58 protein-coding genes (1 of these 58 running past the window's edge) are annotated in these 57,248 nt (G+C 51.5%); 24 read left to right on the top strand and 34 right to left on the bottom strand.

Features of this window, described 5'->3' with window-relative positions; genetic code table 11:
* Nucleotides 1-259: 259 nt before the first annotated feature.
* Together mtgA and F3F93_RS11475 are read right to left on the bottom strand one after the other, a co-directional pair.
* Entirely contained in the window at nt 260-934 is a 675-nt protein-coding gene (gene mtgA / locus F3F93_RS11470) for a monofunctional biosynthetic peptidoglycan transglycosylase (protein ID WP_176959394.1), read from the bottom strand.
* Nucleotides 935-1,155: 221 nt separating this feature from the next.
* A complete protein-coding gene (locus tag F3F93_RS11475; protein ID WP_176959334.1) occupies nt 1,156-1,869 on the bottom strand; it encodes an elongation factor-1 alpha in 714 nt (237 codons plus the stop codon).
* A 261-nt stretch (nt 1,870-2,130) separates the two neighbouring features.
* Between F3F93_RS11475 and F3F93_RS11480 the strand changes: the two genes are divergently transcribed.
* From F3F93_RS11480 to F3F93_RS11525, 10 genes are all read left to right on the top strand, one after another.
* On the top strand, nt 2,131-2,664 hold the full coding sequence (locus F3F93_RS11480) for a DUF177 domain-containing protein (protein WP_176959335.1): 534 nt from the start codon (nt 2,131-2,133) through the stop codon (nt 2,662-2,664).
* Between the two features lie 31 nt (nt 2,665-2,695).
* Entirely contained in the window at nt 2,696-2,878 is a 183-nt protein-coding gene (gene rpmF, locus F3F93_RS11485) for a 50S ribosomal protein L32 (RefSeq protein ID WP_176959336.1), read from the top strand.
* Between the two features lie 40 nt (nt 2,879-2,918).
* Nucleotides 2,919-3,980, top strand: a complete 1,062-nt coding sequence (gene plsX, locus F3F93_RS11490) for a phosphate acyltransferase PlsX (RefSeq protein WP_241697126.1) — start codon at nt 2,919-2,921, stop codon at nt 3,978-3,980.
* Nucleotides 3,977-4,996, top strand: a complete 1,020-nt coding sequence (locus F3F93_RS11495) for a beta-ketoacyl-ACP synthase 3 (RefSeq protein ID WP_176959337.1) — start codon at nt 3,977-3,979, stop codon at nt 4,994-4,996. The genes plsX and F3F93_RS11495 overlap by 4 nt, the downstream gene beginning before the upstream one ends.
* A gap of 21 nt (nt 4,997-5,017) precedes the next feature.
* Nucleotides 5,018-5,959 carry an ACP S-malonyltransferase gene (fabD, locus tag F3F93_RS11500; protein ID WP_176959338.1) on the top strand — a complete coding sequence of 314 codons (942 nt, stop codon included), beginning with the start codon at nt 5,018-5,020 and terminating at the stop codon, nt 5,957-5,959.
* A 6-nt stretch (nt 5,960-5,965) separates the two neighbouring features.
* Nucleotides 5,966-6,706, top strand: a complete 741-nt coding sequence (fabG, locus tag F3F93_RS11505; RefSeq protein WP_176959339.1) for a 3-oxoacyl-ACP reductase FabG — start codon at nt 5,966-5,968, stop codon at nt 6,704-6,706.
* Nucleotides 6,707-6,809: 103 nt separating this feature from the next.
* Nucleotides 6,810-7,049: an acyl carrier protein gene (gene acpP, locus F3F93_RS11510; RefSeq protein ID WP_100265686.1), complete on the top strand. Its 240-nt coding sequence runs from the start codon at nt 6,810-6,812 to the stop codon at nt 7,047-7,049.
* 6 nt (nt 7,050-7,055) lie between these two features.
* Nucleotides 7,056-8,300, top strand: coding sequence for a beta-ketoacyl-ACP synthase II (fabF, locus tag F3F93_RS11515; RefSeq protein ID WP_176959340.1), 1,245 nt, complete (start codon nt 7,056-7,058; stop codon nt 8,298-8,300).
* Nucleotides 8,301-8,317: 17 nt separating this feature from the next.
* The gene (locus tag F3F93_RS11520; RefSeq protein WP_176959341.1) at nt 8,318-9,631 is read left to right on the top strand and encodes a chorismate-binding protein; all 1,314 of its coding nucleotides are present in this window, start codon (nt 8,318-8,320) and stop codon (nt 9,629-9,631) included.
* Between the two features lie 194 nt (nt 9,632-9,825).
* Complete coding sequence (locus F3F93_RS11525; RefSeq protein ID WP_176959342.1) at nt 9,826-10,002, top strand: hypothetical protein; 177 nt, start codon at nt 9,826-9,828, stop codon at nt 10,000-10,002.
* Between the two features lie 83 nt (nt 10,003-10,085).
* Here F3F93_RS11525 and F3F93_RS11530 read toward each other — a convergent pair whose 3' ends face one another.
* The 15 genes from F3F93_RS11530 to F3F93_RS12670 form a co-directional block, all read right to left on the bottom strand.
* Nucleotides 10,086-10,982 carry a Tim44-like domain-containing protein gene (locus F3F93_RS11530; RefSeq protein WP_176959343.1) on the bottom strand — a complete coding sequence of 299 codons (897 nt, stop codon included), beginning with the start codon at nt 10,980-10,982 and terminating at the stop codon, nt 10,086-10,088.
* On the bottom strand, nt 10,979-11,482 hold the full coding sequence (locus tag F3F93_RS11535; protein ID WP_241697127.1) for a DUF721 domain-containing protein: 504 nt from the start codon (nt 11,480-11,482) through the stop codon (nt 10,979-10,981). The genes F3F93_RS11530 and F3F93_RS11535 overlap by 4 nt, the downstream gene beginning before the upstream one ends.
* A gap of 13 nt (nt 11,483-11,495) precedes the next feature.
* Nucleotides 11,496-11,831, bottom strand: a complete 336-nt coding sequence (locus F3F93_RS11540) for a histidine triad nucleotide-binding protein (protein ID WP_176959345.1) — start codon at nt 11,829-11,831, stop codon at nt 11,496-11,498.
* A gap of 146 nt (nt 11,832-11,977) precedes the next feature.
* Nucleotides 11,978-12,550, bottom strand: a complete 573-nt coding sequence (locus F3F93_RS12500; protein ID WP_176959346.1) for an alkylphosphonate utilization protein — start codon at nt 12,548-12,550, stop codon at nt 11,978-11,980.
* A 107-nt stretch (nt 12,551-12,657) separates the two neighbouring features.
* Complete coding sequence (locus F3F93_RS11550) at nt 12,658-13,185, bottom strand: hypothetical protein (protein WP_176959347.1); 528 nt, start codon at nt 13,183-13,185, stop codon at nt 12,658-12,660.
* Nucleotides 13,186-13,209: 24 nt separating this feature from the next.
* Nucleotides 13,210-14,043, bottom strand: a complete 834-nt coding sequence (locus F3F93_RS11555) for a phosphate ABC transporter substrate-binding protein (protein WP_176959348.1) — start codon at nt 14,041-14,043, stop codon at nt 13,210-13,212.
* Nucleotides 14,044-14,183: 140 nt separating this feature from the next.
* Nucleotides 14,184-14,837, bottom strand: coding sequence for a methyltransferase domain-containing protein (locus tag F3F93_RS11560; protein ID WP_176959349.1), 654 nt, complete (start codon nt 14,835-14,837; stop codon nt 14,184-14,186).
* A 130-nt stretch (nt 14,838-14,967) separates the two neighbouring features.
* A complete protein-coding gene (locus F3F93_RS11565; RefSeq protein WP_176959350.1) occupies nt 14,968-15,252 on the bottom strand; it encodes a DUF3817 domain-containing protein in 285 nt (94 codons plus the stop codon).
* An 18-nt stretch (nt 15,253-15,270) separates the two neighbouring features.
* Nucleotides 15,271-16,923: a cation:proton antiporter family protein gene (locus F3F93_RS11570; RefSeq protein ID WP_176959351.1), complete on the bottom strand. Its 1,653-nt coding sequence runs from the start codon at nt 16,921-16,923 to the stop codon at nt 15,271-15,273.
* A gap of 36 nt (nt 16,924-16,959) precedes the next feature.
* Nucleotides 16,960-17,304, bottom strand: a complete 345-nt coding sequence (locus F3F93_RS11575) for a 5-carboxymethyl-2-hydroxymuconate isomerase (protein ID WP_176959352.1) — start codon at nt 17,302-17,304, stop codon at nt 16,960-16,962.
* A gap of 69 nt (nt 17,305-17,373) precedes the next feature.
* The gene (locus tag F3F93_RS11580) at nt 17,374-17,958 is read right to left on the bottom strand and encodes a class I SAM-dependent methyltransferase (protein ID WP_176959353.1); all 585 of its coding nucleotides are present in this window, start codon (nt 17,956-17,958) and stop codon (nt 17,374-17,376) included.
* A 5-nt stretch (nt 17,959-17,963) separates the two neighbouring features.
* Complete coding sequence (locus F3F93_RS11585; protein WP_176959354.1) at nt 17,964-18,281, bottom strand: phosphoribosyl-ATP diphosphatase; 318 nt, start codon at nt 18,279-18,281, stop codon at nt 17,964-17,966.
* Nucleotides 18,278-18,634, bottom strand: coding sequence for a phosphoribosyl-AMP cyclohydrolase (gene hisI, locus F3F93_RS11590; protein ID WP_176959355.1), 357 nt, complete (start codon nt 18,632-18,634; stop codon nt 18,278-18,280). The genes F3F93_RS11585 and hisI overlap by 4 nt, the downstream gene beginning before the upstream one ends.
* Before the next feature lie 85 nt (nt 18,635-18,719).
* A complete protein-coding gene (gene hemL, locus F3F93_RS11595; protein WP_176959356.1) occupies nt 18,720-20,021 on the bottom strand; it encodes a glutamate-1-semialdehyde 2,1-aminomutase in 1,302 nt (433 codons plus the stop codon).
* A gap of 96 nt (nt 20,022-20,117) precedes the next feature.
* On the bottom strand, nt 20,118-21,029 hold the full coding sequence (locus tag F3F93_RS12670; RefSeq protein ID WP_176959357.1) for an SPOR domain-containing protein: 912 nt from the start codon (nt 21,027-21,029) through the stop codon (nt 20,118-20,120).
* A gap of 166 nt (nt 21,030-21,195) precedes the next feature.
* On the opposite strand from F3F93_RS12670, the gene F3F93_RS11605 reads away from it, so the two are divergent.
* The 3 genes from F3F93_RS11605 to F3F93_RS11615 all read left to right on the top strand — a co-directional run bounded on the left by F3F93_RS11605 (nt 21,196) and on the right by F3F93_RS11615 (nt 23,517).
* A complete protein-coding gene (locus F3F93_RS11605; protein ID WP_176959358.1) occupies nt 21,196-22,056 on the top strand; it encodes an HDOD domain-containing protein in 861 nt (286 codons plus the stop codon).
* Complete coding sequence (locus F3F93_RS11610; protein ID WP_176959359.1) at nt 22,053-22,934, top strand: MBL fold metallo-hydrolase; 882 nt, start codon at nt 22,053-22,055, stop codon at nt 22,932-22,934. The genes F3F93_RS11605 and F3F93_RS11610 overlap by 4 nt, the downstream gene beginning before the upstream one ends.
* Before the next feature lie 271 nt (nt 22,935-23,205).
* Entirely contained in the window at nt 23,206-23,517 is a 312-nt protein-coding gene (locus tag F3F93_RS11615) for a hypothetical protein (RefSeq protein WP_176959360.1), read from the top strand.
* A gap of 119 nt (nt 23,518-23,636) precedes the next feature.
* On the opposite strand, the gene F3F93_RS11620 is transcribed toward F3F93_RS11615, so the two are convergent.
* The 5 genes from F3F93_RS11620 to dtd all read right to left on the bottom strand — a co-directional run bounded on the left by F3F93_RS11620 (nt 23,637) and on the right by dtd (nt 27,642).
* Nucleotides 23,637-23,786, bottom strand: a complete 150-nt coding sequence (locus F3F93_RS11620; RefSeq protein ID WP_176959361.1) for a hypothetical protein — start codon at nt 23,784-23,786, stop codon at nt 23,637-23,639.
* A gap of 124 nt (nt 23,787-23,910) precedes the next feature.
* Nucleotides 23,911-25,368 (bottom strand): SLC13 family permease, encoded by a 1,458-nt coding sequence (locus F3F93_RS11625; protein ID WP_176959362.1) that lies wholly within the window; start codon nt 25,366-25,368, stop codon nt 23,911-23,913.
* On the bottom strand, nt 25,359-26,141 hold the full coding sequence (locus F3F93_RS11630; RefSeq protein ID WP_176959363.1) for a class I SAM-dependent methyltransferase: 783 nt from the start codon (nt 26,139-26,141) through the stop codon (nt 25,359-25,361). Before F3F93_RS11630 ends, F3F93_RS11625 begins: the two co-directional genes overlap by 10 nt.
* Before the next feature lie 89 nt (nt 26,142-26,230).
* Nucleotides 26,231-27,115 (bottom strand): SPOR domain-containing protein, encoded by an 885-nt coding sequence (locus F3F93_RS11635; protein WP_176959364.1) that lies wholly within the window; start codon nt 27,113-27,115, stop codon nt 26,231-26,233.
* An 89-nt stretch (nt 27,116-27,204) separates the two neighbouring features.
* On the bottom strand, nt 27,205-27,642 hold the full coding sequence (gene dtd, locus F3F93_RS11640; protein ID WP_176959365.1) for a D-aminoacyl-tRNA deacylase: 438 nt from the start codon (nt 27,640-27,642) through the stop codon (nt 27,205-27,207).
* 46 nt (nt 27,643-27,688) lie between these two features.
* Between dtd and F3F93_RS11645 the strand changes: the two genes are divergently transcribed.
* The 4 genes from F3F93_RS11645 to F3F93_RS11660 all read left to right on the top strand — a co-directional run bounded on the left by F3F93_RS11645 (nt 27,689) and on the right by F3F93_RS11660 (nt 32,039).
* On the top strand, nt 27,689-28,951 hold the full coding sequence (locus F3F93_RS11645; protein WP_176959366.1) for an MFS transporter: 1,263 nt from the start codon (nt 27,689-27,691) through the stop codon (nt 28,949-28,951).
* 2 nt (nt 28,952-28,953) lie between these two features.
* Nucleotides 28,954-29,544, top strand: coding sequence for a LemA family protein (locus F3F93_RS11650; RefSeq protein WP_176959367.1), 591 nt, complete (start codon nt 28,954-28,956; stop codon nt 29,542-29,544).
* Nucleotides 29,545-29,604: 60 nt separating this feature from the next.
* The gene (locus F3F93_RS11655; protein ID WP_176959368.1) at nt 29,605-31,530 is read left to right on the top strand and encodes a M48 family metallopeptidase; all 1,926 of its coding nucleotides are present in this window, start codon (nt 29,605-29,607) and stop codon (nt 31,528-31,530) included.
* A gap of 98 nt (nt 31,531-31,628) precedes the next feature.
* Nucleotides 31,629-32,039 carry a hypothetical protein gene (locus F3F93_RS11660; RefSeq protein ID WP_176959369.1) on the top strand — a complete coding sequence of 137 codons (411 nt, stop codon included), beginning with the start codon at nt 31,629-31,631 and terminating at the stop codon, nt 32,037-32,039.
* Between the two features lie 21 nt (nt 32,040-32,060).
* Here F3F93_RS11660 and F3F93_RS11665 read toward each other — a convergent pair whose 3' ends face one another.
* The 8 genes from F3F93_RS11665 to F3F93_RS11700 form a co-directional block, all read right to left on the bottom strand.
* Nucleotides 32,061-34,799, bottom strand: coding sequence for a PAS domain S-box protein (locus tag F3F93_RS11665; protein ID WP_176959370.1), 2,739 nt, complete (start codon nt 34,797-34,799; stop codon nt 32,061-32,063).
* A 166-nt stretch (nt 34,800-34,965) separates the two neighbouring features.
* A complete protein-coding gene (fba, locus tag F3F93_RS11670; protein WP_176959371.1) occupies nt 34,966-36,003 on the bottom strand; it encodes a class II fructose-bisphosphate aldolase in 1,038 nt (345 codons plus the stop codon).
* A gap of 90 nt (nt 36,004-36,093) precedes the next feature.
* Nucleotides 36,094-37,548 carry a pyruvate kinase gene (pyk, locus tag F3F93_RS11675; protein ID WP_176959372.1) on the bottom strand — a complete coding sequence of 485 codons (1,455 nt, stop codon included), beginning with the start codon at nt 37,546-37,548 and terminating at the stop codon, nt 36,094-36,096.
* Nucleotides 37,549-38,727, bottom strand: a complete 1,179-nt coding sequence (locus tag F3F93_RS11680; protein WP_176959373.1) for a phosphoglycerate kinase — start codon at nt 38,725-38,727, stop codon at nt 37,549-37,551.
* Nucleotides 38,728-38,898: 171 nt separating this feature from the next.
* The gene (gap, locus tag F3F93_RS11685) at nt 38,899-39,894 is read right to left on the bottom strand and encodes a type I glyceraldehyde-3-phosphate dehydrogenase (RefSeq protein WP_176959374.1); all 996 of its coding nucleotides are present in this window, start codon (nt 39,892-39,894) and stop codon (nt 38,899-38,901) included.
* A 116-nt stretch (nt 39,895-40,010) separates the two neighbouring features.
* A complete protein-coding gene (gene tkt, locus F3F93_RS11690; RefSeq protein ID WP_176959375.1) occupies nt 40,011-41,999 on the bottom strand; it encodes a transketolase in 1,989 nt (662 codons plus the stop codon).
* 142 nt (nt 42,000-42,141) lie between these two features.
* Entirely contained in the window at nt 42,142-43,095 is a 954-nt protein-coding gene (glpX, locus tag F3F93_RS11695) for a class II fructose-bisphosphatase (protein ID WP_176959376.1), read from the bottom strand.
* A gap of 123 nt (nt 43,096-43,218) precedes the next feature.
* Nucleotides 43,219-44,010 (bottom strand): inositol monophosphatase family protein, encoded by a 792-nt coding sequence (locus F3F93_RS11700; protein WP_176959377.1) that lies wholly within the window; start codon nt 44,008-44,010, stop codon nt 43,219-43,221.
* Between the two features lie 101 nt (nt 44,011-44,111).
* Here F3F93_RS11700 and F3F93_RS11705 point away from each other — a divergent pair, with 101 nt between their 5' ends.
* Nucleotides 44,112-45,296: a 6-phosphofructokinase gene (locus F3F93_RS11705; RefSeq protein WP_176959378.1), complete on the top strand. Its 1,185-nt coding sequence runs from the start codon at nt 44,112-44,114 to the stop codon at nt 45,294-45,296.
* 238 nt (nt 45,297-45,534) lie between these two features.
* Here F3F93_RS11705 and F3F93_RS11710 read toward each other — a convergent pair whose 3' ends face one another.
* Nucleotides 45,535-47,187, bottom strand: coding sequence for an HD family phosphohydrolase (locus F3F93_RS11710; RefSeq protein WP_176959379.1), 1,653 nt, complete (start codon nt 47,185-47,187; stop codon nt 45,535-45,537).
* Nucleotides 47,188-47,417: 230 nt separating this feature from the next.
* Between F3F93_RS11710 and F3F93_RS11715 the strand changes: the two genes are divergently transcribed.
* The 4 genes from F3F93_RS11715 to F3F93_RS11730 all read left to right on the top strand — a co-directional run bounded on the left by F3F93_RS11715 (nt 47,418) and on the right by F3F93_RS11730 (nt 52,277).
* The gene (locus F3F93_RS11715) at nt 47,418-47,957 is read left to right on the top strand and encodes a DUF5610 domain-containing protein (RefSeq protein WP_176959380.1); all 540 of its coding nucleotides are present in this window, start codon (nt 47,418-47,420) and stop codon (nt 47,955-47,957) included.
* Nucleotides 47,958-48,251: 294 nt separating this feature from the next.
* Nucleotides 48,252-48,848 (top strand): cytochrome b/b6 domain-containing protein, encoded by a 597-nt coding sequence (locus tag F3F93_RS11720; protein WP_176959381.1) that lies wholly within the window; start codon nt 48,252-48,254, stop codon nt 48,846-48,848.
* Between the two features lie 11 nt (nt 48,849-48,859).
* Nucleotides 48,860-49,660 carry a formylglycine-generating enzyme family protein gene (locus tag F3F93_RS11725; RefSeq protein ID WP_176959382.1) on the top strand — a complete coding sequence of 267 codons (801 nt, stop codon included), beginning with the start codon at nt 48,860-48,862 and terminating at the stop codon, nt 49,658-49,660.
* Between the two features lie 118 nt (nt 49,661-49,778).
* The gene (locus tag F3F93_RS11730) at nt 49,779-52,277 is read left to right on the top strand and encodes a glycogen/starch/alpha-glucan phosphorylase (protein WP_176959383.1); all 2,499 of its coding nucleotides are present in this window, start codon (nt 49,779-49,781) and stop codon (nt 52,275-52,277) included.
* Between the two features lie 55 nt (nt 52,278-52,332).
* Here F3F93_RS11730 and F3F93_RS11735 read toward each other — a convergent pair whose 3' ends face one another.
* The 3 genes from F3F93_RS11735 to glgA are packed head-to-tail and all read right to left on the bottom strand — an operon-like array spanning nt 52,333 to nt 55,337.
* Nucleotides 52,333-52,956: a YigZ family protein gene (locus tag F3F93_RS11735; protein ID WP_176959384.1), complete on the bottom strand. Its 624-nt coding sequence runs from the start codon at nt 52,954-52,956 to the stop codon at nt 52,333-52,335.
* A 3-nt stretch (nt 52,957-52,959) separates the two neighbouring features.
* Complete coding sequence (locus tag F3F93_RS11740; RefSeq protein ID WP_176959385.1) at nt 52,960-53,883, bottom strand: ROK family protein; 924 nt, start codon at nt 53,881-53,883, stop codon at nt 52,960-52,962.
* On the bottom strand, nt 53,883-55,337 hold the full coding sequence (glgA, locus tag F3F93_RS11745; RefSeq protein WP_176959386.1) for a glycogen synthase GlgA: 1,455 nt from the start codon (nt 55,335-55,337) through the stop codon (nt 53,883-53,885). Before glgA ends, F3F93_RS11740 begins: the two co-directional genes overlap by 1 nt.
* A gap of 164 nt (nt 55,338-55,501) precedes the next feature.
* Between glgA and pgi the strand changes: the two genes are divergently transcribed.
* Together pgi and F3F93_RS11755 are read left to right on the top strand one after the other, a co-directional pair.
* Complete coding sequence (gene pgi / locus F3F93_RS11750; RefSeq protein WP_176959387.1) at nt 55,502-57,148, top strand: glucose-6-phosphate isomerase; 1,647 nt, start codon at nt 55,502-55,504, stop codon at nt 57,146-57,148.
* 65 nt (nt 57,149-57,213) lie between these two features.
* Nucleotides 57,214-57,248, top strand: partial view of a plasmid partition protein ParG gene (locus F3F93_RS11755; protein ID WP_176959388.1) — the start only. It continues 202 nt past the right edge of the window; only the first 35 of its 237 coding nucleotides appear in the window; the start codon lies at nt 57,214-57,216; its stop codon lies beyond the right edge, outside the window.

The raw sequence follows: 57,248 nt of genomic DNA on the forward strand, positions 1-57,248 counted from the left end.
AACGCCTCACGGCGCGTCTTGCGACGCTTGTGATCGTATTCCGCTTCCGCAAAACTCAACTGATCCATAACTCCTCCTGTTCGGAGAAATTATACAGGAATCGACGAGTTATTCAGAGTATCCTTAGCAAATCGGTTTTACTCTGTTTATGGGGCGTTGTTGCTCTTTTCTATTCATCCTAGATTAAGTGTTGTACCACCACTTGATACCACCGCAGGATGCAGTTATTTGAGATTCACCTTTTGAATAGATGTTTTTATTATTTGGGAATGCGAACCTTTGACATGCGGTTGATGATGATATCTGTTTTCTCATACATCCAGTCGGTTCGATTACCATCGTAGTAGCGGGGATTGGGCAGGATTGAAGCCAGACGGGCTGCCTGCCATGAGGTGAGTCTGTCAGCAGAGACACCGTAGTGATGGCGTGCTGCGGCTTCGGCACCGTAGATGCCTTTACCCCATTCAGCATAGTTGAGATAGAGCTCAAGGATGCGCTGCTTGGAGAGGGTGGTCTCCATCATGATTGTAATCAGTGTCTCCTCTGCTTTACGTATGAATGAGCGGTCAGCCGATAAAAACAGATTTTTAGCCAGCTGTTGGGAGATGGTTGAACCACCGGCGGCGATGCGCCCTTTCTCAAGATTCTTCTCCAGTGCCAGCTGAATACCCTGCCAGTCAAAACCGCTGTGATTCACAAAAGCTGCGTCTTCAGCGGCGATCACTGCGCGTTTAAGGTGGGAGGAGATGCGGCTGTAGTTCACCCACTGCTGTTTCAGCCTGACCTTGGGGTTGTTCTCCGATGCCTGCTGCATGAATGCACTCATCTCCGGGTTTGCGCTGCGCATCTGATGCAGTTGCAGAAAGATCCACAGGCTCCAGCCCAGAGTGATGATGAGTGCTAACGTGAGAAGGCGCTTCAGCCACGACACCATTTTCGCTGTGGGGGCAGGCGCTTTTGTAGTTGCAGGAGCAGACAAATCGGGCATGGGAGGGTTTGTGTGATTCATGGACCTAAGGCTGGCATTGTCGTTAGCTGCTCCAATGAGGTGTGTCACAGTTTTTACAGACAAAAAAAAGGCCGACTTTTCAGTCGGCCTTCTAAATCTGCGCCTGAAGGGGGAGGAGAGGTGCAGAGGTTGATTGGCTAAGTCAGTTAGCTGGCTTTTCTAAGCCACATCTCGTAGATCGAAACCACCCACATAAAGGCGAATGCGACAGCCATACCTGCGCCACCAAACATCACCAGCCAGGCAAAGGCCGGATCAAATTTGGTCAGCCACCATGAGGCGATATCAAGTACCTGTGAGATATAGGGCATGGCAATGGCGGAGGCTTTAAGCCATGTGGGCACACTTGTGGCAAACGAGAAGATCAGGCCGACAAACATAAAGATAAAGGCGATGCCGAAGAGGTGGATGTGTGAAACGCGGGTCAGTGATGCGAAACTTGCGCCGCTGTCGGTCTCTGAGACGTGTTTTACCGACTCATAGGTGCTGAAATCAGGTAGCCCTGAGTCTGCGTTGTGGCACATCAGGCAGTTGTTTTCAAAGATCGGTTTGATGGTGGCTTTGAACTGCGTCTCATCGGCACCTTCGCGTACCCATTTGATAATCTTGAAGCGATCTTCATCGGAAGCATTCTCTTTCATTGAGCCGTTAAGTTTGTTCTCAATCAGGGAGCCGTTGCGGTTGCCATAGTAGCTGTAGACGATGTCATCGACTGAGAGACCTACCTCGCCATCGGCCATGCCGTGGGTAAAGAGAATCTGAGTGAATGCCATCATATAACCGATGCCGACTACGACCAGGTAGCTGGTGAAGAGCACCTTCAGTGATGTGTTGATGTTTGTGAATGTCCAGTTGGGCATGCTTCCTCCGGTTAGCAAAAACTATTTCGACGGCATAATACATATTATTAGAATATAAGCAAAGAATAATATCAAGATGAAGGAGTGGTTCGTTGCCGTAAGCAGGAAATATTGCTTTTATCACTCTCCTGCGCTGCCTTTGATTGCTTACTGTGACTGAAAAAGTAAGAGAATCATTCAGTTATTTCCTGAAAGTGGTGCTTGACCGACTACCGCCATTATTGATAATGCGCGCCTGCTTTAAATCGTCTGGAGGTAAGCATGCAGCGACAGTGGTTCGTGATTTTGCAGAATCTTCCGGCGGCAGGCAGGGCATGGGATATTGATGTGCCGAAAAAACTGTTGCAGGACAGTGAGTTCGGTGAAGTCGATGTGGTTACCGGCTTGTGCGCTGATGTGCACTGGAATATGTCTCTTGAACGTCAGGGTGATCTGTTTCACATGATCGGAGAGTGGCAGGCTGAGATGCCGCGTCACTGTTCACGTTGTAATGCGGCGTTTAACTGGCAGGTGACCGGTCAGACCGAGCGCGAATTTCAGCTTGGCCAGGAACCGACTGACGATGAGAATGATAGCCTCTGTGAGTATATTGCAGCGCCCGGTGAAGTGAACCTGGTGGATGTGCTGCGCGAGGATATCTGGCTGGCATGGAAGGCCGATGTGATTTGCAGTGAAACCTGCAGAGGCTTGTGTCAGGGTTGTGGCAACAATCTTAATACGGGCTCCTGTAAGTGCGAGCGGGATGAGAGTGATCATCCATTTGCCGTACTGCGTAATTTGAAGCTTGATGGTTAATTTTTCACCACTGGTGAAAGGAGAGTAAGAAATGGCAGTTCCAAAGAGAAAAACAAGCGCGTCCAAGCGCAATATGCGTCGCGCACATGATCGTATTGTACCGGCTGGTATGAGTGAGTGCCCTGAGTGCGGTGAGATGATGCGTCCACACCATGCATGTCCACATTGCGGCACCTACAAAGGCCGTGAAGTAACATCTTCCAGCGAAGACTAAAATAGTCTTTTGTCAGCGATCAGCAGACTAAGCAATTCCATTGCCTGACCCTGCTTACACGAACAGTGCCAACGGCCGGGATATTCGTATCTTGGTCGATGCGCATGGTGGTGACGCTGCACCGGATATGGTGCTTGATGCGCTTGAGATGGTGCTTACTGCAAAATTCGCAGCACAGTTTTCCGGTTCGCTGACCTTCGGTATTGTAGGGCAGGAGGAGCTTCTTCGTCCGCTTTTACGAGAGCGTGGCATTGAAACGAAGGTCTCCCTGGTTCCCTCGACAGATGTGGTTGGCATGTGTGATTCACCATCGCATGCGCTGCGCCGCAAAAAAGAGTCCTCGATTCATGTCGGTGCACGCATGGTGCGCGACGGCTTCTGGGATGCGCTGGTAAGCGCCGGTAATACCGGTGCCCTGATGGCGATCTCCAAGGTCATTCTTAAAACATTGCCGGGTATCGATCGTCCGGCGATCGCTTCGATGATTCCGGCTGTGGATGATGGCTGCACGCTGATGCTCGATGCCGGCGCCAACTCCGAATGCACCTCAGATCACCTGATTCAGTTTGCTATTATGGGTTCCTGTTATATGCAGGCGACCGAAGGGTTGTCTGCGCCGCGTGTCGGACTACTTAATATTGGTAGTGAAGATATCAAGGGCACCGATGTCATTAAACTCACCTCAGCCCAGCTTGCAGAGACCGATCTCAACTATATCGGCAATGTCGAAGGTACGGACCTGTTCGGTAACGATGTCGATGTGGTCGTGTGTGACGGTTTCGTTGGCAATGTGGCCCTGAAAACAATGGAAGGCACAGCCCGTTTTCTTGCCCATAGCATGCGCAAAGAGTTGACCAGTTCTCTGGTGGCCAAGGCAGGCGCACTGCTGTCGCGCAGTGCACTGAACCGTTTCAAGGATCGTGTGAATCCTGGAAAATACAATGGTGCCCCTCTGTTAGGGCTTAATGGCATTGTTGTGAAGAGTCATGGCGGGGCCGATGCTGAAGCCTTTGTCAGTGCGGTCGCAGTGGCATGTAAAGAGGTTGATGCAAATCTTCTGGATCGTATCACCCAGTCCGTACAGGAGATGGTTGAGGCGTGAGTAACCCTTCTGTTCATATCATCGGTATCGGTGGTTATCTGCCTGAGCGGGTGATGACCAATGCCGATCTTGAAAAGCTGGTGGATACCACGGATGAGTGGATCGCCGATCGTACTGGCATTCGTCAGCGACACATTATTGCAGCGGATCAGATGACCTCTGATCTGGCTGTTGAGGCAGCTAAAATCGCACTTGCCGATGCCGGCATCACTATTGATGATATTGATGCACTAATTGTTGCCACTACCACACCTGATCTTATTTTTCCGGCTACAGCAACCGTCGTTCAGTCCAAGCTGGGGGGCAAGGATTTCCCTGCCTGGGATATTCAGGCGGTCTGTTCAGGTTTTGTTTATGGACTGGCTCAGGCCGAAGGCATGATGCGTGGCGGCATGTTCAAACGCGTACTGCTCATTGGCGCTGAATCGATGAGTCGTATTGTCGACTGGACGGATCGTAATACCTGCGTGCTGTTTGGCGATGGCGCCGGTGCAGTTGTTCTTGAAGCCGGTGCAGCGGATGATGCCAATGGTCTGGTCGGCTCAGTGCTGCATGCCGATGGTGCCTATCGCGATCTTTTAAAGGCGCATCACCCGCATGCTCCGATGACCCCTGAAATGCACCATGAGCCTGTCGACTTCCGTATTGATTCAGCTGGTGCTGCTGCTGTTGAGATGAAGGGTAACGAAGTGTTCCGAGTGGCTGTCTCCAAGCTTGGCGGTGTGGTTAATGAGATTCTGGCCAAGTATGAGTTGCAGGATTCCGATATCGACTGGCTGGTTCCGCATCAGGCCAATATCCGCATTATTCAGGCGACCGCAAAAAAACTGAAGATGGGTCTGGATCGTGTGGCGCTCACCGTTGAGAAGCACGGCAACACATCATCGGCCAGTGTGCCGATGGCGTTGAATGATCTGTATGTCTCAGGTCGCCTTGAGAAGGGGCAGCTGATTCTGCTTGAGGCATTTGCAGGCGGTTTTGCCTGGGGCGCCAATCTGCTCCGTTGGTCGAAATAATTTTCTATCAGGATATATCATATGACTGATTTTGTTTTTCTTTTTCCCGGTCAGGGATCTCAATCCAAAGGTATGCTTGATGCGTTTGATGGCATCAGCATTGTAAAAGATACGCTTGATGAGGCATCTGATGCGCTCGGTTATGATATGGCCGCGCTTATTCGTGATGATGCTGAAGATAAGCTGGGGCAGACCGAGTTCACTCAGCCTGCACTGTTAACAGCCTCGACAGCAATGCTGCGTCTGTGGCGTGAGATGGGGGGGGCAGAGCCAGCACAGGTTGCCGGTCACTCACTCGGTGAGTACTCGGCACTGGTAGCTGCTGGTGTGATCGCTTTTTCTGATGCAGTTCAACTGGTTGCATTTCGTGGCAAGGCTATGAGTCAGGCTGTTCCTGCTGGTGTGGGTGGTATGGCAGCGATTCTTGGGCTGGCAGATGATGTGGTTGAAGGGCTTTGTGCAGCTGCCTCTGAACAGGAAGATAACGTTTGGGCTGCTAACTATAATTGCCCTGGCCAGTTGGTTGTGGCTGGTAATGCTGCTGCAGTTGATCGTCTGATGGTTGCAGCCAAAGAGGCGGGGGCTAAACGTGCATTGCCACTGGCCGTCAGCGCGCCTTCGCATACCCCTTTGATGCAGCCGGCTGCAGATGCCATGGCAGTGCGTCTGCAGGAGATTACATTTAACGCACCAAGTTGCCCTGTATGGGGCAATGCATCCGCAACGACTGAGCAAGATGTGGAGAAGATCCGGGCCGCATTGGTGGCGCAGCTGATCTCTCCTGTACGCTGGACAGAGACGATTCAGAAACTGGCGGCAACCGGTATAAGCAGGGGTGTTGAGATGGGGCCGGGCAAGGTTCTCTCCGGACTCGTCAAACGCGTTGAGCGTGATATGATTGTTGGGGTAAGCATTTCGCCGGATCAGCTGCAAAACAGCCTTGATCTGATGGCAGGGGAGTGAGTGGTCATGAGTGATGCAAAAACAGCGCTGGTAACAGGCGCAAGTCGCGGCATTGGCAATGTTGTTGCCACTCAGCTTGCAGCAGCAGGTTATAATCTGGCTATCTGCGGTACGACTCAGGCTACCATCGATAAAGCCGCTGATGCGATTCGGGCTGCAAATGGTGTAGAGGTTCTGGCCAAAGCCGTTGATGTTTCTGATCGTGAGCAGATTCAGGCCTTTGTGCAGGAGAGTGCTAAGCATTTCGGTAAAATTGATGTGCTGGTGAACAATGCCGGTATCACCCGCGACAACCTCTCTATGCGCATGAAAGAGGAGGAGTGGAGTGCGGTGATCGATACCAATCTCACCTCGGTATTCAATGCCATGCAGGCAGCGCTTAAGCCGATGATGCGCGCACGTGGTGGCCGTATTATCAATATCTCATCAGTTGTCGCTGGCATGGGTAATCCCGGACAGCTCAACTACTGTGCCAGTAAAGGTGGCGTGGAAGCGATGACCCGTTCTCTGGCGCGTGAAGTGGGTTCTCGCGGCATTACTGTGAATGCTGTGGCACCGGGTTTTATCGCTACTGACATGACCGCCGATCTGGGCGATGATGCGCATGCCAAGCTGACCGGACAGATCCCGCTGGGACGCCTTGGTCAGCCGGAAGATATTGCTGCTGCTGTTCTGTTTCTGGCCAGTGATGCCGCCGGTTATATCACCGGTCAGGTACTGCATGTAAATGGTGGCATGTATATGTAAGTTTAACTATCTTCTGCAGTAGCAGAAGTTAGGTGAAGGTTCAGACTTGTGCGGCTATGAACCTTATGATAGAAGCCGCATCTATTTTTTTCGGGAGGACTTTATGTCTGCAGAAATCGAAGCTAAAATCATTAAAATCGTTTCCGATCAGCTCAACGTTGATGAGGAAGAGATCAATCCTGATTCATCTTTCGTAGATGATCTGGGTGCAGATTCACTGGACACAGTTGAGCTGGTCATGGCTTTTGAAGAGGAGTTCGGTGTTGAAATCCCAGATGAAGATGCTGAAGGCATTCAGAGCGTACAGAACGCTATCGACTATATCGCTGCTAAAGCTGAATAATTTCCTATGACCAGACGCGTAGTCGTCACTGGTGTTGGGCTGGTAACTCCACTCGGCACCGGTACCGATGTAACATGGGAAAATCTGACTGCAGGAAAATCAGGAATCCGTCGCATCAGCCACTTTGATGCTGAGGCGACGGGTATGGCCTGTACCATCGCCGGTGAGGTTCCCGACTTCAATGTTGAAGCTTTCGTCAATCGCAAAGATGCGCGGAAAATGGATAAATTTATCCAGTTTGGCGTAGCCGCGTCATTGATGGCACTTGAGCAGTCGGGCCTGACCATTGATGAGTCTAATGCTGAACGTGTCGGTGTCGCTGTTGGCGCCGGTATGGGTGGCCTGGTGAGTATTGAGAATACCATGCGAGCCTATGAGGCCGGTGGTGCGCGTAAAATATCACCATTCTTTATTCCGCAGACGATCATCAATATGACATCCGGCTGGGTGTCTATGCTGACCGGTGCCAAGGGGCCGAATACTGCAGCAGTAACGGCCTGTGCCACAGGTACACATGCTGTCGGTGATGCCTTTGAGATCATTGCACGCGGCGATGCCGATGCGATGGTGGCTGGTGGTACCGAAGCGGTAGTCTGTGAGCTGGCAATTGGTGGCTTCTCTGCTGCCCGTGCTCTCTCCACACGCAATGACGAGCCTGAACGTGCATCCCGTCCATGGGACAAGGACCGCGACGGATTTGTGATGGGTGAGGGTGCAGGTGTACTTGTGCTTGAAGAGCTTGAGTCCGCCAAAGCACGCGGTGCTGTGATCCTTGCAGAAGTGATCGGTTATGGCATGAGCGGCGACGCTTACCACATGACCTCTCCATCTCCGGGCGGTGAGGGCGGTGGTCGCTGTATGAAGGCTGCAATGAACCGTGCCGGTATCAATCCTGAAGATGTGGATTATATCAATGCACACGGTACATCCACACCTGCAGGTGATGTGGCTGAAACTCAGGGTATTAAATCGGTATTCGGTGATCACGCCAAAAAACTGATGGTCTCATCATCGAAATCGATGACCGGTCATCTGCTCGGAGCCGCCGGTGGTATTGAGGCTGCGTTCTCGGTGCTGGCAGTGCATAACGGTGTGGTTCCGCCGACGATTAACCTGGATAATCCTGATCCTGAATGTGATCTCGATTATGTTCCGCATGAAGCACGAGACGCTAACATCAAGGTGGCTGTATCCAACTCATTCGGATTTGGTGGTACCAACGCAACAGTCATCGTTCGCAAGTTCGATTAAACGGTGAGTTAACTGACGTGATATACCGCGTCATATCGAATCAGGGCCGTAAGCTTTCCGCTTACGGCCTTTTTTCTGCCTTCCCACATCAGTTCTCTGCCATTCTGGAGGATCCATCCGGTGTCGGTCGGCAGTTCCTGGTTTCACAACACGGGCAATCGATCTCGCTACAGCAGGATGCATCAGATGAGCATGTGGCGCTCTTTTTCAACAGCTGGAAATCTGCTGTTGCAACGGATAATGCCAATTCACCAGCCATTCGCTGTCTGTTTTATGCCGCCTATGAAGCGGCCTCACTGATCGAAAATCTTCCGCGCTCTAAAACTGCTCTGCCCGGACCGGTACTATGGACACTCTATCCCACATTCTCTCTCTGCTTTGATGATGAATCGATCTATCTGGCAGCTAAGGATAAGTCCGCCGTGCAGACAGTTCTGATGTTGCTCGATGAAGTGGGGGAGTCACTGGTTCCAGCCACTACACTGCAACTACTGGCCCAACCGGAGGTCACCTCTGCCAGCGCCTATAAACAGGCTGTTGAACAGGTGAAATCATATATTGCAGCAGGTGATATCTTTCAGGCCAATATTGCCCGCTTCTGGTCGATGCCGTTTGAGCAGAGTGATCTGGCAGGGCTCTATGATCAGCTGCGCCGGGTCAATCCGGCTCCCTTCGCCTCTTTTGTCTCAATAGGCAGTGGTAGAGAGCAGCTGACACTGATCTCATCCTCTCCTGAGCGGCTGTTTCGCATGCATCCCGATGGCGAGGTGGATACAAGGCCCATTGCAGGCACCAGAAGGCGCGCTGAAGGCGATATGGATGACTCTCTAAGGGCAGAGCTGCTGCTCTCAGAGAAAGAGCGTGCAGAGCACATTATGCTCGTTGATCTGGAGCGCAATGATCTCGGGCGCGTCTGTACTCCGGGCAGCGTTGAGGTGAATGAGCGCATGGTGATTGAGCAGTACGCCACTGTGCAGCATATCGTCTCCAATGTGCGCGGCAAGCTGCAACAGGGAAGGGATGTCGTTGATCTGTTCAAAGCGATGTTCCCCGGTGGCACCATCACCGGCTGTCCGAAGGTTCACTGCATGGAGATTATCCATGAACTTGAGAGCAATGCCCGTGGCCCCTATACCGGTGGTCTGGGTTATATAGCATGGGATGGCACAGCTGATATGAATATTCTTATCCGCACCTTCTGGCACCATAAAGGCGAGCTCTGCTGGGCGGCCGGTGCCGGTATTGTTGCCGATTCCGATCCCGAACATGAGCTGATCGAAACCGAACACAAAGCTGAAGGCCTACTCAGGGCGCTAGCAACTGCACTGTAGAGCTTATTTGCGGGAGTAAGGCTGCTCTCCCTGTAGTGACAGTGGTAAGCAAGCTCGCTGAATACCTGTGATGAGATATTATTAGCGCGACGAAAGTGCTAAAGGTTGGCAGAGTTGCCCCCTTGTCCGTTTCAAAGGCACCGGCAGTGATTCAGATTGCGTGGATCGGACATGACAAGATTGGAGGTGCCCCATTGGCCAGAACAAATTTCAAGTTTGAGAAGCGACAGAAAGAGCTCGCCAAACAGAAGAAGAATGAAGAGAAGCGCCTGCGTAAGCTGGGGCTGCTTGATGAGAATGAAGAGGATAAGTCTGAGGCTGAAGCTCCGCTATCAGAGGCGGATGAAGTCGCAAACTGGTTGTCTAAATAAGATCGCTATCAGGTAAATTGTAAGAATAAAAAAGGCTGGCCGGGTTTCCCCGCCAGCCTTTTTGTTTTTATATGCTGAAAATATTATCCGGCCTGCTGAATACCTGCCAGATACCAGGTCGGATCATCAGAATTCGGAGCATGCTGGAAGATCCACACCTCATTCACCTCTGCACTCTGGTCTTCAACCGTTGCGCCGGTGTGATCAAGCTGCTGCTCGCGCAACATGGCAGTGTAGTTGACAGCCACCCACTCCAGATCCGATTCAATCCAGCTGTCAGCTATCTCGGCATTAAGCGTGGCGACCTCGGTATGGTTGGCGCTGTTGGGAGACATGTCACGGGCGATACGCTCGGCAATTTCAGGGGTGCAGAACTGGCGGATATCGTCGATATCACCAGAATCCCACGCCTTCTGCATGCGTACATAAATCTCTTTGGCAGCCGGGATGAAATGTTTGGCATCGATCTCAGGACGCAGGGCGCTGCCAACTGGCTCACGGCTCTGATCCTGAAAATCAAACGCCTCCTGCACAGCATCAGGTTCTGCATGGCTGCCCGGGAAGCTGCTTGCTGAAGGTTCATGACTATACCCTTGTCCGGCAAATGATTGCTGTTGTGGCACGGCTCGTCGGCGCAGGAAGTACATCACCAGAAATATGATGCCGCCGATCATGAGAATATCGAACAGGTTAATACCTTCAAAGGCACCACCGAAGAACATCGCACCAAGCAGGCCGCCAAGGGCTAAACCGCCTAGCATACCCATCATACCAGTGCTTGCTGAACCACGCTGATTGGCTGCAGCAGGCTGCTTCTGCGGTGCGGCCTTCTGCTGTGAGAAGTTGTTTGATTTTGGCTGGCTCATGCGCTGTTTGCCGAAGCTTGAGCCCATGCCGAAGCGCTTGGCATCGGCCAGCTCTGCGCCTGAAATCATGATACCAAAGATGGCGATCATCATAATTGTCATCAGTTTCTTCATTTTTTCTCCTCGTTATTTGCAAATGCAATCTGTGCAATGTGAGCCTTAAAGGCCGCTCTGCGCAGGGTGCGATCCTTAATGCCAGCGACGTCGCGCGCAACCCTGCGTTTTTCAGAGAAGCTTAAAGCTCTGCCAACAGGCTTGGGTGCTTTGGCTTTGATGCCGGCACCGGGTTGAACACGGGTACTGATTTTATGCAGGTTGGTGATTTTGGCGTGTTTGAAACAGGCCTTGCGAATCTCATCACGCAGAAAGCGGATCTGCTGGCCCATGATCGGATGATCAACAGCCACCCAGAGGCAGACGCCGTCATCAGATAGCGGTTCAATCTGGATCGGCTCAGTACGCAGCGACATCATCGGGCCGACAATATCCGGCCATGCACGGCGCAATCGTGCCATACCCATCAGTTTGCCTAGTGACTCCTCACCGAGGATTTCCGAGAGGCCATCATTGATGCCTGTCAGTCTGGAGCGGGGACGTCCGGGGCGAAAGCTCAAGGTGTCTGCCTGTTCAAAACGGCAGTCTCTTGCCGCCGAGAATATGTACGTGGATATGGAATACCACCTGACCACCACCTTCGCGCACATTAATGATCACGCGGTATCCTGCATCAAGCTTGAGCACCTCATCGGCAATATGGCGGACGCGATCCATCAGCTGACCAAGCAGAGCTGAGTCCTCTTTGGTGGCATCAGCCAGCGTGGCCAGATGAAATTTAGGGATGACCAGCACATGGGTGGGGGCTTTAGGGTGAATGTCGTGGAAGGCGAAGAAATCATCATCCTCGTAAACCTTGTTGGAGGGGATCTCTCCGGCAGCTATTTTACAAAACAGGCAGTCACTCATCTCACTCTCCCTTCTTTGACATCAATTTATCGGGCATGTTCTGAAATGTAACAAGGGGGCGCTGATAATCAAAGCTGCATGAATAAAAACAGATCCGCCCTGTATCTGTTACGAGAGCTGGGCGGATGCATCGGTGTGGAGCCTGATTATTTCTTGGTGAACTTGGTCAGGATAACGATCAGCTGACCATCTACACGGCCTTCAATCTGCTCGGCATTATCCTGTACCAGGCGTATGTTGCGTACGGCTGTACCGCGCTTGGCGGTGATCGATGAACCTTTGACATCCAGATCCTTGATCAGGGTGACGGTATCACCCGCCTCTAGCACTGCACCATTGCTGTCACGGTGGATAATCTTCTCTTCACTCTCATCGTTACTACCAGCTTCTGCCCAGCTGCGCACATCATCTTCCAGATACATCATATCGAGAAGATCCTGTGGCCAGCCTTCCGAACGCAGACGGGTGAGCATACGCCAGGCCATTACCTGCACCGCAGGCACCTGAGACCACATGCTGTCATTCAGGCAGCGCCAGTGGTTGGCATCAACGGTATCAGGATTATCGATCTGACCACGGCAGGTTTCACAGGCCAGAATAGATTGATCAGCACTGCCATTAGAAGTTGGCGGCACTTCATAGATGCCAAGATTGTCGGAAGCGCCGCACAATTCACATTTGGATTCGCTACGTGTCTGCAGTTCTGTTTCTACGCTCATATTAAGGGTTTCCTGTCTGGTCAAACATCTTCTGCTAAAAGAGCGGTTTGAGTTGTTTGCTAATCGGGGATGCTTGAGTCTGGAGCTCTCGAAGTCAATTTAACGAACTATTTTTTACTGACGTTGGCGTAGATGGCTACGCCCGATTTTGACTCCTCATAGACCTCAATCCATACATCTTTGCCTTTGGCACTGTCGGGAAGATCTGTGGTAGGGATGTGTGCCTTAAGGCTGATGTTAATGCCATTGAAGCGGTCGATCACCTGGCAGTCGCCGTTGATCTGGTATTCAGGGCTGCTGGCAACTGTATCGTCGTATTTAAAGGCGAGCTGGCAGTTGATACCTATATCTTCAAACTCGCCGCTCTTCTCGGCTCTGAGCACATCCTGCTGCAGGTTAATCACATCACCCGGCAGTGAATTTGCGCTGTGTGAGAGCATGAGCAGACGAGTGCCATCCATGGCACGAATAAACTCGCTGAAGCTGCCGAACATGATCGGATCAAATTCATAAGCGGCCTGGTTTTTCATGAATATCATCACATTCACACTTCTTGCTTGATTCGGTTCTGCAACTGCACTGGTTGATGCCAGCCCTATACCCGCAGCCAAAAGAAAACATAGCAGTTTAGACATCACAATCCCCTGAAATTTATTCACTTATTTGGCCGGCACGTAGCCGAGTTGTTTGACGATGGCCTGACATTCAGGACCCTGCATAAATTCGATGAACGATTTCACTTCACCTGCCGGTGCACCATTTGTCATCAACAGAAGCGGTCGTGAGAGGGGATAAATGCCACTGGCAACATTGGCTTCAGAGCCCTCGATGCCATCGAGTTTAAGCAGCTTCACCTTGCCGTTCTGCGCAAACTCAGTGGCAACACCGACAGATGCAAAGGCGATGGCATGCGCATCATGAGCCACCTTGTCGAGTGCGATATCCTGTGAGAATGCGATCCAGGCTTTACCCTTGCCAAAGATCAGGTTGCCTTCGGACTCCTCTGCTTTGAGATGGAAGCGTTTGGAGAACAGCTCATAGGTGCCGTGGTCTGTGCCCAGCGAGATGAGGTTAACTGCGCCATCAGAACCGCCGACAGCTTTCCAGTTACCTGCCTCTCCTTTATACAGCTGTTCTACCTGTGCTGCGCTCAGGTCCGAGAGTGGATTATCTGCATGTACAACCAGAACCACGCCATCGGTGCCGATTTTGTAGCTTTTCATGGCAGGATAGGCCGCGCTCTCTGTATCTTTAATCGCACGCGATGCGCGGCCGATATCTACCTTACCCTTGGCTACGGTTTTCACCCCTTTGCCGGAGCCGCCACCGGCGATAATGAACTGCATATCGGCATGGCTGTTTTTATAGGCGATTGAGCAGGCCTTCATGGGCGGCTGAACGGTTGTTGAACCCGCTGAAGTGATAACACCTGCATGCGCAGTCGATAGCCATAGAAGTGCAGTGAAGCCTGCGAACAAGCAGAGCCTTTTCATGAGTCTGTTCTCCGGAAAATCAGAGCAGCGTGCCCTGATAAAAAATTTGGCGAACCATAGCAGCCGACAATGGTTATGGAAGGCAATTTTATTGCTCTGTTCAATGGCTTACAGAGGTGGGAAGCGTTGCAAGGTGGCGCCTAACGGAGGTAGCGAAGCACTTGTCCTTTGGGCAGTGATTTAGTCAGATAATCGGTGTTTTCAGGGCGGCTCTGGCTATGTGAAAAACCGAGTATTACCATCTTTTTACTGAAACGGGCATGGTGGCCACGTCCCTGATCAACAATGATCACTTCACAATGGGGTTTGGCATGCTGGTTGATGAATCTCGAGAGCAGGTCGACATGCTCCTTTTCGTAGAGAATGTCACTGCCGATAATCAGGTCAAACTCACCAAGCTCTGTCTCTTCATCAGCCCAGCCGGTGCGCACATACGGGATGTCGCTTGCACTGTTGAGTTCGGTATTTTCCTGCAGAAAGGAGCCGGCTTCAGGGTGGTAGTCGGTAGCCGTTATGTCCGCATCCCTTTGATTGAGAACATGGCTGGAGAGCGCGATGCCGCAACCTACCTCAAGAATGCGCTTACCCTTGATATCAAAGTCAGCCATCAGATGAGCCAAAACCTCACCGGATGGCCAGATGATCCCAAACAGCGGCCATGTGGCAGAGGATATTCCGAGCGCTTCGGCTTCGCCGTGGTCGTCGGAGAACTCCTGATTATCGCGCAGTGTGCGAAGGTGGATATCTACACCACCGAATTCGATGGTTTGGTAGCGTACACGTAGCGAAGACATAAATACCAGCTCAGTCGATAGTTTCGACATACGCAGCATGCGTGACTCAACCGGTTCACTACGTGGAGGGGCAACTTTAGTCGATCTGTGAGCTTATGACCAATCCTGACAGAGAGTTTGGATTCTGAAATCAGGAAGCAGGCGGGGTATTACGCAGCCTTTTTTCCAGAAAGAAACAGCCAAAAGGCAGCACGGATGAGATCATCGCATAGTTCCAGAAAGATTTTGGCCACGCTTGCTGTCTGCTGACGATCTCCAGCAAGGGGATAAAAGCCAGCCAGAGCAGGCCGTGTGCAGGGCCGACAATTCGCACCATGTCATAGTCAAAACCATATTTGGCAGGCATGGCGATAAAGAAGAGGGCGATCAGTGACAACCCCTCAATGAAACTGATGATTCTGAATGTTTTCAGCATGGGGAGATTGTAAGCTCTTTAGTTTTGCTGTCTAACGCTTAATTCATTCTCCAGAGCGTCTTTCATTTTTTTACCCACGAAAGTCTGCAGTTCATTTGCAAATCCCAGGCCTGCTTCTGTATAGATGTTAAAAGTAAGGTCGACACCAACAGCTTTCAGGGCATCTTCCTCATCCCTGAATTTTGTTGTGGCAGCGATACGACCCTGATATCCCATCTCTTTAAGTCGCATGGCAGCGCTCATGTTGGCTTTTTGCGACGGCAGGGTGAGCAATACCCACTCCAGCGCATCGAGCAGTTCGGGTGCCCGTGCCCAGAAATCGGGGTTGGTCGCATCACCGCTGACGACATTCCTCCCCTCTGTAGCGTGTTTTATGGCCCTGTCCCGGTCAATCTCCACGCCGACCAGATGGGCTGCGTAATCCGGCTCTAATACGTCGTAGGCAGCCGTGCCCATGCGCCCCATGCCGAACACCACAACCTTAATGCCGCTTAATGCCAGATTCTCTTCACCGGCAAGACGCTTTGAGCGTTCGAACCGTTTAAGCCGCGGGCGCCATCTCTGATAGAGATTGTCCCGGACATTCACCAGTGGCGCTGAAACGATAAAAGAGATCGACATGACAACAGCAAAGACCGCCAGCCACTCCTTTGGTAACCACCCTGCAGAGACAGCTATAGCACCGATAATCAGGCCAAACTCACTGTAGTTTGCAAGGTTGAATGAAGCGCGCAATGAGGTGCTGGATCTGAGGTGGAACAGGTTAAAGAGTCCGAAATAGAGCGCCGTTTTCAGTGGCAGGATCAGAATAAACAGCAGTGCAATGAGCACTTCGTTCCAACCCGGCAGGGAGGCCATGCCGACGCTGAGGAAGAAACCAACAAGAAACAGCTCCTTGAGACCAAGCAGGGCTTTGGAGAGTTCGTTGGCTTTGACGTGGTTGGCAAGCATCATGCCGAATACCAGTGCCCCGACATCGGCCTTGATACCGACCAGTTCAAAGATATCCGCGCCGACCAGTGCCAGTGCAATACCGAAGAGAATCAGCAGTTCACCATGGCCGACCCGGTCGAGGATTCTGAAGATCAGGAAGCGCAGTGGAACCAATCCAACCAGCGCCAGCGCCCATATCGTAGGTAATTTCCCCATTGAGGCGGCAATAAAAACGACGGCTGCGATGTCCTGTACCACCAATAGACCAATGGCGACCTGCCCGTGTCTGGCATTTGTTGCACCCAGTTCATCAAGTACCTTTACCGCAAACACGGTGCTGGAGAATGAGAGGGCGAAGCCGATAAGGAGGGCTGTAGCCATATCGACGCCGGAAATCAGCGGCAGGGCGGTATAGGAGAGCAGTACGATGATGGTGGCGACCAGAATCGTGATCATGCCCATATGTAGTGTTGCCACCCCCCATATCTCGGGGCGTATTAATGACTTTATCTTGAGCTTGAGGCCGATAGAGAAGAGCAGCAGGGTGATGCCGAGATCAGCCATGACATTGAGGAATTCACCACCCTCTACCCCGAGAGCATTGAGCAAAAATCCTGCTGCAAGGAAGCCAACCATCGGTGGCAGCCCTATTCTGCTGATCATTAGTCCACACAGGAAGGCCGTCGCTATCCAGAGCGGATCACTGTAATGAATGGAGAGGAGAATTTGCGATTCCATACTCTATCGTGGACTGATTCGTTTCAGCTGTAAACGTCAGGTTGGAACATGCTTACCATATGAGTCGCGATCCATATCGATGATTTCGATTGTCACGACTGAGACAGGAAGGTTTAGCGGAGCAAGGCCTGCGAGAACCACCTCGCTAAGCTTCTTTTTGTTGTCCGCATCCCGGCCCGATTTTATGCGCGCCTGAATATGGATATAGGGATCACTTCCTCCTGCGTTGGTGAAGTGCCTGAAAGAATAAGCCCGTGCCTTGATCTGATCGGCCTTGAACAGGCCGCTCTCTGCAATGGATTGATGAATCGTTTGCAAAATCAGTTCCACTGACTTGTCATCAACAACTCCTTCCGGGTATTCAACAGTTATATGCGGCATTGCTTATTCTCCAGGTTCAGGCTCCTAATAAGTATGAGGGCACCTTTTGTCTCATCTATACAAACTATCCTAATCTGTTCTTCCAATTCCCATAATCACCTCCATTGAACCATGCTCGCTCGCCAGTGAAAATGGAATGGATGTGGTGCATTCGGTAAATCCGGCTTTTTCAAAGGCTGATAATATTTGCAGTTTCGAAAACCCCCGGCCTTCAGCGTTTTCATGTTTGAGCCAGTCCCACTGGATGAATAGACCGCCGGGTTTGAGTAACTGTTTGAGTAGGCGAAGGGATTGTTCATAGTCGGCAACAAAAGCCAGAGCCGAGGAAGCAACAATCAGATCAAATCCGGTTGTAAATATCTCGCTGCTATCAATCAGCTGCTGATGCAGTTCTGATGTTATGGTTGTCACGTTCTGTAAGCCTTTATCATTGAGTACGGCAATCATCTTTTCAGACGGGTCGAGTGCGACGATTGAAACAGCATGACGTGACAGTTTCTCTGTCAGTAGCCCGGTGCCGCAGCCGAAGTCAAATATGCGGCACTCTTGAGGGTTGAACTCCTTAAGCAGGGAGCGGTAGGCCAGTTCGGAGTAGGTTTTGACTGATTCATCGCTGTCCCAGCCATCCGCGTAGTCATCCCAGCTTTCAGACATTGGATTTATTTGTTACGGGATGCCTTTTCATCATGGCCTGAGACACCGAAGCGGCGTGCCAGTTCACTGAGGATGTCATCAGGGCTTAAGTCTTTCTGCGCCAGCATCACCATGCTGTGAAACCAGAGGTCGGCGGTTTCATAGATGATCTGTTCGCGATCCCCGTTTTTGGCGGCGATGATCGTCTCCACCGCCTCCTCACCGATCTTCTCAAGCATCTTGTCCGGTTTGGCGTAGAGCGAGGCCACATAGGATGAATCGGCAGATTCAGATTTGCGTGCTTCAAGAATGGCGGCCAGCTCTTTGAGAATATCGTTGCTCATTTCAGGGGCTCCTCGGTGTTTACCCATTGATCATCCTGCCTCTTTTTATAAAAGCATGATTTACGGTTGGTATGGCAGGCGGGGCCGGTCTGCTCGATGATCAGCAGCATCGTGTCGCCATCGCAGTCCAGATACATATCGATCACCTTCTGCACGTGCCCGGAGGATTCTCCCTTCATCCACTGCTTCCGGCGCGAGCGCGAGTAGTAGTGGGCGAAACCTGTCTCCTGCGTCTGCTCAAGTGCCTCTTCATTCATCCAGGCCATCATCAGAACCCGGCCAGTTGCAGCGTCCTGTGCGATAGCAGGGACAAGGCCCGCTTCATTGAATGTTATGCTTTCTAGTAGACTCATCATTCGCCCCACTTAACCACAAAGGCACGAAGGCACAAGGAGTTATGATGTTCTCTTTGTGTCTCTGTGTCTTCGTGGTTCAAAATCATGCTGTCAGTTTCGCGAGTGCGCGAGAGGCCGCAGCGATGGTGTTCTCTACATCTGCATCGGTGTGCGCAGCGGACATAAATGCCGCTTCATACTGGGATGGGGCAAGGTAGACGCCCTCATCAAGCATGGCATTGAAGAACTTGCCGAAGAAGGCGAGATCGCAGTGGTTGCTTACGTCACTACAGCAGGTGACGGCATCAAGCTCGGTGAAAAAGACGGTGAACATCGCACCGACCTGGTTGGCAACAGCAGGTACGCCTGCAGCTTTGCATCCAGCCAGCAGCCCCTCAACCAGTCGGGTGGTTTTGCGTTCCAGCTCTTCGTAGAAACCCGGTGTACGCAGGCGTGAAAGGGTTTCAATGCCGGCACGCATGGCCAGCGGATTGCCCGATAGTGTGCCTGCCTGATAGACCGGGCCATCAGGTGAAATCTTGCGCATGATCTCTTCGCGGCCACCATAAGCGCCGACCGGCAGGCCGCCACCGATAATTTTACCCAGGCATGTCAGATCCGGCATGATACCAAAACGCTCCTGAGCACCACCGGCAGCAACACGGAAGCCGCACATCACTTCATCAAAGATCAGCAGGGCACCTTCGGCATCGCAGATGTCGCGCAGTTGCTGTAGAAAACCATTATCATTGAGCAGCATCACGCCGGTATTGCCCGGAACAGGTTCAACAAAGATGCAGGCGATCTCGCCCTTGTTTTCAGCGAAGAGGTTTTTTACCGCGTCAATATCGTTGAACGGGGCAGTCAGTGTCAGTTTGGCATAATCGGCAGGCACGCCGGCAGAGTCAGGTTCGCCAAAGGTGGCCGCGCCACTTCCCGCTTTAACCAGGAAGCCGTCGGCATGACCGTGGTAACCACCGTCAAACTTGATGAATTTATCGCGACCGGTAAAACCACGCGCCAGACGCAGTGCGCTCATGGTCGCTTCAGAACCTGAATTGACAAAACGGATGACATCAATCGATGGCACCATATCGATTACCAGTCGGGCCAGATCTATCTCCAGCTCACAGGGAGCACCAAAGCTCATACCAAGTGCAGCAGTCTCCTGTACACCTTTAACGACATCAGGGTGGGTGTGGCCGAGAATCATCGGGCCCCATGAGCCGACATAATCAATGTACTTATTGTTATCAACATCCCAGACATAGGCTCCACTGGCTTTGGCAAAAAAGCGTGGCGTACCGCCGACCGATTTAAAGGCACGAACTGGCGAATTAACACCGCCGGGGAGAAGTTTGCAGGCCTGCTCGAAATCATTTTGTGACTGGGTAGTGATTGACATGAATAATCCTTATTGTGGGTCTGTTTTTAAAAGTGACGGGACGTTAGGAAGCGGACGCGTCTGTGTCAATGTTACGGGCATCAAATCAGGGCTTTCTCAGCGCTGTTGCTCCTCAATCCAGGCGCCTTTCAACCCCAGTTTTTTGGCCAGAAAAGTGCGTGTTACTTCTGCATCCTCCCGGCTCAATGTGCGATTGAGTTGAATGCGATGAAATATTTTACCTTTAACCTCTGCACGAACTGCCTTTGTCTCAATGTTGGAGGTCTTGATACGGGCGACCAGCTGATGCGCTGATTTTTCCGAGCCAACCGAAGCGAGGTAGATGATCCAGTTGCCTGAATCTGTTGCTGGCAACGTAGCTGAAGGCGTTGCTGTTTTCGTTGACATCTCTTTTGCCACTTTAATCTTCGCAGCTTCTACCTTCGCAGCTTCTACCTTCGCAGCTTCTACCTTCGCAGCTTCTACCTTCGCAGCTTCTACCTTCGCAGCTTCTACCTTCGCAGCTTCTACCTTCGCAGCTTCTACCTTCGCAGTCTCAACCTTTGCAGCCTCTACCTTTGCAGCCTCAACCTTTGCAGTCTCTACCTTTGCAGTCTCAACCTTTGCAGTCTCAACAGATTCTGGTTCTGCTTGCTCAACCTGAGCCGTCTGAACTGTTTTATCGCCGTTATCGGCAATCGTCAGATAGCCAATTGCGGCAACGGCAACAAGAATTACTGCTGCTACCATGCCGATGTTGACGCCGCTTTTCTGCTCTGGTGGAGTCGAATAGATAGGGGAGTCGGTCGTGGTCTCATCTGTTTTCGAGAAATCTTCCGGTGCCTCATCCGGAAACAGCGGCATCGCATCAGTCGGGTCTACGCTATTTTCAGGCTCAATAGTCGGGGCATGATCAGGCTGCCGGGGGGATTCGTAAGAAGCAGGAGTCTCATCAAACAGAGGTTCAGAGTCATACTCACCGGCAAAGGGGTCGAGCTCCATCTGATGTAGTTTTTTATCATCACTCATGCAGAACTCCTCACACCTGATCGATACTGTCAAAAGAGCCGGAGTGACAGCTTCGATGCCCTTGTGCTACGTTAGGTTAATGTAAAACTTTTGCAAGTCTGGCTACTCTCACTTGAGTACACAAAACTGACGGCCAATACGGCACTATTCTTGCTCGCACGGCTGCATGACAGAGATAGATAGCAGTGAAGAGCTGAAGCAGCGTTTAACTAACATGGTGGACTCTATGCCCGCCTTCCCTGAGAGCGTTCATCAGGTAATGTCCATTACCCGTGATATCAACTGCTCGCCCAAAGATCTGGTCAAGGTAATTGAGCGTGATCCGGTGATGACCATGAAGATTTTAAAGATGGTGAATTCAGCCTTTTTTGCTTTGTCCAGGCATGTTTCATCGGTTCAGCATGCGCTTGTTTATCTCGGACTGAACACGATTAAAAATCTGGCTGTCAGTATTGCTACGCTCGAGACGATGCCGAGGAAGAGTATTCCTGAGCTTAGTATGTCCGAATTTTTGACTCACTCCCTGGCTACAGCGTCAGTTGCCCAATGGCTGGCCAGGAATCAACTCAATATTCGCGATGCTTCTGATCACTTTGTTGCCGGTCTGTTGCACGATTTTGGTAAAGCCGTATTCATCCAGTTTGAACCTGTCACCTATGGCAAGATTATTACCGAAGCCAAAGAGAAAAATCTGCCCTTGGCACTGGTGGAAATGGAGCGGTTGGGCGTTTCCAGTGCTGAGGTAGGAGCTATGCTGGCTGAAAGCTGGCAGTTGCCGGAGACGCTGGTGGACTGCATCAGAACGCAGGTGAACTGTAGTGAGGAGTCATCCAATCTGGCGCTCTCGGTGGCTGCAGGAAGTTCGGTTGTTAAAGCGATGCACCTTGGTGATAACGGTGATCCCTATGTGGGTGACTTTTCTGCGGCAATGCATCAGCGCCTGCACTGTAGTCTCGAAGATGTGGTGGCGCAGATGGATGGACTGCAGGAAGAGGTTGATAAGCTTCTTAATATGGTGCGCTCATGAAGCTGACATTCTGGGGCGTGCGCGGCTCAATTCCCTCACCGGGGCCAAATACGGTGCGTTATGGTGGTAATACCACCTGTATTGAGATCAGAACTGATGATGGGCAGCTTATCATTCTTGATGCAGGAACCGGAATCTTCCCGCTCTCACATACACTGTTCGGTGATTTTCCGCTGCATGCCCATATCTTCAACACCCATTCGCACTGGGATCATATCCAGGGACTACCCTTCTTTATTCCTCTGTTTGTACCGAACAACCGTGCGACAATTTATGGTGCCTACGACCCGATCACCCAGAACAGCATTGAAGAGATTCTCAGTGTTCAGTTGCAGTACCGTTTTTTTCCCATTCGTGAATGCGAGCTCAATGCCAAAATCGATTACGTCTCACTCAGAGAGGGTGAGAAGGTGAACATTGGTGAGGTTACTATCACCCCGGTGCTGCTGAATCATCCGGTGGTGAATTTTGGTTATCGCATCGATTGCCGTGGCAAATCCCTGTTTTTTACCGGCGATCATGAGAATCCCTATAATATCTATGATCAGGAAGATGATGAGTATGAGATGTATCAGTCGCTTCTTGATCAGAAAGAGTCCCACTTTATGAATCAGATCCGTGGCGTGGATGTGTTGATTGCCGACTCCTCCTATAGCGAAGCTGAGTACCCAGCCAAGAAGGGTTGGGGGCATGGCACCTACCACTCCTGCATGCAGATGGCTGAAAAGGCACAGGTGCAGCAGCTGTTTCTGACCCATCATGAACCGACCCGCAGCGATGATGCACTTGAAGCTCTGTTTAAGGAGAGCCGTAACAGCCTCACTGTTGAAGTGCCGGAGATTGCACTGGCCCGGGAGGGGGTGAGTATCGAGTGGTAATGTTTTTGATATAAGGGTTTCTTATTTTATTGCTTATCCTGTACTTGTTTTGTTTATAACACCTGCTGTTCGGCTTCCATATGAGTCTGACCAGGGGTAGGAAAAATCCTTATTTGTTGGGTGGTTACTCTCCTGTTCTTCAGGTGGTGAGCGATATTTTCCTCCTGAATCGGCTCCGGGCTAAGGCAATAATTACCCCTTGGCAACGCTGTTTTAGATTGAATAGTAGGGGCAGTTGTTGATCTTGTTTCAGGGGTTTCGGAGGTGATGCATGGGTGAAGAGTTCAAAGATGAACATGAGCGTGCCGAATTTCTCCTGGAAGTACTGCTCAATCGCGACGAGACACTGGAGTTCCGCACTAGTGCTGCTGTCTATCTCGGCCATTTTGACTCCGAAAAGGCACTGAAATCGCTTATCGAATTTGCCTGTAATGATATGGAGGATGAACGGCTGCTTATCTCCTGTGGTGATGCCATTGCTGAAATTTGGGATAGAAATCACGACTTTGATATCAATGTTGTGCTCTCTCAGGTCGCCACGCCAACGAAGGATGAGATTAAATCTCGTTTAGCCAGCCGATAAGCCAGAGTCGTCAATAGAGTCGTTAATAAAAAAGAGCCCCTCTGAGAGGTATCAGAGGGGCTCTTTTTTTGCTGAAAATGGCAAGATCAGAGTCGGGATTCAATCACCGGCAGGAGTGATTAATCGTCCCACTCTTCCCAGTCATCATAATCGCGGCGCTTCTTCTCCAGCTGCTTTAGTTCAATGCGATGGCTATGTTTAATTTTATCCTGCTTGGGTGGAACTTGATCCTTCTCCCAGATTGAGTAATCAAATGCGTGATGACCCATATGTGTTGCTCTCCTGACATGATGTCACTGAAAATCAAGGCGGTTTTGTAAGGCCGCAGGCGAATTATTGAGTCGAATGAATCGATTGGTAAATCAATAAAATTTGATCAGGCTGATCAATAAATCAGATGGCTGGAAGTAGTGGGCGCAACAGATAAATGAGTGTTGTAACAACAATAATCATGATCAGATTCAGGCGTATGCCAGCCTTGACCATGGCATGCATCGGCACCATACCAGAACCGAAAACAATAGCATTGGGTGGTGTGGCAACCGGCAGCATAAAGGCGCAGGAGGCGCCGATGGTTGCAACCAGCATCACCGACATGGCATCCAGTCCATTGGCTAGGCTAACAGCAGCCAGAATTGGCAACATCACCTGCGTGGTTGCAGTATTGCTGGTGATTTCAGTCAGGAAGATGATGACAACGGCAACGGCCAGCATCATCAGTGGCAGTGGTACACTTCTGAGAAACTCGAGTTGTCCACCAATCCAGAGTGAGAGGCCTGATTGCTGCATGCCGTGGGCCAGCGCGAAGCCGCCGCCAAAGAGTAGTACAATGTCCCAGGGTAGTTTTGGAAACGATTCGCGGCCGAGGAGAGGACGCCCATCTTCACTACGCAACAGGAATAGCAGTGAAGCCATAAAGATAGCAACAGTACCGTCATCGACCCCTTTGTAGGGGAGCAGAGAGGACCAGCCGGGAATATCCAGCCCTTCACTCTGGATGCCGGATCTGGTTATCCAGAGCAATGCGGTAATGGTCAGTACCCAGGCGACAAACTTCTCCTCCCGGCGTGCTTTACCCAGTGCCTGCAGGGCCTGCTTTAGCTGGCTGCCATCGGATCTGTTCCACGGGAGTTTCGCAAGTTGAGGCCCGAGTACGATAAACAGAACTAGTAGCCCGACGAGCACCATAGGAATACCGATCATCATCCACTCAAGGAATGAGGGGACGGAATCAGGCAGGCTGACGCGCATATTTTCAAGGAAGACCAGATTGGGTGGTGAGCCGACCGGTGTGCCCATGCCACCGATATTGGCCGAGTAGGCGATAATCAGCAGGAAGGTGGCTGCCATCGGCCCTACCTCCTCAGCATCATGCTCCTCCAGTAGTTTTTTAAGAAGTGGCAGGGCGATGGTCACCATCAGCATGGCGGTAGCTGTATTGGAGATCCACATCGAGAGGAAGGCCGTGGCTGCAGCAAAGCCCATGGCCAGTTGCAGGGGGCTGGCATGTAGTCGGCTCAACATATTCAGGGCGATACGTTTGTGCAGGCCGGAGCTCTCCATCGCCTGTGCGATCAGGAAACCGCCGATAAAAAGAAAGATGATGCTGTTGAAATAACGGGGTGCTGTCTCTGAGCCTGTTGCGATACCGAGCAGCGGGAAGGCGACGAGCGGCAGTAGCGCGGTGACGCCCAGCGGTACACACTCTGTGATCCACCAGATCGCCATCCAGAGAGCAACGGCGAGCATGGCAGGCGCTGTAGGGTGTTCTGCGATATCAACCAGAATAAGGCTGACCGTTGCAACTGCAGGGCCAGCGATAAGAGCTATATTTTTACTGTTTATTGGCAACACTCAGGATCCGGCTTGCGGGCAGTAACCACGATACAACGGCCAAGCAGCATCTCTGTGCTGTTGATCGTGTTGATGATCGGTTCGTTATGCCGGTCCAGTGTGCGGTACTTGTTGCGCTCTTTTTTCCATGACAGGGCTGCAAGCAGTTGGATAGGCAGATAGAAGAGGACAAACCAGTAGAGCGAGTGAAACTGAATTTTGTCGGTTGAAAAGCGGGGCAGGTCAAATCCGGAATCCATCAACGCATGCGCCAGATAGGGGTATGGGATGGGGGTAATATGGCCACCGGCACTCTCAATTGATGTTTCGCCAACATGCAGTGGGCCGAACATACTCCAGAAACCGGTGATGAGAAAACGCATGCGCGATTTCATATTCAGCACATTGGGGGTGGTGATCACGACAACGCCACCCGGTTTGAGGACTCTATGAATCTCCCTGATAATGGCGCGGTAATTCTCCAGATGTTCGGCCACTTCGGTAAAGGTGACCAGATCAAACTGCTGGTCAGCATAGGGGAGTTTGCCATCATTGAGGTCAACGACATCAACCTCTACACCATCAAGCTCCATAAACTCATCGGTATAGTCACAGGCGCAGCTTTTAACATCATACTCCTGACGGATGCGGCGAATCAGATTGCCAGTGCCGCTACCGATATCCAGATGTGTGCCGGAAATATCGGGGTAGCTGCTGGTCAGGCTGCGCACCGCACCTTCGAGCGTGGCGTCGAGGCTTAATTTATCATCTTTTGAGAAATTCTCAGACATGCAGGCAGGCTAGGGCGGGGGTTAAATTCCGTCCACCGCTTAATCGGCCATACAGAGTGGCCGATGAGGCGCGAAGACGGAATTTACTGTTATTTATGGTAGCGGCTAACCCAGGAGCCTTGGTAGATCGACTCTTCCTTGAATTTCGCGTGCGCTGCATCGGCCTCTTCAACGCTGCTGAAGTCAGGGACACGGACACGGTAAAAGGTGTTCTCTCCAATATTGATCTGTACCAGTTCGGTAGTTGTACCACTGGCTTTAAGTTTTTTAATCAAGCGGTCGGCCGCAGCATGGGTTGAGAGAGACATAAGATTAATAGCCCAGGCAAAGGTGGTGCCTTGAGGCGGTGAAATCACCTTGCGGGTAACCGGGTCAACTTCAAGTATAGCTGCAATAGTTGATGAGAGTTCTGTTTCGTCAGACGCTGTTGTTGAAGATGATTTTGCAACAGCTTCTGGCTGATCCAGCAGGGGCTTGAGGGAGACCGGTTTTTCAGTTGTTGCCACTTTTTTGGCGCTGGCAACCACTGGCTCGACGACTTTTTTGACCGTTTCCCTGGCAGTTGAGAGTGCCTTCGCAGCCTCATGAGTTACCGGTTTCTGCAGCGCAGTTGCTGGTGGACTGACCGCCTTGTTGCTGGCTGTGACTGTCTGTTGCTGCTCAGGGCTATCAGATGTTGTGGTGAAATAGGCGATACCGCCGACCAGCGCTGCAACGATGATGCCGCTCAGCAGAAGACTGCTCTTCTTCTCTTCGGGCGCTTCATCTGATGCATGATCATTCACCTCGAGAGCGATTGCATCATCTGCAGGGGTAATCGCAGGCTCTGCCTCAGCGTTTTCATCCGGCGCGCTAATTTCATTGAGCAGGTCACCGAGAAGTTCGCCATCATTGCTGTCATGCAGGATATCCTCGTCAGCGCGATGCGCTCTGTGTTCACCTGTTCCCGGCTGTTTGGAAAAATCGTCAGACATGATTTCACTCCTTCCCCATGAGTTATGTAGATGGCAATGAGTGTTTCATGATCGGCCTGTTTTGTCCAATCATGACGCAATAGATACCCTTAACTCTCCAGTATGAAGGTGACCGGACCATCATTGGTCAGTGTGATCTGCATATCGGCACCAAAAAGACCTGTTTTCAGTGCCAACGGGTATGTTGAGAGCTGTTCGGTCAGTGCCAGAAACAGCCTCTCCCCCTCATCCGGTTCTGCTGCAGTTGAAAAGCCTGCCCGGGTTCCCTTGTTGGTGTCGGCAGCCACAGTGAAATTAGGCACCAGCAGAATCTCTCCATCGATATCGGAAACACTGAGGTTCATGCGCCCCCGGGCATCGGGAAAAATCCGGTAGCTGCTGAGCCGCTCGGCCATGCGTTTTACAGAGGCCTCACTGTCACCCTTCTCGATGCCGATCAGGGCAACAATGCCCCGGCCAATGGCGCGTGGGGGGTGATCACCGGTGACAAGGCTTGCACCGGAAACGCGCTGAATAATGGCTCGCATCTTTTCCTCCTCGCCAAAGCGGCTGATTGAATGCTAAATTGCAGAGATGAGTAAAGGCAACCGCAAAGTCATCTACTCCTGGGCGATCTACGACTGGGCCAACTCTGCTTACACCACGACAGTGATGGCCGGATTCTTCCCCGTCTTTTTCAAACAGTACTGGGCCAGTGATCTGACTGCCAATGAATCCACCTTCTGGCTCGGTATCGCCAATGCGGTCTCCGGTCTGGTTATTGCACTGCTGGCACCGATCCTCGGGGCGATGGCCGATCAGGGCGGCTTGAAAAAGAAGATGATGCTCAGTTTTACCACGCTGGCTATTGTGATGACTGCCGCACTGTTTCTGGTCAGTGAGGGGATGTGGCAGATGGCGGTACTGGTCTATCTTTTCGGTGCCATTGCCTTTTCCGGCGCCAACGTTTTTTATGATTCACTGATTGTTGATGTGGCCGAGCAGGAGCAACTCGACCGGGTCTCTGCACTGGGTTATGCCGCAGGTTATATCGGTGGCGGTCTCCTGTTTGCGATCAATGTGGTGATGACCCTGCACCCCGACTGGTTTTTCCTTGCCGATAAGGCGGAGGCTGTACGCTGGTCATTCCTCTCTGTGGCAGTGTGGTGGGCACTGTTTACGATCCCTGTTGCCCTGTATGTGCATGAGAGAGGGCAGGAGGGACGGCTGGGCTGGGTAGCATCGGCTCGGGCCGGTTTCCATCAACTTAGCGGCACGATTCACCATCTGCGCTCGCTAAAACAGGTGTGGCTCTTTCTGATTGCCTATTTCCTCTATATCGACGGGGTGAATACGGTGGCCCATATGGCTGTTGATTATGGCCTCTCGCTCGGTTTTGATTCCAGTGTGCTGATCTCTGCACTATTGATGACCCAGTTCATCGCATTTCCTGCCGCGCTTGCGGCCGGCTGGCTGGGGGCAAGGTTCGGGGCCAAGCGGGTGATTATCGCCAGTATCGCTGTCTATGCCGTTGCCTGTATCTGGAGCTCAACGATGCAGAATGCCAGTGACTTCTACTGGCTGGCGGCAGCCATCGGGCTGGTGATGGGTGGCATTCAGGCGTTAAGCCGCTCGATGTATGCACGTATGATTCCCGAACAGCAGGCAGCTGAGTTTTTCGGTTTCTTTAATATGCTGGGTAAATTCGCGGCAGTATTCGGTCCTCTGCTGATGGGCCTGGCCAGCTATCTTACCGGTAGTGCGCGCTTCTCCATTCTGGTGATTGTTGCTCTGTTTGCTGCCGGTGCTATCGTACTTTATTATGTAGATGAAAAAACGCAGGTGCAGGAGAGTTAATTATGGCAACAACGGTACTGGTAGTTCTGGGCATGATCCTATTTCTGATCTTCTATATTGTGATGATCTACAACCGTCTGGTGAAGTTGAAGAACCGCTTCAAAAATGCATTCTCGCAGATCGATGTGCAGCTTAAACGCCGTTACGATCTTATTCCCAATCTAGTTGAGACCGCCAAAGCCTACCTCAAACATGAAAATGAGACGCTTACCAAGGTGACAGAAGCGCGAAATCAGGCGCTGGCAGCAGTGAAGGGTGCAGCCAGCAATCCCGGTGATGCAACTGCGATGAAATCACTGATGGGTGCTGAAGCCGCACTTGGTGGGGCGCTGATGCATCTTAACGCCGTGATGGAGAGCTATCCGGATCTCAAAGCTGATCAGACCATGATGCAACTCTCTGAGGAGCTGACCAGTACTGAGAACAAAGTCTCATTTGCACGTCAGGCCTATAACGATGAAGTGATGGTTTACAATATCCAGCGTGAGACCTTCCCCGATGTCATGCTGGCACCGATGTTCGGTTTTGCTGAAGCAACACTCTGGCGTATTGAAGCGGTAGAGGAGAAACAGGCTCCAAAGGTAAGCTTCTAATACCTCTGCATACAGTTATGACAGTGTTTGGGGCACAACCGTTTCAGGATCGACTAACCCATGAATGACTTCTTCGGACAGCAGGAGCTAGCCAAACGTAACACCACACTTCTGGTGCTGCTGTTCTGCTGCGCTGTGATTCTGATTGTGCTGGCGGTCTATCTGGCTGTTACGGTGGGGCTGTTTGTTAGCCAGATGTTTGTGACTGAAGGTGAGTTTTTCATACGTAGTCTCTGGGATAGCGAGCGCTTTCTCTGGGTGGTCGGTGCAACAGTAGTGGTCGTGGCTTCAGGCAGTCTCTACCGTACCCGGCAGCTGAAGCAGGGGGGCGGTGCAGCCGTTGCCGAGATGCTGGGTGCGCAGCGCATGGCCCCGGCAACTGATGATCCTCTGCTCAGGCGCCTCTCCAATGTGGTGGAGGAGATGGCCATTGCAGCAGGCCTTCCCGTACCTCCGATCTATCTTCTGCCACAGCCCGGTATCAATGCTTTTGCTGCCGGTTTTGGCCGCTCCGATGCTGTGATAGCGGTGACCAATGGTGCCATTGAACTGCTGACCCGTGATGAGTTGCAGGGGGTGATCGCCCATGAGTTCAGTCATATCCTCAATGGTGACATCGGCCTGAAAATGCGTTTGATGGGCTTGCTGTTCGGCATCACGCTGATCTCCGATGCCGGTATTCTGCTCATGACAGCCCGGCACTCTTCCCACTACAGCTCGCGCGAGCGTGGCAGCCATCCCGCTATTGTTGTGGTCGGCCTGCTGATCTTTGTTGTGGGCACCATCGGTGCTGTTTTTGCCGATATGATTAAACGTGCGGTATCCCGTCAGCGCGAGTTTCTTGCTGATGCGGCAGCGGTGCAGTTTACACGTAATCCGGCCGGTATTGCCGGAGCTCTGAAGGTGATTGGTGGATACAAAGGCGGTTCGCGTATCAATCATGCCGCCACCCAGCAGGCCAGCCACTTCTTTTTCGGTAATGCGGTGAAATCGTGGGAGAACAAGGATTGGTGGGCCACGCATCCACCACTGGCTGAACGCATCCGACGGCTCGACCCCTCATTTGCAGGATCCTTTGCCCATATCGATTCGGCATCGCGAAGTTCAGTCATTATGCAGGAGGCTATCAGTTCACTGGCTGGTGAAGGCATGTCTGCAGTGCATACGCTGAACAGGGATCAGGTGATGCAATCGATTGGCCAGCCCGATGCTGCGGCACTGCAGCAGAGCAGCCTGCTGCTGCAGCAGATGCCGGATCGGTTGCGACAGTTTGCCCATGACCCGTTCACTGCCCGCGCCATTGTTTACGGCCTGCTGCTTGATCCGGATAAAGCAGTGCGCTCTCTGCAGCTGAAAGCGCTGGAGAAGATGGCTGATGCCACCGTGTTGCGTGAATTGCTGGATATGCAGGCCGAGGTGTTGAGTCTGGATGCCACTCTGCGTATCCCGCTTCTGGAGCTGCTGATGCCAGCGTTGAAATCGTTGTCGCCGCCGCAATATAAAACCTTCCGTGCCTGCACCGCCGCGCTGATTAAAGCCGATAATGAGTTGAGTATCTTTGAGTATATGTTGCATCGCATGCTGGTGCGTCACCTGCATCCAACCTTTGCCAAGGTGAAACCAGTGCCAACGCATTTCGATGTGGCAGCTGACATTGATCAGGAGATCGCCTGCATTATCTCAACATTGATCGGGCAGGGCAGCCATCACGATCCGGAGGCTCTGTTCAGCAGTGCCATCTCCGAGATCTTTGCCTGGCAGCTCGAGCTGAAGCCCTCTGAGGCGACTTGTGACCTCGCTGCTATGGATCGGGCCCTAAGCAAGGCTGAAAAGGCCACACCGGAGATTAAACGCCGCCTGGTGAAGGCGTGTGTCACGGTTGTAGTGGCCGATGGCAAGGTGCGGGTGAATGAATTCGAGCTGCTGCGCGCAGTCTGCGATGCACTGGGGGCACCGATGCCTCAGATTACCCTCTCTTCATCCTGACCTTCAAACCAATCAAATTGTGACCTGATATACAGAAGGATTCTCCCTGTTTCATAAACTTTCATGCATTGAACTGGAACAAGCAGAGGGAGCCCTGTATGAAAAAGATTCTGTTATTCTCATTTGCCGCACTACTTCTCTTTGTTGCCCACCATCCTGCGCATGCATCTGAGGTGATTCAAAGCAAATCACAGGTGAGAGTGGTATCCCAGCTGTTTGAGGCTGAGATAACAGATCTGATGAATGAGCAGGCCAACTGGGATAGCTGCACCTCGTTTCGCACCGCCTGGCAAAACAGCTTTCATGCCGCCAACGCCGATCTTGAAGCCTCCTTTGCCTTTTATGCCAGAGCGTCGGCGAACAAAATCCAGCAGCAGAGAGAAGCCTTTGAACTGGTGAAATCAATTGCCGAGAAGTATCAGCACAACAACTGCAGAGCCATTCCCGGCGCCTTTGCCGTGATCGCAAACAGCAGAAAAGTGTCTCACCGCTCCACACTTCGCCATTAAGTTAAACATCAGAAGTGATTTCTACTGCAAATCCAACTTCGTTCGAACCAGCTTGCTAAGTTGTATGATGTCATACGGCTTGGAAAGCACCTCATATTCAACAGAAGGCATTTCGCTTTTGAGTGCTTCATCCATGTCATAGCCGGTTGCAAAGATCACCTTTGCATCAGGGCTCATCTCTTTAATACGTTCAAAGGCCATAACGCCACCCATCTTAGGCATGACAATATCCATTATTATCAGTTGAACAGTCTCCTTATTTGCAGCAAATCGTTCTACAGCTTCAAGGCCATCAGAAGCGATTAACACCTGATATCCGAGGCTCTCTAAAACCTCTTTGTTGGTATGTAAAATCTCAGTGTTATCATCCACGATGAGGATCAGTTCACCTCTGCCTTGAACTGATACAGCCTCCCCTTCAGCGGTGACTGTATGTCTGGACTCTTTGATCAGAGGCAGGTAAATGTGTACAGATGTACCAATACCGACGCGACTCTCTATTTCAAGGAACCCTCCATGGCTCTGCACCGCGCCATAGGCCATCGGAAGTCCAAGGCCGGAACCCTCACCAACCTCTTTGCTGGTAAAAAATGGTTCAAAAATGTGCTCCTGGTCATGCTCACTGATTCCACAGCCGTTATCACTTACCGTCAGGTGAGCAAATTGTTCACTATGAATTTCAGGGTGGGAAGATGTGAAATGTTTATCGGCTCTGAAGCTCTCCAGCTTGACGTGAATTTCAGGGGATGGCGTATTAGCCAGTGCATCACGCGCATTGTTCAGCAGATTCATCAGTACCTGTTGAATCTGCGTGGCATCACCCTTGATAATCAGCTCTTCCCTGCAGAGTTCGGTGTTCAGTACGATGTTTTCAGGAATAGTGGTAGCACTTAATTTGAATGCCTCTTTCATAAATGAAGTTAATCCAAACAGTTTCATCTCAATGGTACCTTTTCTGGCAAACACCAGCAGTTGCTGAATCATCTCTGCTGCACGGAAGCTGAGTTTAGATATATTATCCAGTTTCTCCTGAGCATCGGGTAATCCTTCAACTTTTCTTTTTGCCAGATAGAGGTTGCCAGTGATGCCGGCCAGCATGTTGTTAAAGTCATGGGCAATGCCACCAACCAGCGTACCAAGTGCCTCCATCTTTTGGGCCTGACGGAATTTATCCTCAAGCGTTTGATGTGCCGTCATATCCTGTTGAATGCCAACGTAGTGGGTGATTTCTCCACTCTCATCGAAAATAGGAGAGATGCTCATAATGGCCGGGTACTCACTTCCATCCTTTTTCCTGTCAATAACGGAGCTATGCCAGATATTCCCACTTGAGATGGTTCGCCAGAGTCTTTCGTAAAACTCTTCACTTTGATTGCCACTTTTTAGCACTCTTGGGTTTTTACCCAGAACATCTTCAGGCAGATAACCTGTGATTGTGGTGAAAGCGGCGTTGACGTATTCGATGATTCCCTGCCTGCTGGTGATGATCACCGATTCACCAGCCTGCTCGATCGCCTGAGATAGCTTGCGCAAGGTGGCTTCAGAAGCTTTGCGCTCACTGATGTCCTCAACAATAGACCAGATACAGTCGTTCCCTTTATTATCCTTGATCAGCAAGCCATTGAGTCTGATGGGGATTAAGGAGCCATCCTTACGGCGATACTCTTTTTCATAAGGGCCATACTGACCTGTTTTTTCAAGTGACTCTAACTGACGGGCCTCATCTTCAGTATATTTTTCTGGCGTCAGTGCCCAGTAGTCCAGGCTGTTTAACTCATCTTTTGGATAGCCGCAGATGTTCTGAAATGCATCGTTAAATTCAATATAGCGCCCACGCATATCGGTTAAGGCGATCCCCAGTGGTGATAGTTCATAGAGGCCTCGCAGTTTCAGTTCATTTTCTGATAACCTGCCTGTAGCACGCGCTAAGGCAAAAAAAGGAAAAATAATCAGCATGGCTATAGAGGCAAAAGCTGCTCTTATGATCCATAAATTATTTGGTTCAACAGGCCAGCCACCTTTAGGAATGGCAGCCATTTGCCATGAACCGTTGGGGATCGGAATGTTCGCTACGACAGGGTTGGTATCAAACAGATCAGACCGACCAAAGAAAACTGCGCCTTTTGCTCCAGCCCCATCTTTACCACGAATCGCAATCTCAAGTGGAATCTCAGCGTCCATCAAACCACTTTTTTTATAAAGTTTTTCGACATCAATAACTGCGGAGATCATGCCCCAGAATCTACTGTTCCCATCTTTAGTTCCTGTAACTACCGGTATCCGGCTGATGAAACCGCTACCGCCCTGCACCAGTTCAACAGGCCCGGCCAGAGCTATTTTCCCCGATGTTCGTGCAAGCTCCACCATGTCGAACTGGTCTTCTTTTTTCGTGTAATCCAGTCCTATGACCCCTTCATTGCCGATGATGGGATAGACATATCGCACAACCATATCCGGTGCTACAGCGATGTTTCTAAGGCTCGATCCTGACTCAAAAAGTGGTTTTGCTGCTGTTGAAAATTCATCCTGAGAAATGTCAGGGTTTGATGCGATCACCGCAACCAGCCCTTTAACAAGCTGAGTGTCGCTTTGAAGGTTGGCTTCCAGCTGGACGTGATAGAAGCGCAGTTGGTTTTGCGTATCGGACCGGGTCTCTGAAACAAATTTCTCAAGTAATATCTTCTCACCAATGACTGCAGCAGCCAGTAGGCCAACCAGCAGAAGGGCAATTGCGAAATAGTTGGTTATCCGATTAGCCATTATCAATACCCCAATGAAGCTTTAGCTGTTACATGGCAGCTTTCAGGATGCAGACCACCCTTTCAAGTTATCAAGCAAATTAACGGCCAATAACCAGAAGCCTGAACCACAACAAAAAAGGCGGACCTTAAAGGCCCGCCTCTTTGCGAAGTTAGACTTCTTCTGATTAGCTGTAGTAGCCGATCATGCTCTCAAGAGAGCGTGCTTTGATCTTGGAAGCGTTACCCGCAGCACCGAATGCTTCAAAGCGTGCTTCGCAGATACCCTGCATTGCTGCTGTTGAGGCTTTCAGGAACTTGCGTGGGTCGAAGTTCGATGGGTTCTCAGCCAGGAACTTACGAACAGCACCGGTAGAAGCCATGCGAAGGTCTGTATCGATGTTCACTTTACGAACACCGGACTTGATGCCTTCAACGATCTCTTCAACAGGAACACCATAAGTCTCGCCCATGTCGCCGCCGTACTCATTGATGGTAGCCAACCAATCCTGTGGAACAGAAGAGGAGCCATGCATGACCAGATGGGTGTTAGGCAGTTTAGCGTGGATTTCGCGGATGCGGTCAATACGCAGAACAGCGCCTGTTGGTGGCTTGGTGAATTTGTAAGCGCCATGAGAGGTGCCAATCGCGATAGCAAGCGCATCACAGCCGGTCTTCTCTACGAAGTCAGCAGCTTCATCAGGGTCGGTCAGCAGCATGTCCAGATCAAGTTTGCCCTCTGCGCCGTGGCCGTCTTCCTCGCCCATCATGCCGGTTTCCAGAGAACCCAGGCAGCCGAGCTCGCCCTCTACAGATACGCCGCCAGCGTGAGCCATGTCCACAACGGTCTTGGTCACTGCAACGTTGTACTCGTAAGAGGATGGGGTTTTACCATCAGCCATCAGAGAGCCATCCATCATTACTGATGAGAAGCCGGACTGAATGGAGCGCAGACATACTGCTGGCTCAGAGCCGTGATCCTGATGCATAACAACAGGGATGTGTGGATACTGCTCAACTGCAGCAGAGATCAGATGACGCAGGAATGACTCGCCAGCGTATCCGCGTGCACCAGCAGAACCCTGCATGATGACCGGTGAATCGGTCTTGTCAGCAGCCTGCATGATTGCATGAACCTGCTCCATGTTGTTGACGTTAAATGCCGGCATGCCGTAGCTGTTTTCAGCAGCATGATCCAGTAGTTGTCGCAATGAAATGAGTGCCATTTCTTCCTCCTTATGTTTTAAACGGGTCTTAACCCCAAAAAAATACTTACCCTATACTTTGACCCTGACGAGTCCTGAAATCAATCGATTTCAGTCGTTGAAGACTTCTCCTGCACGGACAATCTTCATTGTGTTTGTTCCACCAGCTTTGCCCATTGGTGTACCAAGCGTGAATATGACCAGGTCATCATTTTCAACTAGTCCATCGTAGAGCATCATCGCTACGATATCGCGGGTTGCCTGTGGCGCATCCTTTTCACCATAATCGAGACTGACCGGTTTCGGGATAACATTTCTGAACAGGGTTACCCGACCTGCAGTTTCACCCAGCGGGGTTAACGCATAGATCGGCACCTTGGTCAGATGACGGGACATATACAGTACGGTGTTGCCACTCTGTGTGAATGAGGCAATGGCCGTGATCGGCATCATGTGTGATGCTTCCATGGCCTGACGTGCCATACACTCATCGATTGAGTGCGGCGGGAAACGAGGATCACGTGTTGAGGAGGAGGGCAGAACCTTCTGCTTCTCTGTCTCGATACAGGTGCGATGCATCGCCTGCACAGCTTCAATCGGATATTTACCAGCCGCAGTTTCACCGGAGAGCATGATTGCATCAGTGCCATCGAGAACCGCATTGGCAACATCGTTAACCTCTGCTCGTGTTGGAATCGGATTTTCACACATCGATTCCATCATCTGCGTTGCAACGATAACCGGAGTGTTGTGCTTGGGGGCTTCGCGCAGGATGCGTTTCTGCACCGGCGGTACAGCGGCATCACCGATCTCAACACCAAGGTCACCACGGGCAACCATCACCACATCAGAAGCCTCAAGGATGCTGTCGAGATTCTCTACCGCTTCTGCACGTTCAACTTTTGCAACCAGACCGGCATTGCTGCCTTCTGCACGCACCAGTGAACGGGCATACTCCATATCAGCACCGTCACGCGGGAAGGAGATTGCAATGTAGTCTACACCAATGGCGCAGGCCGTTTTGATATCTTCCTTATCCTTGTCGGTCAGGGCTGCAGCTGAAAGGCCACCACCGGCACGGTTAATGCCTTTGTTGTTGGAGAGTACGCCACCAACAATAACGGTACAGTGAATCTCCTGTCCGATAATCTCATCTACATCCATGACAATCAGGCCATCATTGAGCAGCAGACGGGCACCGGGCACAACATCACCTACAAGTTCCTTGTAGGTGAGTCCTACGCGTTCATCATCACCATCATCCAGGCCCAAAGCACCATCAATAATGTACTTCTGGCCTGGTTTCAGGAGTGTCTTGCCGTTTTTGTACTTGCCGATGCGGATCTTGGGGCCCTGCATGTCTGCCAGAATACCTACGCATACGCCGTTATTTTTGGCTGCAGTGCGTACACTTTCAGCACGCTTGCGGTGATCTTCAGCAGAGCCGTGTGAGAAGTTCAGACGAACAACGTTCACACCGGCTTTGATAAGCTTGTCCAGTACCTCCGGAGATTCAGAGGCCGGACCGAGTGTTGCTACAATTTTAGTTCTACGGAATTCAGTCACTTAAGCAGCTCTCTCCTCTAGCATGGTAACTGCTGGCAGTGCTTTGCCTTCCAGGAACTCAAGGAATGCACCACCACCGGTAGAGATATAGGAGACTTTGTCTGCAATATCGTATTTATCTACGGCTGCCAGCGTGTCACCACCACCTGCAATTGAGAAACCTTTGGACTCTGCAATAGCCAGTGAGATGGTTTTGGTGCCTTCACCGAACTGATCGAATTCGAAAACGCCTACAGGGCCGTTCCAGACGATGGTGCCGGCATTGCGGATGATCTCTGCCAGCGCTTCAGCTGAATCAGGGCCGATATCAAAGATCATGTCGTCATCCAGACACTCATCAGCAGCCTTCAGGGTTGCAGCAGCAGTAGGGGAGAACTCTTTGGCACAGACGATGTCAGTCGGTACAGGGATGCTACCGCCATTGGCTTCTGCAGCGGCAGTCAGACGTTTGCAGGTGTCAATCAGATCCGGCTCATAGAGGGATTTACCAACAGGGAAACCTGCTGCAGCGATAAAGGTGTTGGCGATACCACCGCCAACAACCAGCTGGTCCACTTTGGTGGAGAGTGATTCCAGTACAGTCAGTTTGGTAGAGACCTTGGAGCCACCAACGATTGCAACCATCGGGCGGGCAGGATTATCAAGGGCTTTGCCGAGCGCTTCCAGCTCACCAGCCAGCAGCGGGCCTGCACATGCAACAGGTGCGTAAACACCGGCGCCGTGAGTAGAGGCCTGAGCGCGGTGTGCGGTGCCGAATGCATCCATCACGTAGATGTCGCAGAGCGCAGCGTACTTCCTGGAGAGCTCTTCATTGTTCTTGCCTTCGCCAGCGTTGAAGCGGACGTTTTCCAGCAGTACGACTTCACCGTCAGCAACGTCGAAGCCACCATCAAGGTAGTCGCGGATCAGGCGAACAGGTTTACCCAGGAGGCCTGCGAGGTGATCTGCAACAGGCTGTAGAGAGTTCTCTTCGCTGAATTCGCCTTCAGTTGGACGGCCAACATGAGACATCAGCATAACCTTGGCGCCCGCATTGGCCGCGTGGGTGATAGTTGGCATTGATGCGCGAATACGGGCATCAGATGTTACTTTACCATCTTTAATCGGCACATTGAGGTCTTCGCGGATCAATACGCGCTTACCAGCAAGATCAAGGTCGGTCATTTTAATTACAGACATTCTCTACTCCTTTAAGATAAATAGATCACACCCTTATCAATCAGCATGACAAGGTAGTGACATTGGATTTAACAACAACGTATGAACGTTTGTCGCTGCCAGCTTCTGCCTAAATAAAATAGAAGCGGGCAATGACAAACGTGGGAGCTAAAAGCTCCCACGTCTATTTGATTATGCTACGTGACGAACCAGATTCATCATGTTGCAGGTATAACCGTATTCATTGTCATACCAGGCAACGAGTTTGACGAATGTGCCGTCAAGCGCGATACCAGCACCAGCATCAAAGATTGATGAGTTTTTGCAGCCACGGAAGTCAGTGGATACAACCTTCTCGTCGGTGTAACCAAGGGTTGCACTCATTGGGCCATCAGAAGCTGCCTTCATCGCTGCGCAGATCTCTTCATAGGTAGCTGCCTTCTCAAGTTCACAGGTCAGATCTACAACAGATACGTCAGAAGTAGGTACACGGAACGCCATGCCGGTCAGTTTACCGTTAAGCTCTGGAAGAACCACGCCTACCGCTTTAGCTGCACCGGTAGAAGATGGAATGATGTTTTCCAGAATACCGCGGCCACCGCGCCAGTCTTTCATGGAAGGGCCATCAACAGTCTTCTGGGTAGCAGTTGCAGCATGAACAGTAGTCATCAGGCCACGAACGATACCGAAGTTGTCGTTGATAACCTTGGCCATTGGCGCCAGACAGTTGGTGGTGCATGAAGCGGCAGAAACGATAGCCTGACCAGCGTACTCATCGTGGTTAACACCATATACGAACATAGGGGTGTTATCCTTGGCAGGAGCAGACTGAACAACCTTCTTGGCACCGGCATCGATGTGAGCCTGGCAAGATTCAGTAGTCAGGAAGAAACCGGTACAGTCGATAACGATGTCTGCGCCAACTTCATCCCATTTCAGATCCGCAGGGTTGCGCTCTGCAGTCAGGCGGATGGTTTTACCATCGACTACCAGGTTGTTGCCTTCAACAGAAACATCACCGTCAAAACGACCATGAACTGAGTCATATTTGAGCATGTACTCAAGGTAGTCAGCATCCAGAAGATCGTTGATGCCTACAACTTCCATGTCGGTGAAGTCCTTTGCAATTGCGCGGAACACCATACGACCAATGCGGCCGAAACCATTAATTCCAATTTTAATTGTCATATTGTTTTTCTCTCCTCTCCGTAGTGTTTGTTACTCTAAAGAAAACGTTTTGGATTTTTCTGCCCCTCGACGACAATATATAGTCGAAAGGCAGAAAAAGTCCAATAAACGTTGAATTATGCTACTTCGTTTACTGCAGCGATAACCGCTTCAGTGGTGATGCCAAACATTTTGAACAGCTCGCCAGCCGGAGCTGACTCACCAAAGGTGTCGATACCGATAACCTTACCGTTCAGACCAACATACTTCGCCCAGAAACCGGTAACACCAGCTTCAACAGCAACACGTGCAGTGACAGACGATGGCAGTACAGACTCTCTGTAGGCTGCATCCTGATTGTCGAATGCGTTGGTGGATGGCATCGATACAACACGAATGTTCTTATCTGATGCAGCCGCTGCTTCCATAGCCAGCGATACTTCAGAGCCGGTTGCAATGATGATCACATCAGGGGTGCCGTTTGAGTCTTTCAGAATATAACCACCGCGTTCGATCAGTTTGATCTGCTCAGCAGTACGATCCTGATGTGGCAGGTTCTGACGTGAGAAGATCAGTGAAGTAGGGCCGGTCTGGTTCTTGATTGCAACTTTCCATGATACAGCTGATTCAACTGCATCACATGGGCGCCATACATCCATGTTTGGAATCATGCGCAGGGTTGCAGTCTGCTCGACAGGCTGATGGGTTGGGCCATCTTCGCCCAGACCGATGGAGTCATGGGTGAATACTTCGATATGGCGAACTTTCATCAGTGCAGCCATACGCAGTGCGTTACGTGCATACTCAGAGAACATCAGGAATGTAGCACCGTAAGGTACAAAACCGCCGTGCAGGGCAACACCATTGATCATTGCAGCCATACCGAACTCACGCACACCGTAGTTGACGTAGTTACCGGCAGGATCTTTGATTACAGGTACTGCACCAGACCACAGGGTCAGGTTGGAACCGGCGAGGTCAGCAGAACCACCGAGGAACTCAGGGGTAATCTTGGCCAGGCCTTCAATAGCGTTCTGTGAAGCTTTACGTGAAGCGATGGTTTCGCCTTTGGCAGCAACTTCAGCAATGAATGCGTCAGCGCCAGCATCCCAATCAGCAGAGAGCTCATTGTTGATGCGGCGGGTGAACTCGGCGGCTTCAGCAGGGAACTCAGCAGCATAGGCAGCAAAGCGGGCTTCCCACTCAGATTCAGCAGCAGCGCCAGCCTCTTTGTTGTCCCAGCCAGCGTAAACATCGTCAGGGATTTCAAATGGCTCATATTCCCAGCCCAGCTCTTTGCGAACCAGTGCGATCTCATCGTGACCGAGAGCAGCGCCATGGCAGTCGTGTGTGCCAGAGAGGTTTGGAGAGCCGAAACCGATAATAGTTTTGCAGCAGATCATGGTAGGTTTGTCGCTCTCTGCCTTGGCAGTTTCGATAGCCTGTCTGATCTCTTCTGCATCGTGGCCATCAACACCGCGAATCACCTGCCAGCCGTATGCTTCAAAACGGCCCGGAGTATCATCAGAGAACCAGCCTTCAACATGTCCGTCAATTGAGATGCCGTTGTCATCCCAGAATGCGATCAGCTTGCCCAGACCCAGTGTGCCGGCCAGTGAACATGCCTCATGAGAGATGCCTTCCATCAGGCAGCCATCACCAAGGAATACGTAGGTGTTGTGGTCAACAATGGTGTGTCCTGGTTTGTTGAACTGGGCTGCCAGAGTCTTCTCAGCCAGTGCCATGCCGACACCGTTGGTGATGCCCTGGCCCAGAGGGCCGGTAGTGGTCTCAACACCAGGTGCATAACCGTACTCAGGGTGACCCGGAGTGCGTGAGTGTAGCTGACGGAACTGTTTCAGATCTTCAATACCGAGATCGTAGCCGGTCAGGTGCAGCAGGGAGTAGATCAGCATAGAGCCGTGACCATTAGAGAGGATGAAGCGGTCACGATCAGCCCATTTCGGGTTGGTCGGGTTGTGCTTCATGTAGTCGTTCCAAAGTACTTCGGCGATATCTGCCATGCCCATTGGAGCGCCCGGATGTCCGGAATTTGCTTTCTGAACGCCATCCATTGCGAGTGCGCGAACGGCATTGGCGAGGTGTCTACGGCTGCTATTACTCATATGCTATCTTCCCCTTATATATGTTTAGAGTTGTGCTGGCGAATAGTTGCAGATGCAACTGTTCGTGCCAAATCAGTAGTTATTATTTTTTTCATAAGCTGAGCTTATGATGGTTGTTTAATGACTAAGAATTATTTAGTGATCAAACGTGCAGTGTGGTCTGGACTCGACGGATGTTACCGACAGAGCCGGAGAGCACCACCGTATCAGTGGTCATGTAGCGACCATCGGCATCAGCGCCAACCTTGACGTGGTGACAATATGCGCCACTGGTCAGGCCTGTTGCAACAAACATGCAGTCATCAGAGGTGATCAGTTCATCGCGGGTGATGATGCGCTTGGTGTCGATTCCCTCTTCTTCACATAGCTTAATCTCAAAATCTTTCTGAGGCGCCATGCGACCGAACATCTCCGCACCCATTGCGCGGGCTGCACAGGCAGTCACAATGCCTTCAGGCGTGCCGCCGATGCCGAACAGCGCATCAGAACCCATGTTCAATACAGCCTGAATGGCACCGTTCACGTCGCCATCTGTAGCCAGACGAACCTTGGCTCCGCATGCATAAACTTCCTGAATCATCTCTTTGTGACGAGGCTTGTCGAGGATGAATACGCGGATCTCTCTGATGTCTTTGCCCAGTGCTTTAGCAAGTGCGTGCAGACGATCTGCTACCGGTGCTTCAGGATCAATTTTGCCGCGTGCTGCTTTTGGATACACCTGCTTGTCCATATAGAAGCATGAACCCGGACGGTACATGGTGCCTGCAGGTGCTGCTGCCAGCGTTACGATTGAACCAGGCATATCTTTAGCGAAGAGGTTGGTGCCCTCAATCGGGTCAACGGCGATATCAACACCGATACCTTCACCCGTGCCGACAGGTTCATCGTCATACAGAGCAGGGGCTTCATCTTTAGCGCCTTCGCCGATAACAATAACACCTTTCATCTTCACCTGATTAATGCGCTCGCGCATGGCATCCACTGCCAGGCCGTCGCCCTCATCTTTCTGTCCAGAGCCTACAAATGGGGCACAAGCGCGGGCTGCTGCCTCACACACTTCCACCAGATCAATCTTAAGATCGCAAACGCTTCCCATGTTTCCCCCTCATAAAATACAAAGACGCTAAAATTTTAGCAACCGCACACTAGCTGTTTTTTCGGTAAAATGCGACCCCAAATGGAGTGAGTAAAAAAGTACTTTATATATATAGTAGATTCACTATCGCAGCTGCTGTTTTAGCTCATCCTGAAGGGAACGGCTGCAAGTGGCCAGAATGGGGGAGGAGAGAGAAGAGGTCGGAAATAGTTCTGTTGCGGAAAAATCGCCGACACAGCACCCCGCCTCAGATGCCAGCAGTGAGCCAGCGGCAAAGTCCCACAGTTTTTCGCCTCCGTGGATAATAAACTGGCCGCGTCCGGCGGCAAGCCATGCCCACTCCAATGCGCAGCTGCCGACATTGCGCTGGCTACGATAGATCTTTTCAGTTGCCAGGCGGCAGGCGATCTCTCTCTGCAGCCGTTTGAAATCGATAAAGCCGACGCTGTTGCTCAGCACGTTCTCTTCTGAGCAGTGGATGGGCTGGCCATTCAGTGAGGCGCCGCCACCGAGACAGGCGGTAAAGGTCTCTGAACGCACCGGGTCATGGATGCAGGCGAGCTCAGTATGGCCGTTTCTGATCAGGGCCAGTGAGATTGAGAAGCCCGGGAAGGAGGTCGCAAAGTTGGTGGTGCCATCAAGCGGATCAAGGCACCAGAATGCTCCGCCTCTCTGCTGCAGGCAGCTTAACTGCTCTGCCTGGCTCATCTCTTCACCAAGAAAACCGATCATCGGGTCGATTTTAAGCAGTTCCTGTTCGATAAAGTGCTGACAGGCCAGATCGGTCTCGGTCACCACAGAACCGTCAGCTTTACTTGTTGCCTGCACAGAGCGTGCATAGGCGGGCATAATAATCTCCCTGCCTGCTCTGATCAGGATGGCGGATAACTGCGCCAGTTGCTGCTTAAAGGTCATGTTCATCCTTCCTTGGATTGATATCAGTAGTCTGTAAAAAGAGGGGTGTCATGCAGCCCATAAGTCGCTATTATGCCGTGCCAATCATAGGAGGGCTAATCATGGCTTTGAAAGGTAAGATGGTGATCGGACAGTCGGGTGGACCGACGGCAGTCATTAATCAGTCGCTGGTAGGTGCTGTACTGGCGGCAAGAAAGCAGTCCGACATTACAGGTATCCTTGGTGCGCACCACGGTATTGCCGGTATTATGAAGGAAGATTTCATCGACCTGACGACACAGAGTGATGAAGAGCTTGAAGTTGTTGCGGCTACGCCTGCCGCCGGCCTGGGTTCGGTACGTCTGAAACCCGGCAGGGCAGAGTGCGAGCGCGTTTTTGAAGTGTTTAAAAAGCATGATGTACGTTACTTCTTCTATATTGGTGGTAACGATTCAGCAGAAACCGCCCATATTATCGCCGAGATGGCCAAAGAGGCGAACTACGACTTCTGCACTATCCATATTCCTAAAACCATTGATAACGATCTTCGTGTCACCGACCACTGCCCGGGTTTTGCGTCAGCGGCTAAGTTTGTAGCGCTGGCCTTCATGGGTGATGATCGTGATAACGCAGCCCTTGCCGGTGTTAAGATCAACGTGGTGATGGGGCGTGATGCCGGTTTCCTGACTGCTGCATCGGCACTGGCGCGTCAGGATGAGGGTGATGGTCCGCATCTGATCTATGTACCTGAGCGCACCTTTGATGTGGCCAAGTTCCAGGCTGATGTGAAAGCAACCATGGCCAAATATGGTCGCTGCGTGGTGGCTGTATCAGAAGGTATTACCAATGCTGCCGGTGAACCTGTGATGACCTCGGGTGAGCGTGACTCTCACGGTAACCTGCAGCTCTCCGGTACAGGCGCGCTGGGTGATTTTCTCTCATCCAAGGTGAAAGAGGCCTATGCAGGCGAGTCGGTACGTGTGCGTGCTGATACCTTCGGTTACCTGCAGCGCAGCTTTCCGACCATTGTCTCTGAAGTCGATGCCCGTGAAGCGCGTATGGTCGGTGAGTTTGGTGTCAATCACGCCGTGGCAAATGCTGAGCCGGGTTCTGTAGCGATTCGCAGGCTCTCCAGTGTACCTTATAGCAGTGAGTGCTTTATCACGCCGCTCTCTACTGTTGCACGCGAAGCAACCGAGCTGAAAGATGAGTACATCAACGAGGCTGGTAATGATGTCACTCAGGCCTGGATCGATTATGCTGCACCACTGGTAGGTGAAATGCCGAAGATGGGTAAACTCTGCTGATATAAGATCAGGTCTCAAATGAGAAAGGGCTGCCATTCGGTGGCCCTTTTTTATTGCGCAGGATCGGGTCGGATCAGGTTTATTGAAACTAACCAATTGCAATAAAAGGATAAGATTTCTAAGTATGGGCGATACAAGGGCTTAGAGGCATTTTTTGGTGGTGAAAAGCAGCCTCTATGGTTCAGGCTCATTATGAGTCCGGAGTTGTCATGGTTGCCGCTAACCTCAAGGGATCATTTCACTCCATGTCGAACGGATAGCCGGGGATCTCGGAGGGTTCAATAATATCGATCAGTTCAGGGGCCATGAACTCCTGTGCGTAGGGGAGGTAGACCTTCTCCTCAATAAAGAGATCGAAGAGGTCGGGATCGATGTGATGCTGCTGTTTCATCTTACCCAGAATCGATAACGATTCAGAGAGTTTTTTGGCATCTTTGTAGGGGCGATCTCTGGCGGTGAGTGCTTCAAAGACATCGGCAATTGCCATCACTCTGGCCGGTACGCTCATCTCTTCGCGGGTTAGCCCCAGCGGGTAGCCTTTCCCATCCATGCGCTCATGATGGCCGCCTGCATATTCAGGCACATTCTCCATATCACGCGGGAACTTCATCGATCTAAGCATTTTGTTGGTGACCACGATATGGTCGTTGACGATCTGTCGCTCATCGGCATTAAGGGTGCCGTAGTGGATCAGCAGGTTGTTCAGCTCATCCTCAGAGAAGAAGGGGACAACCTCGCCATCACAGTTGCACCATGTGCGCTTGGCGATGGCTTTGACGCGCTCTTTGAGTTCAGGTGCCATCGATTCAACGCCTTTGTTGCAGTGGCGGATAAAATCGCGTTCGTTATCAAGCGCTTCAAGCTCGCGATGGTAGTTGCGAACAGCATCCTCAGCAGCTGGCCCCTCCAGACCTATCTCCAGAAGCTGCTTTAACATGGCGATTTCGGCATCGCGTTTAAGAACTTCGAAACGGGTGTCGATCAGGGTGATGCGATCATAGATGGTCTCAAGCTTGGTCGCTTTGTCGACCACATGCACAGGCGTGACAAGTTTGCCGCAATCGTGCAGCCATGAGGCCACTTCAAGGCTGTAGCGCTCCTTCTCTGTCAGGGTGAAATCTTTCAGCGCTCCATCTGCACGGCTGGCAGCATCAGCCAGAGCCAGTGTCAGTACCGGAACACGCTTGCAGTGGCCGCCGGTGTAGGGTGACTTCTCATCGATGCCGGTTGCGATGGTTTTGATGAAGGAGTCAAACAGCTCTTTGAGATCATCAATCAGCCGTTTATTCGTCAGTGCGACAGCGCCCTGAGAGGCCAGTGATTTCACCAGATGGATATCATCTTCATCAAAGGCGATGGCGTCACTATGCTGGCCGCCCTGTTTATTGATTAGCTGAATGACACCGACTGTTTTGCCATCATGGTTAACCATCGGTACGGAGAGCATGGAGCGGGTGCGGTAGTTCATGCGTTCATCAAACATACGCGGTCCTGTGAAATCGAAGCCGGCACCATTGTCTTCATAAACATCGGCGAGATTAACTGTCTCATTGTTCAGGGCAGAGTAGGCAACCACACGCTCATTGTTGGGTCGTCCATCACGGTGGTAGAGTGCTATGGCTTTAAATTGCACCGACCGTTTCGTGGTGCCGCCCATATTGATGCCGAGCGAGCTGGTGCGCACAATTTCAAAATGCAGGCTTTTATCATCAGACACTGTATACAGTGTGCCACCGTCAGCGCGGGTGATCACTTTGGCGCCGACGAGAATCATCTCCATCAGGCGTGGCATGTCGCTCTCGGCTGAGAGCGCAATGCCGATGGCATTAAGCTTCTCAATACGTTGAACCAGATCCTGATCATGCGACAGGCCCGTGGGAATTGTATACATACCAGTACTTAAATGTGGATCTGGAATCGTCCTGTCTCCTTGATAGGGCTAACTTATACGTATATCGGTGAAATAAGCCTGAGCTTAAGCTTTATCTGCTTAAACTGCAGCATTGCTCCACACCTTGCAATTACGCTCTCCTCCTGCTGCTTCAGTTTACCTGAATTTATGCGATAATGAGTAAGGAGGTTGCGGCTGCATGTTAATCAGCCAGATCTCAGGAGAATGTGATGGCGATTACAATTCCCGGCTATAGCACTGCCAATGCGACTCTTCTTCCACAGAAGGGTGTAGCAGAGCAAGGCAAAGCTTCTGCGCTTCCGGCGGCTGTTCAGGCTAAACTTGATAACCGTATGAGTCTGAATGCGGCAAACAACCCTACCGCGTTGATTTTGCAGGCGGCACAGGAGAAGATAAACGAGATGTTTAAACCCTATCTCGGTGACGGGGCGGTCCAGCGCGCTGTTGATTCTGATCTGGATATGAGTCCGGAAGCGACAGCTGAGCGGATCATCAGTTTTGCAACCCGGTTGATCGGAAGTGCTGAAAATGTGCAGTCTGAGCTGCCAGTCGATGAGCAGCGTTCCAGAGAGCAGCTGTTTAATAACGTGAAGATTGGTGTCGAACGTGGTTTTGAGCAGGCACGGGATATTCTTGAAAGTATGAAGGCGCTGGAAGGGGGTGTAAAAGAGACCGTCGATACCACCTACAGCCGCGTACAGGAGGGGCTCTCTGATCTGGCCCTGCTGCTTGGCCTTTCACCTGCCTGATAATTTCAGGCTTAAAGGTGCTTTCACACGTTCGTGAGCTTGGATTTATAACGTCATAGCTACTTGTTCTGTTTTCCTGACCTCCTTTTCAGGGCTGTTTAATATTCGATTTATTCGACATTTAACAGTGCAAGTAAGGAATCCTGTCACTTGAATTCAGAGAGAAAAAGCGCAGGCTGCGTGCCACCCTGGGAGGGGTGAGTCCTCGACTCGAAAATCTGTATTATATTAGATGTTGATAATATAATGAAATCATTCTATTGTTCGCTGCCAATTGTAGGTACGGAGGAACAGATGGACAGAATTAATACGGCAACGCGCGTTCTGCATTTTTTATTTATTGTGACCGTGGTGTTTCAGCTTGGTAGTGCGCTGGTAATGCGCGTGCCTGAACCGGGCAAAATGGTGATCTGGGCGAATGTTCTCTTTTCATGGCATATCATGTTTATCGGCTGGACCGCTTACCTGCTCAGCTTTATCTACGCCATGACCCGTTTTGCCGATAAGGAGGCCTGGGGTCGTCTGGTGCCATGGTTCTCGAAAAAGCATCGTGCAGCCTTTTATAAGTCGGCCAGAGAGGAGTTGCCAGGTATCTTCACCGGTAAGCTTGCACTGCCTGAAAAACGTACCGCACTGGCTGGTGCCATGCACGGTCTCGGCTTCCTGACGCTGATTGCACTGGGGACGACAGGAGCCTACGTCATGAACGGGGTGCGTTCTGACGGTAGTATGACTATGGATATGTTGTTCATGTTTAATCTGCACGAGTTTTTTGGCGTTGTGATCTATGTGTTCATTGCATGCCACGTATCTATGGTGCTTTACCATCTTCTGCTTGGGCATAAGAGAGTTCTCGATATCTTCGAGCGTCCCAACATCAGATGGAAGTAGGGAGAGTGAATATGAATTTTCATAAGCGTGGTTTTGTTGGCCTGATATTCTCAATTGCCCTGCTGGCAGTGCAGGTGAAGGCAGTGGCCGATGAGCCGAAAGCTGGCGATGTGATGACCGATGAGTTTGGTATCGAGTTCGTCTACATTGCACCGGGCAAGTTCATCATGGGTACGCCAGAGGGTGAATTTGGACGTTATCCCGATGAGGAGCAGCACGAAGTTGAGATCAAGAAAGGCTTCTGGCTGGGTAAGTATGAAGTCACATTCGAGCAGTATGATTACTTCTGCAAGAAGACCGGTAATGCCAAAGCCCGCGATGAGAAGTGGGGTCGTGGTAATCGTCCTGCGATCCATGTCAAATGGCAGGATGCTCAGATGTATGCTGACTGGCTTACCAAAAGGGCAGGCCAGAAGTATCGCCTGCCGACAGAAGCTGAATGGGAGTATGCAGCCCGTGCAGGTACGACAACCGCCTTCTCCTGGGGTGAAGATCCCACTGCGTTTTCCGAGTATGCATGGAATAGCAGCAATGCGGATAAGAAGACTCATCCGGTTGGTCAGAAGAGGCCCAATCCCTGGGGACTCTACGATATGCATGGCAATGTCTGGGAGTGGACTGGTTCTTACTACAAACAGGAGTGGGACGGTTCCGAGTTAAAGTACAGTGAGACAAAATCCAACAAAGATCGCTCTGTTCGTGGTGGTGCATGGTATCGCTTCCCCAAGGATATGCGTTCGGGTGACCGTCGGGTCTTCCATCCGCGTTATCGCCTGCCATATATTGGTTTCAGACTGCTTCGCGAACAGTAATCTGCTGCGGAGTAATTTTTATCAAGGGCTACTTTTAAGTAGCCCTTTTTTTATCTCCGTGAAATAGAGCCGAGATAAATGTAGGGTGCGCCACCAATTTTTTTACAAGGTTGAAATCATGAATGAAACAGTAAAACCTCATCGCCGAATTACCGATGTGCCACCGCTGGATAAAACAGCTGATGGTCTGGTCAACGGTATCCAGCGCCATTTCCTGCGTACACTGGGCCAGCACTCCAGTAGCACCAATTTCCACTATCGTTATCGTGCGGTGGCTCATGCCGTGCGCGATCATCTGATGGAGAACTGGAAGAACACCAAGGACGCCTATGAGACGACAGAGGGCAAACGTGCCTACTACCTCTCACTTGAATTCCTGATGGGGCGTTCGCTTGGCAATGCTGTTCTTAATCTTGATCTTGAACCGCAGGTGGAAGAGGCACTGCATGCGCTCGGGCTTGATCTGGAAGAGAAGATGGAGCAGGAAAACGATGCTGGGCTTGGTAATGGCGGCCTGGGTCGACTGGCCGCCTGTTTTGTTGACAGCTGCGCCACGCTGCAGCTGCCTGTTACCGGTTACGGCATCCGTTATGAGTACGGCATGTTTCGCCAGAAGATCGTTAATGGTTATCAGGTCGAAGAGCCGGACCACTGGCTGATCAATGGTAATGTCTGGGAGATTGAGCGCCCTGAATATGCTCAGCGTATCCATTTTGGCGGTCGTACCGAGTGTTATCATGATGATACAGGTGTGCAGCGCTGCCGCTGGGTTGATTCTCACGATGTTGTAGCAATTCCTTATGATACCCCGGTTCCGGGATACAAAAACGGAACAGTGAACACCCTGCGTCTGTGGAAATCGGCAGCGACCGACGAGTTTGATCTGGGTGAGTTTAATGCCGGTAGTTACCCGGAATCTGTGGCTCAGAAAAATGAAGCTGAGCATATTTCGATGGTACTTTATCCCAATGACTCCAGCGAAAACGGTAAGGAACTGCGCTTAAGGCAGCAGTACTTCCTTGCCTCTGCCAGTATCAAGGATGTGATTCGCCAGTGGGTAAAAAACCACGGTGCTGATTTCAGCAAGTTTGCTGAAAAGAACTGCTTCCAGCTTAATGATACCCATCCGACTGTCTCTGTGGCCGAACTGATGCGTATTTTGATTGATGAGTATCGCATGGGTTGGGATGAGGCGTGGGCGATCACCTCTAAAACCATGGCATACACCAACCATACACTCCTTCCCGAGGCGCTGGAGCGCTGGCCTGTCTACCTGTTCGGTCGCTTACTGCCACGCGTTCTCGATATTATTTATGAGATTAACGCGCGTTTCCTCTCTGAGATTGCCAAACATTGGCCTGGTGATGTTGAGCGTCAGCGTCGTATGTCGATCATTGAAGAGGGCGATGTGCAGCAGGTGCGTATGGCCTATCTGGCGATTGCTGGCAGCTTCTCTGTTAACGGTGTGGCGCAGCTGCACTCCGACCTGCTGGTTGAAGGGCTGTTTGCCGATTTCTATGCCTTGTGGCCAGAGAAATTCAACAACAAAACCAACGGTGTAACACAGCGCCGCTGGATGGCATGGTGTAACAAGCCGATGTCCAAACTGATCGGTGAAACCATTGGTGAAGGCTGGGTGACTGATCTGAACGAGCTGCGCAACCTGGTACCTTATGCTGATGATGCTGCTTTCCGCGCTAAATGGGCAGCCTGCAAGCGTCAGAATAAAGAGCGTCTGGCAGACGTGGTCGAGAAGGAGTGTGGTGTCACATTCAGTCCCGATGCGATGTTTGATATTCAGGTGAAACGTATCCATGAATACAAGCGTCAGCTATTGAACTTGCTGCATGTGATTCATCTTTATGACCGTATCAAACGTGGTGATAGTGAGAACTGGACAAACCGTTGTGTGCTGATTGGTGGTAAGGCAGCGCCGGGTTATTACATGGCCAAGCAGATCATCAAACTGATCAGTAATGTCGCTGAGGTTGTGAACAACGATCCTGAAGTGGGTGACAAGCTGAAAGTGGTCTTCTTCCCGAACTACCGTGTTTCTGCCATGGAGGTGATTGCCCCGGCTGCTGATCTCTCCGAGCAGATCTCTACGGCCGGTAAAGAGGCTTCAGGCACCGGTAACATGAAGTTTATGATGAATGGTGCGATGACCATCGGCACACTTGATGGCGCCAATATCGAGATTCGTGAAGAGGTTGGGGATGAGAACTTCTTCCTCTTTGGTCTGGATGCAGGAGAAGTGGAAGCGGTGCGTGGTCACTATGATCCCAATGCAATCATCGCGGCGGATGAAGATTTCAGGCGTGTGATGGGGCTGCTGGAGAGTGGTCACTTCAATCAGTTTGAGCAGGGACTTTTCCAGTCGGTGATCGGTGCGATCCGTTGCGCCAATGACCCATGGCTGGTGGCAGCAGATTTCCGCTCTTATGTTGATGCGCAGCAGCAGGCTTCGCTCGCATTCCAGGATCAGGATCGCTGGCAGAAGATGAGTGTTCTTAATACTGCATACAGTGGTAAGTTCTCAACTGATCGCACCATGCAGGATTACAATCGTGATATCTGGCATCTGGATCCGGTTAAACCAGAGCCGATACTTCGCTGATTCGCAGTTTAACCTGACAATGAAAAGACGCGGGGCCCTGGCTCCGCGTCTTTTTTTATCTCTGGCTCTCAGGGAATGTGACACTGGCACTGCCACTGCTGATATTGATCACAGCCTCTTCAAGCGCAGACTCTCTGCCGATCTCTACCTCGATATGCATTTCAACGCTGGTGTGATAAAGGGTTTTGCCGATGGCAATACCCAGCCCCTCAAGCAGGTGGCGAAGCTGACTCTCCAGTGCAAAGGGGAGGTGGATAATGGCTGGCACTGTGGCGGTGTGCAGTTTAAGTGGCAGCGCTTCAACAGCTTGCTGTACAGCACTTGAGTAGGCGCGCACCAGTCCACCGGCACCGAGTTTGATGCCGCCAAAGTAGCGACTAACCACCACCACGATCTCTCCGATATTTTTATGTTGCAGTACATTCAACATCGGCTTTCCAGCTGTACCCTGTGGTTCGCCATCATCAGAGCAGGCCCGATCAATTGATTGAACAGGGTGACCGGCAATATAGGCCCAGCAGTGGTGGCGTGCTTCAGGCTCCCGCTTTTTGATCTGATCAATAAAAGCAAGTGCATGCTCTTTTGACTCAGCCTGAGCGATGTCGGTGATAAAGCGACTGCGTTTAATCTCCTGCTCTACGCAGATATGGTCAGCAGGTATGGCATAGGAGCTACCCACAGGTTAGCTGCGAGAGGCGATAGCAGCGGCTCCAAGCAGTCCCGCATTGTCATCAAGCAGGGAGTGAACAACATTGATCTTACCACGCAGGGGGGGGATCAGATTGCTGTTGAGTTCAGCCATCAGAGGCGGGTGAATGAGGTGCCATGCATGGCTTAAGCCGCCGCTGATACTGACAGTCTCGATATCAAGCAGCTTCACCGCTTCGGCAATGGCAAGGCCCAGGTAGAAGCCGGTATCCCTGAGTATGTCAGCTGCTTTTTTGTTGCCGTCACAGGCATATTCGTAAACCTGTCTGGCATCGGTATCGATACCACTGATCTCGGCAAAGCGGCGGCTGACAGCGGTAGCCGATGCATAGGCTTCAAGGCAACCGTGATTACCACAGCCGCAGCTGCGCCCGTGCTTATCTACCACGCGCAGGTGACCGAACTCCATCGCCATGCCGTGCTCACCGGTATAGGGAGCGCCAGCCAGAATCAGGCCGCCACCCACACCGGTGCCAAGGGTGACATGCAGCAGGCTGTTTTTACCCCGTCCGGCACCGAAACGGTGTTCGCCGATAGCTGCGCAGAGGGCATCATTCTGTACTGAGACGCGGATACCCAAACGCTGGGAGAGACGCTCTGCCAGCGCAAACTCCTGTAGTAGCGGAAGATTGGGTGAGCCTGCCAGTACCCCACTATGGCCACGGAAAAAGCCCGGAAAGCCGATGCCGATATCAACAACCGGATTTTGTGCCAGGAAAGGGGCGATAGCCTCCTGCAGGGTATCGAGAATATAAGCTTCGGCCTCTTCTGCTGTTGCTTTGTCGTGACGACTAAGTCTGGCTTCAATCCGGCACTCATCAAGAAACAGACCGTTGTGATCGATCAGGGCAAGGCGAAGATTGGTGCCGCCGATGTCGGCGGCCAGAACCCTGTTCATCAGCTGATCAGCTGCCTGTATAGCTCGGCATAATCACTGGCGGAGGCTTCCCATGATGAGTCGCGTTTCAGAGCATTGCTGCGCATGCGCGCCCAGATGGTTTTGTTGCCATATAGCGAGATGGCGTACTCGACAGCCTCGTCAAAGGCCTCAGGTGTAGCATCTGTGAAGTGGATGCCGGTTGCTGTGCCCCGACTAACTTTGTGATCGGTAACGGTATCTTTCAGGCCACCTGTTGCGCGTACCACAGGTACTGTACCATAGCGCATGGCCATCAATTGCCCTAGTCCGCACGGTTCAAAACGCGATGGCATCAGGAAGATGTCACCACCGGCATAGATCTGGCGGGCCAGTGTTTCATTAAAGCCGCGCCAGAAGAACATCTGTTTGGGGTTGGCATCGGCAATCTGATGCAGGGCATGTTCACTGTGTGGGTCACCGGAACCCAGAATGCCCAGTTGATAGCCGCGATCAAGCCACCGTTGTGCATTGGCCAGCAGCAGATCAATACCTTTCTGATCCGCCAGCCGGGAGATAAGTACCATCAGCGGTGTATCAGCCGATACCTGCAGTCCGAACTCCTTCTGCAGCTCCTCTTTGCACAGTTTTTTGCCAGCAGTACTGCCGGCTTTGTAGTTGCTGATCAGTGTTTTGTCGGTAGATGGGTCCCAGTCGTCAATATCCAGCCCATTGACGATACCGGTAAGTTTACCTGTGTGATGCTGCAGGAAGCCCTCCAGCTCACAGCCATATTCAGGTGTCAGGATCTCTTCGGCATAGGAGGGGCTGACGGTGGTGATGGCATCGGCTGAGGCGATGCCGGCCTTCATGCAGTTGATCTGGTGGTGAAATTCGAAATCACCCGGATGGAAATGGTGGCTGGGGATGCCAAGACGATGAATCCACTCCGGCGAGAAGTTGCCCTGATAGGCGAGGTTATGAATGGTATAAACCGTTTTGGCCTGAGCAATAGCGGGGTGGTGCTGGTACTGTGTTTTAAGCAGTACCGGAATCATGCCGGTCTGCCAGTCGTGGCAGTGAATGATATCCACCTTTTTGCCAGGCATGGCTGCCGCTTCCAGTGCGACACGATCAAAGAGCAGGAAGCGCAGCAGGTTGTCTTCATAGGCGCCACCGGGCGGGCCGTAGATACCTTCGCGGTCATAGAGATCATCCTGCTCGATGAGAATATAGTGCAGACCACTGATCTCGGCCTGATGCAGAGGGCACTGGCGCTGCACACCATCGGCCCACATCTCGATGGAGGTATGCAGCGGTTTTGTACTGATACCGTTTTTTTCGAGCTCTCTGCGATAGAAGGGCAGAATCACCGTAACCTTGTGGCCGATGTGCTGCAGTGCATGCGGCAGTGAACCTGCCACATCAGCTAATCCTCCCGTTTTTGCGAGCGGTGACGCTTCCGATGCGATAAATACAATATTCAGCTCAGCCATTTGACCTCTCCCCTGACATCGCCATCCTAGCATGGCTGTTGCCTCTCATAAACATGTTGTGCGTCTATTTCATAGTTTGAATCCTGAGCTGACTAGGTTTAGCCTGTGCAGAGGCTGAGCCATACACTTCTGGTCATCCGTTCATCAGCGGTAAGGGGGGATAAGTGTCTGAACTGACGCAAACAGCAGCATGGAAAAAACTGGCAGTACACGCCGAAGCGATGAAAAAGGTACATATGCGCGATCTCTTTGCCGATGATCCGCAACGCTTTGATAAATTCTCCCTGCATTTCGGCGATACGCTTGTCGACTACTCCAAAAACATTCTTACCGAAGAGACCCGTGATCTGCTACTCGATCTGGCGCGTGAACGTGATGTTCAGGGCTGGACAGAGCGCATGTTCGCTGGCGAAAAGATTAACAACACAGAAGACAGGGCCGTGCTGCATACGGCACTGCGCAACCGCTCCAACCGTCCGGTGATGGTAGATGGCCATGATGTGATGCCTGATGTGAATCGGGTACTGGCGCAGATGCGCAGCTTTACCGAATCGGTGCGCTCCGGTGAGTGGCTGGGAAGTACAGGCAAACCGATCACCGATGTGGTCAATATCGGTATCGGTGGCTCGGATCTGGGGCCGGTCATGGTGAGTGCCGCTCTGACTCCCTATGGCCGTGACAAGATTCATATGCATTTTGTCTCCAATGTTGATGGTACGCATATGGTTGAGACGCTCAGGCATCTCTCCCGCGAAACCACGCTGTTTGTCATTGTCTCCAAAACATTTACCACCCAGGAGACCATCACCAATGCGCGCACAGCGCGTGACTGGTTTCTCACGCGAGGTGGTAGTAAAACAGCGGTTGCCCAGCACTTTGTCGCCGTCTCAACCAATGCCAAGGCGGTCTCTGCATTCGGCATTGATACCGCCAACATGTTTGAGTTCTGGGACTGGGTGGGTGGTCGTTATTCGCTCTGGAGTGCGGTAGGCCTCTCCATTGCGCTCTATCTCGGCATGGATCATTTCGAGGAGCTGTTAGAGGGTGCTCATGAGATGGATGAGCATTTCCGCACGGCGCCATTTGAGGAGAATATACCGGTTATGCTGGCCATGCTCGGTGTCTGGTATAATAATTTCTTTGATGCCGATTCGCATGCCATGCTGCCGTATGATCAGTATATGCATCGATTTGCTGCCTACTTCCAGCAGGGTGATATGGAGAGTAACGGTAAGCGGGTAACCCGCAGCGGCGAAGCTGTAGACTACTCGACCGGTCCGATTATCTGGGGCGAACCGGGCACCAATGGGCAGCACGCCTTCTATCAGCTGATTCATCAGGGTACCAAGCTGATCCCGTGTGATTTTCTGGCGCCGGTAGAGACCAAAAACCCGGTGGGGCGTCACCATCCGATGCTGCTCTCCAACTTTTTCGCCCAGACTGAAGCGTTGATGGTTGGAAAGACCGAAGACGAGGTGCGTGAAGAGCTTGAGGCTGAAGGTTTAAGCGGCGAAGCGCTGGAGGCACTGTTGCCGCATAAGGTGTTCCCCGGCAATAAGCCGACCAACTCCATCCTGTTTCAGAAGTTGACGCCGAAAGCGCTTGGAAGCCTGTTGGCGATGTATGAGCATAAGATCTTTGTGCAGAGTGTGATCTGGGATCTTAATGCCTATGATCAGTGGGGCGTTGAACTTGGTAAACAGCTGGCCAGGAAAATCCTTCCTGAACTGGACGATTTTGAAGAGACAACCAACCATGATGCATCGACCAATGGTCTGATTAACTATTACAAAGAGCACCGGAAGGAGTAGGGGCGACTGTGCACCTTTGACGTCTTAATGTGATGTTATTATCCTCTCATTTTACGGGGTGAATCATGGATAAAAGCAAGGCTAAGCAGGCAACCATCTA

Source organism: Mariprofundus sp. KV, from assembly GCF_013387475.1.
Lineage (GTDB): Bacteria > Pseudomonadota > Zetaproteobacteria > Mariprofundales > Mariprofundaceae > Mariprofundus.

What these genes read in the sequence shown, in the direction of transcription:
- mtgA (WP_176959394.1), bottom strand. Translation starts at nt 934, where the DNA reads ATGGTGTCGTGGCTGAAGCGCCTTCTCACGTTAGCACTCATCATCACT.
- F3F93_RS11475 (WP_176959334.1), bottom strand. Translation starts at nt 1,869, where the DNA reads ATGCCCAACTGGACATTCACAAACATCAACACATCACTGAAGGTGCTC.
- F3F93_RS11480 (WP_176959335.1), top strand. Translation starts at nt 2,131, where the DNA reads ATGCAGCGACAGTGGTTCGTGATTTTGCAGAATCTTCCGGCGGCAGGC.
- rpmF (WP_176959336.1), top strand. Translation starts at nt 2,696, where the DNA reads ATGGCAGTTCCAAAGAGAAAAACAAGCGCGTCCAAGCGCAATATGCGT.
- fabD (WP_176959338.1), top strand. Translation starts at nt 5,018, where the DNA reads ATGACTGATTTTGTTTTTCTTTTTCCCGGTCAGGGATCTCAATCCAAA.
- fabG (WP_176959339.1), top strand. Translation starts at nt 5,966, where the DNA reads ATGAGTGATGCAAAAACAGCGCTGGTAACAGGCGCAAGTCGCGGCATT.
- acpP (WP_100265686.1), top strand. Translation starts at nt 6,810, where the DNA reads ATGTCTGCAGAAATCGAAGCTAAAATCATTAAAATCGTTTCCGATCAG.
- fabF (WP_176959340.1), top strand. Translation starts at nt 7,056, where the DNA reads ATGACCAGACGCGTAGTCGTCACTGGTGTTGGGCTGGTAACTCCACTC.
- F3F93_RS11530 (WP_176959343.1), bottom strand. Translation starts at nt 10,982, where the DNA reads ATGAAGAAACTGATGACAATTATGATGATCGCCATCTTTGGTATCATG.
- F3F93_RS11540 (WP_176959345.1), bottom strand. Translation starts at nt 11,831, where the DNA reads ATGAGTGACTGCCTGTTTTGTAAAATAGCTGCCGGAGAGATCCCCTCC.
- F3F93_RS12500 (WP_176959346.1), bottom strand. Translation starts at nt 12,550, where the DNA reads ATGAGCGTAGAAACAGAACTGCAGACACGTAGCGAATCCAAATGTGAA.
- F3F93_RS11550 (WP_176959347.1), bottom strand. Translation starts at nt 13,185, where the DNA reads ATGTCTAAACTGCTATGTTTTCTTTTGGCTGCGGGTATAGGGCTGGCA.
- F3F93_RS11555 (WP_176959348.1), bottom strand. Translation starts at nt 14,043, where the DNA reads ATGAAAAGGCTCTGCTTGTTCGCAGGCTTCACTGCACTTCTATGGCTA.
- F3F93_RS11560 (WP_176959349.1), bottom strand. Translation starts at nt 14,837, where the DNA reads ATGTCTTCGCTACGTGTACGCTACCAAACCATCGAATTCGGTGGTGTA.
- F3F93_RS11565 (WP_176959350.1), bottom strand. Translation starts at nt 15,252, where the DNA reads ATGCTGAAAACATTCAGAATCATCAGTTTCATTGAGGGGTTGTCACTG.
- F3F93_RS11570 (WP_176959351.1), bottom strand. Translation starts at nt 16,923, where the DNA reads ATGGAATCGCAAATTCTCCTCTCCATTCATTACAGTGATCCGCTCTGG.
- F3F93_RS11575 (WP_176959352.1), bottom strand. Translation starts at nt 17,304, where the DNA reads ATGCCGCATATAACTGTTGAATACCCGGAAGGAGTTGTTGATGACAAG.
- F3F93_RS11580 (WP_176959353.1), bottom strand. Translation starts at nt 17,958, where the DNA reads ATGTCTGAAAGCTGGGATGACTACGCGGATGGCTGGGACAGCGATGAA.
- F3F93_RS11585 (WP_176959354.1), bottom strand. Translation starts at nt 18,281, where the DNA reads ATGAGCAACGATATTCTCAAAGAGCTGGCCGCCATTCTTGAAGCACGC.
- hisI (WP_176959355.1), bottom strand. Translation starts at nt 18,634, where the DNA reads ATGAGTCTACTAGAAAGCATAACATTCAATGAAGCGGGCCTTGTCCCT.
- hemL (WP_176959356.1), bottom strand. Translation starts at nt 20,021, where the DNA reads ATGTCAATCACTACCCAGTCACAAAATGATTTCGAGCAGGCCTGCAAA.
- F3F93_RS12670 (WP_176959357.1), bottom strand. Translation starts at nt 21,029, where the DNA reads ATGAGTGATGATAAAAAACTACATCAGATGGAGCTCGACCCCTTTGCC.
- F3F93_RS11605 (WP_176959358.1), top strand. Translation starts at nt 21,196, where the DNA reads ATGACAGAGATAGATAGCAGTGAAGAGCTGAAGCAGCGTTTAACTAAC.
- F3F93_RS11610 (WP_176959359.1), top strand. Translation starts at nt 22,053, where the DNA reads ATGAAGCTGACATTCTGGGGCGTGCGCGGCTCAATTCCCTCACCGGGG.
- F3F93_RS11615 (WP_176959360.1), top strand. Translation starts at nt 23,206, where the DNA reads ATGGGTGAAGAGTTCAAAGATGAACATGAGCGTGCCGAATTTCTCCTG.
- F3F93_RS11620 (WP_176959361.1), bottom strand. Translation starts at nt 23,786, where the DNA reads ATGGGTCATCACGCATTTGATTACTCAATCTGGGAGAAGGATCAAGTT.
- F3F93_RS11630 (WP_176959363.1), bottom strand. Translation starts at nt 26,141, where the DNA reads ATGTCTGAGAATTTCTCAAAAGATGATAAATTAAGCCTCGACGCCACG.
- F3F93_RS11635 (WP_176959364.1), bottom strand. Translation starts at nt 27,115, where the DNA reads ATGTCTGACGATTTTTCCAAACAGCCGGGAACAGGTGAACACAGAGCG.
- dtd (WP_176959365.1), bottom strand. Translation starts at nt 27,642, where the DNA reads ATGCGAGCCATTATTCAGCGCGTTTCCGGTGCAAGCCTTGTCACCGGT.
- F3F93_RS11645 (WP_176959366.1), top strand. Translation starts at nt 27,689, where the DNA reads ATGAGTAAAGGCAACCGCAAAGTCATCTACTCCTGGGCGATCTACGAC.
- F3F93_RS11650 (WP_176959367.1), top strand. Translation starts at nt 28,954, where the DNA reads ATGGCAACAACGGTACTGGTAGTTCTGGGCATGATCCTATTTCTGATC.
- F3F93_RS11655 (WP_176959368.1), top strand. Translation starts at nt 29,605, where the DNA reads ATGAATGACTTCTTCGGACAGCAGGAGCTAGCCAAACGTAACACCACA.
- F3F93_RS11660 (WP_176959369.1), top strand. Translation starts at nt 31,629, where the DNA reads ATGAAAAAGATTCTGTTATTCTCATTTGCCGCACTACTTCTCTTTGTT.
- F3F93_RS11665 (WP_176959370.1), bottom strand. Translation starts at nt 34,799, where the DNA reads ATGGCTAATCGGATAACCAACTATTTCGCAATTGCCCTTCTGCTGGTT.
- fba (WP_176959371.1), bottom strand. Translation starts at nt 36,003, where the DNA reads ATGGCACTCATTTCATTGCGACAACTACTGGATCATGCTGCTGAAAAC.
- F3F93_RS11680 (WP_176959373.1), bottom strand. Translation starts at nt 38,727, where the DNA reads ATGTCTGTAATTAAAATGACCGACCTTGATCTTGCTGGTAAGCGCGTA.
- gap (WP_176959374.1), bottom strand. Translation starts at nt 39,894, where the DNA reads ATGACAATTAAAATTGGAATTAATGGTTTCGGCCGCATTGGTCGTATG.
- tkt (WP_176959375.1), bottom strand. Translation starts at nt 41,999, where the DNA reads ATGAGTAATAGCAGCCGTAGACACCTCGCCAATGCCGTTCGCGCACTC.
- glpX (WP_176959376.1), bottom strand. Translation starts at nt 43,095, where the DNA reads ATGGGAAGCGTTTGCGATCTTAAGATTGATCTGGTGGAAGTGTGTGAG.
- F3F93_RS11700 (WP_176959377.1), bottom strand. Translation starts at nt 44,010, where the DNA reads ATGACCTTTAAGCAGCAACTGGCGCAGTTATCCGCCATCCTGATCAGA.
- F3F93_RS11705 (WP_176959378.1), top strand. Translation starts at nt 44,112, where the DNA reads ATGGCTTTGAAAGGTAAGATGGTGATCGGACAGTCGGGTGGACCGACG.
- F3F93_RS11710 (WP_176959379.1), bottom strand. Translation starts at nt 47,187, where the DNA reads ATGTATACAATTCCCACGGGCCTGTCGCATGATCAGGATCTGGTTCAA.
- F3F93_RS11715 (WP_176959380.1), top strand. Translation starts at nt 47,418, where the DNA reads ATGGCGATTACAATTCCCGGCTATAGCACTGCCAATGCGACTCTTCTT.
- F3F93_RS11720 (WP_176959381.1), top strand. Translation starts at nt 48,252, where the DNA reads ATGGACAGAATTAATACGGCAACGCGCGTTCTGCATTTTTTATTTATT.
- F3F93_RS11725 (WP_176959382.1), top strand. Translation starts at nt 48,860, where the DNA reads ATGAATTTTCATAAGCGTGGTTTTGTTGGCCTGATATTCTCAATTGCC.
- F3F93_RS11730 (WP_176959383.1), top strand. Translation starts at nt 49,779, where the DNA reads ATGAATGAAACAGTAAAACCTCATCGCCGAATTACCGATGTGCCACCG.
- F3F93_RS11740 (WP_176959385.1), bottom strand. Translation starts at nt 53,883, where the DNA reads ATGAACAGGGTTCTGGCCGCCGACATCGGCGGCACCAATCTTCGCCTT.
- glgA (WP_176959386.1), bottom strand. Translation starts at nt 55,337, where the DNA reads ATGGCTGAGCTGAATATTGTATTTATCGCATCGGAAGCGTCACCGCTC.